Below are 57,671 nucleotides of genomic sequence, written 5' to 3'. Positions count from 1 at the left end.
TGATCTTCCACAGCAGTATGAGCTCAGCGGACCGATCACCATTCGCAAACTTCTGACACACTCATCCGGACTCCCCAGAGAAAATGCATGGTCGCACTGGACCGATCCGGATCTGGAGTTCCCCACCAAGGAGGAGATTCTGGAGAGGCTGGAAGAGCAGCAAACCCTCTACCCGTCATCCACCTATTTCCAGTATAGCAATCTTGCCATGGCGCTGCTGGGATATGTGGTTGAGGAAGTGAGTGGCCAGAGCTTTGAGGACTATGTGAACACCCTTATTCTGAATCCCCTGGATATGGAGGATACGCGCCCCGACATGCCCGAAGACCTTTGGGGCGATCAGCTGGCTGTCGGGCACTCCAGTGAAACCATGGAAGGAGTACAGGAAAGGCTGCCGATGTTTGAGCCCAACGGGGTAACCCCCGCTGCCGGATTCAGCTCCACGGTGGAAGACCTGGCCGACTTTGCGGCCTGGCAATTCCGTCTCTATGACGCAGAAGAAGAGGAGATCCTGCATCCGGCAACCATCAAAAACATGCACAACATCCACTGGATGGACAGCGATTTCGGCACCAGCTGGGGACTGGGTTTTTCAGTCTACAAAGGTCCGGACGATCAAAAATGGGTAGGCCATGGCGGACACTGCCCGGGATACAAAACCACACTGATGATGAATCCGGAAACCAAGATGGCCTACTCGGTGATGATCAACAGCAGCAATCCAAATCCATCCAAGTACGCACGGGGCATTCACAGCATCCTCTCCAAAGCGAAAAGCATTGAGCCTGCTGAGGAAGAGATGGCGGAAGAGCTGGCTGAATACGCCGGATACTACCAGGGGCAGGTGATGCGATCCACCAGTTATGTGGGAACCTGGGGCGACAAGTTGGTTAGGATGGGGCTTCCGGCCGACAATCCGGGTGGGTTCAACACCTACCGCAGAGTGGATAAAGACCATTTTGTACGCATCCGCGACAATGGCGAGGATGGCGAGAGCATGCGTTTTATCCGCAATGACGACGGCGAGATCGTCCAGATGAAGTACTATGATAACTACATCAGCAACCGGGTGGAACTTTAGGGAAACGGAAGAACAGAAGAACCGATAAATGTCCAACCGAGAAAGTGAGATGGGAAACGTCAGACGGGGTGAAGTCCCCTCTTGAGAGGGGAAGGTGTTGCCGCAGGCAATAGCAGGGGTGTGTCCGGTAGGGGCTGGAGATACGTTACTGCGGCGCGGGAAAGCAATGGTTCAATCAGGATCCGGATGCGCCGCACAACGGCATGCCATGCAGTTGTCATCCCGACCGGAACCGTCCCGAGCCTTTCGGGACGGTGAAGCGGAGGGATCCCCTGACTATGCATGCCCGTACGTTTTGCCAAGCCTGCCCCAGAACCGTGCATGGGGATGTCTCCGTTCGTTCTCCGTCTTCTGACGGATCACTCAGTCGACATGACAGGTTCCGGGTATTGAATCTGGCGGCGCATTGGATTTTGGAGTAAACAAGGAGCTTGTTCCGCGCCGCCATTAAAAATTAAGGAAACAGAAGAACAGAGGAACGTCCAACCGATGAACCGATAAAGTGGTAGGGAAAAGGTGAGATACCAAACGTCAACGTCAGACGTGAGATGTGAGGGTCGGTGAAAAAGTCCCCTCTTGAGAGGGGAAGGTGTTGCCGCAGGCAATACCAGGGGTGTGTCCGGTAGGGGCGGAGATACGTTACTGAGGCGCGGGAAAGCAATGGTTCAATTAGGATCCGGATGCGCCGCACAAGTACCCACAGCGTACTTGTCATCCCGACCGGAACCGTTCCGAGCCTTTCGGGACGGTGAAGCGGAGGGATCCCCTGACCACGCATGCCCGTACGTTTTGCCAAGGCCTGCCCAAGAACCACGCACAGGGATATGGGATAGATTCAGGCTCTTCCCGCGCCGCCAGGGAGAAGAAACCGAAAGAAAATGATGAACAGAGCAACGGAAAAGCAGAAAAAGTGAAACGGCTGAAATGAACAAATGATCTGGCTTTGATTCGGGCATTTATTAATTGACTTGTTTACAAGTCAATTTGATATTATTTTTGACTTCAATTCAAGTCAAAAATATGGATTCTTTATACGAATATCAGGAAGATGTGCTGAATCAGGTTTCCGATACGTTTTTCCGGAGCCTTTATGATAAGCTGAACTGGAATGAGAGGTTTTTGGGGATCACAGGTTTGCGGGGGACGGGTAAAACGACGATGCTGCTCCAATATCTCAAATATTCGGCACCCGACAGAGAACATTCTCTATATGTAACTGCCGACCACCCTTGGTTTTATGATCACACGTTATTCGATCTCTCCGGTCAGTTCAGAAAATACGGTGGAACGCTGTTATTGATAGATGAAATACACAGATATCCGAATTGGTCGCGTGAGCTAAAAAATATCTATGACGGATTTCCGGAACTTCAGGTCATTTTCACCGCCTCATCGGTGCTCGACATTTTAAAAGGGGAGGCAGACCTTAGCCGGCGTGCCCTAACCAAAGAACTTCCGGGTCTCTCTTTCAGAGAATTTCTGGAATTGAAATATCAGCACAAATTGCCGGTCTTCACATTGGATGAGATGCTGAAAGACCCCAAACAGGTAAGTGAACCCGTAGTTTCAGTTCTAAAGCCCATTCCGCTTTTTAATGAGTATCTGAAAAACGGTTATTTCCCATTTTCGGTGACGAAAAGTGATGAGTCTTTTCAACAATTACTCCACCAGGTGATCAACACAGTAATGGAGGTCGACCTGCAGATTGTTGAGGAGTATTCGGCGTCGAATACGATCAAGATGAAAAAATTGCTGGGAGTAATTGCTGAATCGGTTCCGTTTGAGCCTAATATTTCAAAAATTGCAGGCCGGCTTGAATTGGGGAGGGATACGGTAAAAACCTACCTGTGGAATTTGGACCGTGCAAGGCTGCTGAACCTTTTGAGTCGTTCTACGCGCGGCGCAGCGGCTCTCCGCAAGCCGGACAAAATTTATCTTGAGAATACCAATCTGAGTCATGCGCTGAAGCCAAATCCCGGGCGCGGTACATTACGCGAAACGTTTTTTGTAAACCAGCTGCGCAATGCAGGGCATGTAGTTGAACTGGCTAAAACCGGAGATTTCATTATTGACGGAGATAGGATATTCGAAATCGGCGGCCCTTCAAAAGATAACTCGCAGATCAGAAATAAGAACAATGCCTGGCTCGCCCTCGACGATCTGGAACACCCTTATCTGAACCGTATACCGCTTTGGATGTTCGGTTTCTTGTATTGAGAAAAAGAAACCGGGAGAAACTTACCAACCGCATAACCGATAAAGTGGTAGGGAAAAGGTGAGATACCAAACGTCAGACGTCAAACGTGAGACGTGAGGGGCGGTGAAAAGGTCCCCTCTTGAGAGGGGAAGGTGTTGCCGCAGGCAATACCAGGGGTGTGTCCGGTAGGGGCTGGAGATACGTTACTGCGGCGCGGGAAAGAAATGGTTCAATTTGGGATCCGGATGCGCCGCACAAGTACCCACAGCGTACTTGTCATCCCGACCGGAACCGTTCCGAGTCTTTCGGGACGGTGAAGCGGAGGGATCCCCTGACCACGCATACCCGTACGTTTTGCCAAGGCCTGCCCAAGAACCACGCACAGGGATATGTGATAGATTCAGGCTCTTCCCGCACCGCCTCAAAGAGTCAAGGAATCCGACAAACCGAGGAAGTAGATGCTGTAGATAGATTGAAATTTACGGACTGCTTTTTACTTTTCATTTCTGCCATCTCACTCCAGCACTTCATCAGTTTACCATTTGTCAGTTCGTCTGTTCATCTGTTTCAAAATGTTCCTCATACCACTCAAACACCGTTTCCCATTGGTGGTAAAAATCCTCTTCGGTGCCTGCCAGGCCGGCGCCGTGTCCGGCGTTCATGTAGTTTATCCATTTTACCGGCTTGTCCAGGCGGCGTAACGCGTAGTACATCTCCCGCTGATTGTCTGCGGGTACGTTCCAGTCGCCCTCACCGCTCAGAATCAGAAGCGGGGTGGTGATGCGGTCGGCAAAAAAGACAGCGCTGTGGGCTACATATTTATCCGGCGCCTCCCAGAAGGTTTGACCAATCCGGTCCTGCCCCACTTCAGCGGCTGAATAGTTCCGGGTGCCGATTTTGGGGCTGTCGCCCAGGAAACTGATCATGTTAACCTTGCCTGAATTGTTGATGGCCGCTGCGAAGCGATCCGTTTGGGTGATGAGCAAGTTGGCGCCGTACCCGCCATAACTGATCCCTTCCACGCCCAGTTTTGTGCCATCCACCAAACCTCTCTCCATCAGCTTGTTAATAGCGGTGGTTACGCCCTTCACCCAGCCCTCGCCGGGATAGCCCTGTTCCAGGTCCACGGAGGGACGAAGCACAAAATACCCGCGGTTGGCGAGTACGTTGGCCAGTGCGTTAAAGTTGTTGTCAAAGAAATTCTCGTAGATATAGGCGATCAGCGGATATTTCTCGCCCTCCTCGTAATTGGCCGGGTAATAGAGAACGCCGTAAAGGGTGTCCGCATCCACGTCCATATACTGAATCAGTTCGGTTTCAGGAATCGCATACTCATCCAGCCAGTCGCTGAAGGCGGTCAGCCTGCGAAGATCGCTCAGGTCATAGCTACTTGCAAACACCTCGGTGGGATGGTTACCCTCTGCGCGTTCAAAGACCAGGAGATCGGCATCTTCCGCAAAATTCCAGTCCGAATAGAGTTGGTCGTCCACAAGCAGGGTTTCCATCTCCTGAGTGTCAATGTTGTATCGCACCATGCCGCGCTGCCATTCGTCACGTGCGGAGGTGGTGAAATAGAGATGACCTTCATTTTCGGACCAGTGCATCAGGTTTCGCCGGGGTTCGCTATCCTCATCTTCCGGAAATCGATAGATCAGCTCCATATCGGTTTCTGCCGTGTCGGTCCCGGCAAGATGATATCCCTTATCGGAGCGCAGCAGCACCGATTCGCCGCTCTGGCTCCACCGGTCGAAACGGAACTCCAGGCTTGTGGTATCCTCCTCCTCAACAAACTCGTAACGATCTGCGGTGATCTCAATTCCCGCGGTATCCGCAATATGACGGATAAACACTTTGCCCTCATCCGACCACGCCCACCGGGTGCCTGCAGGATCCCACTCCGCATCGGGTGAATCCGTTGTCCGGGAGACCAGTGTATCGCGCTGAGCCGGATTGTTCAGGCTGACGGTGTACATCAGGTATTCGGTGGCGTCATCCGATCGCGTATAATCCGTACGAAGGGGAAATTCCTGTGTGATGGCGGCGAAAGAGCCATCCTCCGCGATATTGAGGGAGTCAAACATCCCTTCGTCTGTCAACTCTGTCACCTCACGCGAATCTATATCAAGAAATGTCAGGAGAGAGGTGCTGTTTTGATTCCAGACGCGGTCCCATGCCAAAAAATCGTTGTTGGAATCCTGGATCACAATGGGTCCGTCGTTGATAGCCGTGTACATCGAGTCGGCCTTCGCCCTCCAGCCATCGGCCCGCAGCGACAGGATTAACCCGGATCCGTCCGGCGTCCAGTCGAGACCGGTATTGGATGCGATCTCCAGGCCGGTACGGGGCCGCAGCTCACGAAGGCGCTGCCGCCCGGCATCATACAGATGGAGCGTTACTTGCTGCCCGTCCATCATAACAATGGCCAGTGTGCGGTTATCGGGCGACCATGCCGTGTTCTGAATCACCTCCGGACGATCGGTGACCTCGTGCTGCTCTCCGTTCTCCGTATCCAAAACATACAGGCGGGAGGTGCGCTGCTGCAGATAGGTCGGATCGGCAAACCGGAAGTGATCAACCCCAAGCCGGTCGCGCTGGGTGGAGGCAGACACGGCCGCAAATCGACCGTCGTCAGTGATGCCGGTGATGTTGATGTTCTCCACCTCGAGCATCTCATCCGGTGTGAACGGTTTCAGATCTTGTGCAATAGCAGGCGGGTAACCGGTTTGAAAAAGGAGTCCTGCAAACAGAATAGAAAAGAGAATACGGTACATGGCAAGGTTATCTGGAGTTAGTAAATAGTCACTGCGTAAGTACGCGTCTTCGGCCAAGGTTTGCAAGAGAAGTGGGAAAAAAATGAAACAGAAGAACAGAGGAACAGAGGAACAGAAGAACAGAAGATCAGAAGAACAGAGAAACCGAGCAACCGACAAAGTGGAGGGATCCCCTGACCATGCATACCCGTACGTTCTTTCAAAGCCTGCCCCAGAACCACGCATGGGGATGTCTCCACTCCGGCCTGTGGCCTACGGTCGACATGACAGGTGCGTGTGTCATTAAGGCGCGGCGCGCAGGGTTTTGGGAAAGAAGTGAGATCTTCCAGCGCCGCGGGAGTGAATTACTTCCTTTTCAACAGCAACTCATCATACAAATCCCTCCATTCGGGATTATATTTTTCAATCAATGCAATTTTCTTTTCACGGCTCCATCGCTTGATCTGTTTTTCCCTGGCAATGGCTTCGTGTACGTCTGCATATGATTCCCAGTGCACCAGTTTCGTCACTTTATAGCGACTCGTGAAACCCGGCATCTGCATGGATTTATGCTCGGCGGTTCGTTTCAGGCTTCGTCCTGTCATTCCCGTATACAGGACGGTGTGATGAGCATTGGTCATGATGTAAACGTTGTAGCTCTTTATTCTATTCATACTTGTAAGAACCCGAAATCCCAGACTCCTTACATATTTTTCCCTTAGTCTCTTATGTGCCCGATGCGGCGCGGGAAAGCAGCGGTTCAATTGAGATCCAGATGCGCCGCACAAGTACCCACAGCGTACTTGTCATCCCGACCGGAGGCCAAAGGCCGTAGCGGAGGGATCCCCTGACCACGCATACCCTTACGTTTTGCCAAGCCTGCCCCAGAACCACGCATGGGGATGTCTCCACGCATTCGCTCCGCTCATTTGGTCGACATGACATGTGCGGGTGTTATTAAAGCACGGCGCATAGGAATTTGGAGAAAACAGTTGGGTTCGGTCTGCGCCGCCATTAAAAATTAAGGAAACAGAAGAACAGAGGAACGTCCAACCGATGAACCGACAAAGTAGGGGAATTCGAACTATGGCAGTATGTTGCCTTCTGCCCACTGCCTGACACACTCCATGCGCCGCGGGAAAATAGTGGTTCAATTGAGATCCGGATGCGCCGCACAAGTACCCACAGCGTACTTGTCATCCCGACCGGAGGCCGGAGGCCGTAGCGGAGGGATCCCCTGACCATGCATACCCTTACGTTCTTTCAAAGCCTGCCCCGGAACCACGACCGGAAGGATCCCCTAACCACGCATACCCTTACGTTTTGCCAAGCCTGCCCAAGAACCACGAATGGGGATGTCTTCGCTATACTGTCCCAAAAGGCGGGGGACGAAGAACGAACGGAGGGATCTCCTCACCATGCATACCCGTAGGTTTTACAAAAATTTGCCCCAGAACCACATACGGGGATGTCTCCGCTCTGGCCTGCGGCCTACGGTCGACATGACAGTTGTCATGGTAGGGAAGGGCGGCGCATAGGTTATGGGATAGTGTCAAGCCTTTCCCGCGCCGCATGTAAAAAAGACAGGAAACCAATGAAAAGAGAAACCAACTACTCACAACGGACCACTAACAACCAACAAAAGACACTTCAGCACCCTTAACACATGAACACTTCATCACTCCGGCACCAAAATCACCTTCCCGATATTCCTTCTCTCCTCAATGTAGCGGTGCGCCTCGCCGGCGTTGTCGAAGGAGAAGGTGGTGTCGACGTGCGGGTTGATCCATCCCTCTTCCACGCCGGTCAGGATGTCGCTCACCCAGCCGGACGCCTTGTCGGCCTCGTGCCATAGATGGCCCAGGTTCACCCCGTACACGCCCCGGTTCTTGCCGATAAGCGGCAGCGGATGGTAGATCGGCATCCCGGCCAGGGTCTTGAGCATGCGGAAGGTGGACGCAACCGGATTGCTGGCGCCCGAGCTGGCCGTCGAGATGCCGTACATGCCCAGGCGTCCCGTTGATCGCAGCGCCTTCATGCTCTTCTTCCAGTGGCTGCCGCCGAGCGGATCGGTGATCAGCTCCACGCCGCGGTCGTCGGTCAGGTCCATCAGTTCCTCCAGCCAGTCGCCCGTGCGGTAGTCGATGGCGTGATCGAGTCCGCGGTCGGACAGAAAATCGTGTTTGCGCGGACTGGCGGTTCCATAGGTTGTGGCTCCGATGTGCCGCGCAATGTCGAGCTGGGCCAGGCCCATGCCGCCACCCGCGTTGTGGATCAACACCGATTCCCCGGCCCGCAGACCGCCCATCACCACGATCAGCACCCACGCGGTGATGTAGTTCACCGGCAGCGTGGCGGCCTCTTCAAACGAGAGCCGCTCCGGCTTGATGTGAACCTGGTTCTCCTTTACCAGCACCTGCTCCGCCTGCCCGCCGAACCGGGTGATGGCCAGCACCTCCTTGCCGATCCACTCCCGGCTTACCCTGGAACCTGCATCCGCGACAATGCCGGACACCTCATAGCCCATCACGCACGGCTTGTCCGGGCCGTCGGGGTACTGCCCCTTGCGTGCGAGGATATCGGCAAAATTGAGCCCGGAGGCTTTTACCTGGATCAGCAGTTGATCGTCGGATGGCGCGAGGTCCGCAACCTCCTGCACCTCCAGAACATCATAGCCGCCGTTTGAAGTGTTTACAATCTGGCGCATGGCGAGTGGGATTTGGTTATTGGTTGATCCGTATCAGCATCATGGAAAAGAGTCTACAGGCAACATAGACAAACGGCAGGATTTGTGAAACATGGGAAACGGAGGAACGGAGAAACAGACGAACGGATGAATGAATGAACGGATGAACAGACGAACCGAGCAACCGAGCAACAGAACAACCGAGAAAGGGGTAGGGGAAAGATGGGATACCAAACGTCAGACATCAAACGTGAGGGGCGGTGAAGAAGTCCCCTTTGGAGAGGGGAAGGTGTTGCCGTAGGCAATACCAGGGGTGTGTCCGGCAGGGGCGGGACCAATGCCTCGACACCCAAATTGCCGCCATTGGCGGAGAAAAGAAACCGACGAACAGAACAACCGGAATAAACAGACAAACAGAGCAACCGAGCAACAGAACAACCGAGAAAGGGATAGGGGAAAGATGAGATACCAAACGCCAGACGTCAAACGTGAGGGGCGGTGATGAAGTCCCCTCTTGAGAGGGGAAGGTGATGCCGCAGGCAATACCAGGGGTGTGTCCGGCAGGGGCGGGACCTATGTCTCAATACCCAATACCCAATACTCACTACTTACCCCCAAACTTACCCGGCCTTAAAACCTCCACATCCTCCAGGTACACAATGCCCGAATACTTGTCAAAACACTGCTCCACAACCTGATTGCCGATCTCCTCGGCAGTGGTTTTGTTGTTCACGACAACCTCGATTCTCACCGTTGCAAAATCGTCCACAACTGAGGCGCGTTCGGAGGTGTAGTGCTTGTGATGGGCGCCCCGGCCGCCTGCGGGCACCACCGTGTAACCGCGCGCACCGCTGGCATCGATGATCCTGCAGATCTTTTCAGAGAGCATCTTTTCCGCAATAATTACAACCTTTTTCGCTTTGTGGTATGTCATAATCGTCTCCTCCGGGATGTTGTCAGTGAGATAGCGTGACGTTTAGATATCAAATACAATTTGCGCAAGGGCAATGAACAGCGGGATGGCCACCGCAATGGCCACGGGTGTTCCCACGCTGGTGGATGCGCCAATATAGGAAGAAGGATTGGCCGATGGAATGCCGGCCCTCAGGGTTGGCGGACCCGAAATATCCGAGTTCGACGAAGCGATGACCGACAGGATGATCACCCCGCCCGGGCTGAATCCCACCAGCAGGTGCGCGATGTAGCCCAGTCCGAACGCAATGAGTCCGTGCAGCAGCGGTGCAAACCCTGCGTAGATGGCGTACCAGTGGGCCACGCTGCGCAGTTCCTTGATGCGGTCGTACGCCTCCATGCCCATAATCAGCATCAGGATGGAGAGAAACCCGCGAAAGAGCGGCTCATAGAACGACTCGAGGACCGAGCCGGAATTGGTAAACAGTCCCAGCGCCAGGCCGAGCAGCAGGGCCGAGAGGGCGGATCCGCGCAGGCTCTCTTTCACGATCCCCCACACATTCACGTCCACCTCTCCTCCGCCGTTCTCCTCTTTCTTCATGTGAATATTGGCCATTACGATGGCCAGGATGAGCGCGGGGATGTCCATGAACGGGTAGAGCGCGGGCGCCCACGCCTCGAAGGCGATCGCCTCCTCCTCCAGCATCACAATGGCAACGGCCAGGGTGGAGGCGCTTACCGCCCCGAACAGGCCCGCCGTGGCAAAGCCGTCCGCACTGTTCACGCCCGGCAGCAGGCCGAAGATGGCGATGCCCACGCGCACAATTGCCAGCCCGATCAGGATGGAGAAGAACGCCGGCAGGGCCATGGCAAACAGGTTCGCCTCGCGGATCTCAATCCCGCCGTTTAGCCCGATCTTCATCAGCAGCATAAACACCACAAACTGGTAGATCGGGTTGGGAATTTTAAGCTTGCTGCCCAGCGCGGCAATGAGCATGCCGCCGATCAAAAAGCCCAGCGTGGGTGATTGAAACTGTACCAGGAACCGTATGAAGAAATCTGCCAGGAAATCCATTTGTGTCTGTTCGTCATGGGGGATGACCCGGAGCAGCCCGGCCGGTGCATCACCTTAGCCGCTATGTCCGGGGTTCATTTTTGCCGCGCATAAAGTAATGTTAATATCGGATAGAAGTACCATAAGAATTATTTATGTTCATCATAAGCCGGAATAATGGGAAGGAACGGAGGAACGGAGAAACAGACGAACAGAAGAACAGATGAACCGAGAAACAGAGAAACCGATAAAGTGAGATGTAAGACGGAAAGAAGTCCCCTCTGGAGAGGGGAAGGTGTTGCCGCAGGCAATACCAGGGGTGTGTCCCGTGGGGACTGGACCCATGCCTCGACACCCAGATCGCTGCACTGACATACCCGTACGTCCTGCCAAAGCCTGCCCAGGAACCACGTTAGGGGATGTCTTGGCATAGCGATCCCTACGGGGCCGTGCATTCTCCGTCGGCTGACGGATCACTCAGTCGACATGACAGGCTCCGGTGTATTGAAGATGGCGGCGCATTGGATTTTGGAGTAAACAAGGAGCTCGTCCCGCGCCGCCACGAAAGCTCAAGGCAACCGACGAACAGAGAAACAGAGAATCAGAGAAACAGAGAAACCGATAAAGTGGGAGGGGATTCGAAGCGAAGCGTAGAACCGCGAAGCGAAACGTCAAACGTCAGACGTCAAACGTTGTCAATCCCTGAATTTTGTAGAGCGACCGACAACCGGAGGAAACCGACCAATCGCACAACCGAACAACCGCACAACCGACAAAGTGGAGTATTGAATCAGGCTGCATCTTTTTTCACTTTTCACCCATTCGACTCCGCTCAGGGCATGCTTTTGCCTTCTGCCTGTGTAAGCTTCCTGAACTACGAAGCATTCGCGAACTAGTTAGCGTAGTGGAGCCTTCTGCCTTACGACTGACATACTGTACACTGTAGTAAGCCCGTCTCAAAACACAATACTCAAGTCGAATTTTCCTCCGTGCTTCCGTGGCAAATAAACCAATCCATTACCATGGAAATAGCTGAAAGCTGACTGCTTCCCCGCTTGGTAATTGATCAGTTGCTCGGTTGAGCGGTTGATCATTCCCCCCTGTTCCCCCCGTCCTTCCGTGGCAAGTCAACCGAACCAGGAACAGCAATAATAGCCGCCGGCTCTCCCATTGGTCATTGAACATTGATCTGTTGAGCGGTTGAACATTTCACACTCTTCTCTCCGTGGCAAATCAACCGAACCAGGAACAGCAAAAATAGCCGCCGTTTCCCCCACTGGTCATTGAACATTGGTCGGTTGTGCGGTTGAATATTTTCCCCCGCCGCTGTTGTCAATGGAGGAAAGGATGTAGACCCGCCTCAGGCCATTGAGCAGATCATAGTCGGAGGATGCACGACACCGGAAGAGGATCCGAAGCAGCAGCCCGATTTTCTCATGCCGATAGCCGGTTTGAACAGCGTGTTTGGGCCAGGTAATTGAGAGCACCAGCAGGCCGTTCTTCATTTCAAGCACCTCGGCCCACAGGCCGCCAAACATGGCCAGCCACTTGACGCCGGCCTGGGCATAGGAGCTGTTAAGCCGACTAAGCTGTTCGTCATTCAGGGTAAGGTTTCCCAATTTGGTTGACTTTTGAGGTGGTATAGGAATAATTGTTTAATGGATCCTGCAAAATGGTGAAAGGCATATTCCATATTTGGTCATTGCCCCGAAATTCGGGGGGACGATTGTGCGGTTGAACATTTCCTCCCCCGCATTGATTTGGTCACAGTGCCCGAGTTTTGGTCGGTTGGCAATCCGCTTAATGAATAGGGCGGACTTCTTGATGCTTGGGTAAGCAAATAATATGGGGTCGACAACTTGTAAGAAACTTTGTGGCTAAATCACATAAAGTTTTGCTTAAGCAGATCTCTACTAATTAAATAATTGTTATCAAATATTACATCGCATTCACTTCGGCCAACCCAAATACTCTGTAGGCAAGTTGTAACTGGTTTCTTTCAAAGAACCTTTAAGCTGATAAAATTTAGGATCTTTCCTGAAATTGAATAGCCTGTAAAGACTGTATTTATCAGCGTTTGATTTAGAAAAACTGAACTCATTACGGGTAAAGTAAAAAGGGGCATCTTTACCCATTTGAGTTGTTTTAACTTCAATGAATTTTTCTTTTCCGTCTTCACTGAATGATAGAATATCAAATCCAGCAGAATCACCATCTGTTTGAGAAATGTGCTCGATTTTATTGGAATAAGATTTCATCCCGAGATTGATTAGTCTTTGTTTCTCATAGTTGATGACAAATTCTTCGCCTAGCAATCCTAATTTTTTATTTTTAAGCTCTTGTTTGTAATAATTCCGTTCCAACCTACCAGTGTAGCTGAGAAACGGTTCATCTACTTTGATTTCGAATTTCGGAACTTCTACTTCACTGTTTAGAAAAGCATCGAGTTGTGGAAGTTTCAGATCGGCATTCAAAAAATTTCCAATCACCTCATCCAATTCTGGGTGTAGACTCAAGTAATTTTCTACTTCTTCTTTTAACAACTGCTGATAATTACCCCGAGGTTTGTAACCTGGGATATAAGGCAGGCCCATTTCGATGAGAACAGCACTTATATTTTGATGTTTGAATTCAATGGATCCTTCAGATCTGTCATTTAGTAATTTTACAACATTTCTGCGATGCTGTGCTTTGACATAATCTATTCCAGACAACTCCTTTTTGAGCATGTCATAATAGTCGCTTACTATGGCAATTACTTCATTTCTTGTCCAATCCTCAGCCATTAGTGATTTCTTATGCGATTAATCAAATTAACGATGCTCTCAAAATTGTCATCTTTTTTATTGACCCATTGCTTTATAAACATAGAATATAGATTGTCAATTTTCTCATCTGTATCAAATAAAGCCTTTTTTAGGATATAAAATTTCGATTTAAAATTTTCTTCGCTTTCAACTTCATCCCAGACTTCTTCTTTATCATCACGGACACCTAAAATGCTTTCAGCATAATCTCTATTCCAGATAATCTCCTCTGGCTGTTGGGCTGGTAGGTAATAGACACATTCATTATAGTATTTCAAGTAACGAAGCATTAGATCAATTTTTCCTTCAACCTGCCCTCCTTCATCATAGCTATTAGGATGAAATGAGATTTTTATCCCAGTCTGAGATTTTATGAGCTCGCTTAGAATTTCTTCCGTTTTTTCAGCATCAGTTAAACTATCTGGGTTAACATGTCGATCAACTTTCTTTTCATCTCCATCTAATACAATAAACCGTGTAGTATTATCATTTTGACTATATACCTTTAGAAAGTCGGTTTTAATAATCGAGCTTCCTCCAGGAAAAAATTTGACTTCTATTGTTGAAACAGCTCCGTGGCCCAGACTTTGTATCACTGCTTCCAGAATTTTTTTAGATAAAACATCTTCAACAATTATTTCATATTTCTCAGGATTTGGCAATTCTAAATGATAGAAAGCTTCTTTGTACGTTCGGTCTTGATCAATCTTAAATCTACCTGAAGAAAGATTTTGATAAAATACCTTAATCGCTTCTTTTGGCAGATCTTCTATCAGAGTTGGTGAATGAGTTGAAAGAATAATTTGATGTTTCTTTCTTTTAATTTGATCCAATAAATATAATTTAAGTCGATGCTGTGCTCCAGGGTGTAATGAAACCTCCGGTTCATCCAGTAAAATTAGCGAATAGTTGGGTGCCTCATTTATTTCTGTAATTAATTTTACTATTGCCACTTCTCCACTACCTGCAAAAGCTTCGGAATATGATGCGAGATTTGTTTTAAATTTGACCGAAAATCCCCAGTCTGTAAAAAACTTATGCTCTACAATTTTACCACTAACATATTCTCTACCTAAGATGAATGAAATTGCCTTAATTTCTTCTTCTGTTAAATTTTTTAGTGTTTTGTTTTGCCAACTTTGATGGGGTCCATGAACAATTTGTGTAGTACCTAAAAAAACCTTTTGTAATTGCTTTGACTTTCTTCTTAGATATTCTTGTTTATTTCTTGATTTAAGGTGTGTCGGTTCACGAAAGTAAAAATATTTATCAAACGCACTTAGTTCTGATCTGAAATCAAGATAAATTACATTCTTCTTGATTGGTGGATTCCGTTCCCGATCTTCATCATCTGGAATCGGTCTCATTCCCGCCCATTTTAGCGGCCGGCTTGTTTCCCAATAATTTGGATTTCCACTCCTTCTAATTCTTGCTTTAACAACTTCTAGATTAGCACCATTTTGATCTTTATAAGAATAGAAAAAGCTATGACGCTTCTTTTCGTCACTATAATATTTAATAGGATCTACTGCAGTATCAAACCAAAAGTCATACGGAGTCTGTCCTTCTGGAGCACCATATAAAGCATGAAGTGTAGAACTTTTACCTGATCCATTTGGTCCAACAAATACGGTAAAAGGAAAATCAAAATTTATTCTGCTGTTGAGTTCAAGATTCCGGTAGAAAGGAAATTGAATAAGATCAATATAGTTTTTAAGCTGATGATTAGCGTTTATAGCATTTAAGGATTGTAGTAAATCAGAAAGTTCTAAATTCATTATGGTTTAAAACTCATCTATTTTATTATCTTCTACTAGATTGATCCACTTTATGAATTAGATAAGATGTTAAACTCAATAGATCTAAACAATCACGATCATTGAATATTTTCGGAAAGATATCTTTTTTAAAATCATGAGAAGCGGGATTTCTAAACCCCATCATAATTCCTTTTGACAATGACTCTTGACCATTTTCAATATTTTTCTCGGATCTTGTGGTATTTTCAGTAAGTAATAAAACGGAATTGTCGGATCCAAATACAGTTTCCATTAAATTGAAACCAGTTCTATTGTTTATTCCGCTTTTTTGTTTTACAAGTTCTTCAAGCTGCTTAAGAGCCTCAATTGCAGCTCTCAGATAATCTTCTTTCTCATAATCATCTTTAGCAACTTCATGGATTGCAGGATGTAAATGTCTCCAGTGATAGTAAGGATACTCTGGAGCGATTTCATGTAAATTTTTTACCACCTCAGCTTGTTCTGAGTCCTGTAACTCAGAGTCTTCTAACCTATCAATTATAGGAGCAACTCTTGAACGAATTTCAACAGGCAGTTTTTCAAACCAGTCTTGAATGTTCAATTCTGTCTTCTCTTGAACTTTTTCTCTACGAACCTCTTTTCGTTTTTCTCTCCAGTTTCTTTCTATCTCAAACATTATCTGTCTGAGATATTTTCTGAGCTCTTCTGTTTTTGGAAGATCCCAACTTAAAGATTGTCTATCTGTAGAGATTACATCTTCTTCCCAATCATCAACGTAATCAACTTCCAGCCAACCAGTAAAGTAAGAGTAACCATGACTTGATTCAGAGACACCAAAAAATTCAGGGGCGTTTATAAGCCTGCCATTTGCAAACAAAGTAATACCTCTTAAACCAGGCTTGAGAGGTTTTTCAGTTGATAAAATTTTACCATTAATCAATTTAGAATGATCATATTCCGCCGCAACATTATCTAGAAACTTAGGAAATTCCCACTCGAATTGAGGTTCAATATTTTTGAACTTTAATTTTTCATCAATTTGTATTGGTTCATCATTATTTAGGGACAGATAAACTTGAAATGTATTATCAAACAGATTAAAAAGCTTTGACAGACTTACTGCCAATCCTTCTTTGTCGAATGCAGATTTACGTTTCAGATCTTTCAATAAGATTTCTGTACCATGATTCTTTTCATGAGTCTCAACAATTTTAAATTCTGGTTTATAATCTGAACCTTCGGTACCTATTAACTCATTCCAACTTAATGTGAAATTAACCTGCTCTGCTGAATCTTTCGTAATAGTTTCAATTTCAATTGTTTCTGCTAAACCAAAAAAGGCTAATTTTCCCAGACCTTTTCTACCAGTTACTTTTCTTTTTCCACTTGGACTTTTTCGATCACCCTCTTGTCTTCTTTTTCTACCTATTCTCAAAAATTTATCATTTAGATCCTCAAAAGACATACCGAATCCATCATCGGTTACTTGTATTCTTTTACCCTGTTCATCATCATATAAATTAATAATAACTGTCTCAGCATCTGCATCGTATGCGTTTGCAATCAGTTCTGCTAAAGCATTAGGTAAGTTTGAATACATCTTAACCCCCAAATGCTCTATTGTATGAGGATCAAAACTCATCAAGAGCTCTTTCTTTTCAGCCATATGAATGATATTTAATCTGTGATTACTGTGGCAACTTCTTCAGCAAGTTTTGGTGGAACAGCATTTCCTATCATTTTGCCTATAGCAGAAAGGCTATTAGCATAAAAAACATATCCTTTTGGAAACGATTGAAGGGTAGCTCCTTCACGAATAGATATAGCTCTGTCTTGTTCTGGATGACCATATCTCCCGCTTGATGTATATCGAAATTTGGTTGTTATGGCCGGGGCAGGTTTATCCCAACTCATACGGCCATAAACATCCGTATGTCCACTATGGTTTTTATAACAATCCAATTGCAGATTTACATCATCGGAAAAATCAAGTCGATTGCCACCGTCCTTACTAACTTTTTTAATTCTCTTGAGATTTATATCTGTTAAACCTGCAACAGTGTGCATGAAAACTGTTTTATCAATATGACCAGCTTCTACCGGAGGAAATTCATCATAATTACCAATTGCATCTTCGACAGTTTTAAGGTTTTTCTTATCCCCTTCTGGAATTGAAATTTGTGTTTGTATACGTGTTGCTATCAGAACATACCTTCGCCTATTTTGAGGTACTCCAAAGTATTTGGCATTTATGACCTTATCATCAAATACAAAATTCTTTATGCTAAGAAAATCTTTGAATTTGGCAATAGGACTGTCTTTGCTTTTATCAAACCCAGGTACATTTTCAATGAAAATATATCCGGGATTGAAATAATCAACAAACTTTTGAAAATCTTTCAGAAGTAGACGTGAATTCTTCGATTTAGTCTTGTCAGTTTTGAGATTTGTGTAGTATTGACAAGGACTACACCCAATGAAGATTAAATTGTCATCATCCTTCTCAATTGCAATTTGCTCTTGTAACTCTTCGTAACTAAGCTTAGAAATATCTTTATGGATAAACTTTGAGCCAGGATTATTCCTTTCATAAGTATCTTTATAGACGTCATCGACATCAATACCCCCAAGCACATCAACATTTGCCTGTCGAAAACCACATGTAACGCCTCCAGCCCCGCAAAAAAAATCTACCGCTTTCATGATGCATTTCTTTAAATAGGATAGTTGAAATAATTAAGTAATATTTCGTAGAAGTATCAATCAGAAAAAACTATATAATTGATAATATTAAATTTTTAAGATTGTTAGGCTCTTTTGTTTCACATTCCCAAACGACAATTACATTCCAACCCATTTCTTCCAGTTCCTGAATGTGTTTTTTATCACGTTCCTTATTCTTGTGGAGCTTTTCTTTCCACCACTCTGTTCGAGTTTCAGGTATCTTAAAATATTTACACCCTTCATGAGCATGCCAGAAGCAACCGTGCACAAAGATAACAGAATTATACTTTGGCAACACCAGATCAGGCTTGCCGGGTAAATCTTTTCTGTGCAAGCTGTACCTGAACCCGTTTGAGTGCAGAAATTTCCTAACAATCATTTCAGGCTTGGTATCTTTGCCCGAAATCTGACTCATGTTGTAGCTGCGAGTTTTCGGTTCGTGTACGTCTGCCATATCAATAAAATCCTTTTCCTTTCACCGAATGCCTAACCCCACCTCTCGGATCATCCATATCCCCCTCATACCTCGGTATCACATGGCAGTGAAAATGAAACACGGTCTGTCCGGCCGCTTCGCCGCAGTTCATGCCGATATTGTAGCCGTCGGGGGAGTGGGTTTGTTCAATCAACTCTTTCGCTTTCAGGATGAGTGATGGCAATTCTGCTTGCTCCTCCTTGGTCAGATCAAAAAAGTTTGTGCAGTCCCGTCTTGAAATGATGAGCAGATGTCCAGGGCTAACTGGGTATTTATCGGGCACAATGAAAAATAGAGTGCTGCGGTGTAACCATTGATCGTGCAATATTTCGGTGAATACGCTTCTCATCGATTGGTTCATTAATTTTTTTTGTGAAAGACTTCGAACCGCTCATTATGATGCAGAAGTGCTACTCTGTGTGGGAAGAACATTTCCTGAACAGGAAGCAGAATTTTACAGTTTTTCAGTTTTAGAGTCTCTTCCACTCTATTGCGGTTTTTCTCGAGCCATGATGAAATTCGTATCGTGTAATCATCCCGTACGGTAATCATCATATTATCGAACATCCAGTGATGCGACCTACAAAGCGAAAGTCCGTTCCGGGGGTCATCGTTGTTGCTCTCACTCCAAGGTATGATATGGGCACCCTCTACAAGGGTTTGACCGCCAGGTGTTTCTACGCGCGAACGGCAAAACGCGCATGCATTCTCATAATTCTTTCTGACTGTAATCGAAAACCCAGTTTCACGGACCTGCTTAAACTGCACCTTACGTTTCCTTTCAACATTTTTACTGTGATCCGCAATAAACGGATCGGCTGCCATGTTTGCTGTCAAAACGGCGTATTGCCTCGCCTCAAAATTTAGTGAAGCGACTTTAAGCACATGTCCGGCTGTATCATCATCAAAATAGTGTCCGGCTAAAAGCTGGCGCAATGCATTCCGCTCCCACATCATATCCATTAGCCGGTACAGGTCAGGTTTGAGTATTGCATACTCAACTCTCGACTGCAGGCTGCCTAAAGATGGCGAGTACGTGTACTCTTTTTCGCCTTCCCGGTATTTCAGCTCCCAAAACGGCTCACTTTTCATATGAAAGAACGGAAGGGCAATCGTTGTAACCTTATCCGTTCCCATTGTTGCGTTCCAGTATAGAAAGAAAGTATCTATAAGTTCTCGGCTTAATTCAATTCTGTTGTCAGTTATCCATCCCTGATCAATGCCATCGAGTATACTTAATAGTAGAAACGGTTTGTGTGGTGCCCTCCCTCGTGTACGATCGTCCCAGGCATGTGATCGGTCCGAATTGAGATTTAAAATGGGTTCTATTTCTCTTGTAAAATCTTTCATCGTTTCGGTTAATATCGCAAATCAAAAATGAATATCGAACCGAAGTATTCTAAATGCCAGTGTATGGCTTGAACAATTATGCAATGGCATCACGGCTCAAGCACAACGGGTACCGGATTGAGTGCTGTGAGCATTGCGATGATTCAGGCGACTACCTCTGTATCGCGGAAAAACATCTCATCACAACCGATGCAGCTGTCGACAAACTCTGCGCCGATATGCAGCTCCTTGCAGAACACCTCGGCGTCATCTTCGACGGCTGGGAGACCCGGATCGACCCGGGGTGATTCACCGCCACCGAAGTCTCGGGGCAGGCAACGACGCGAAGGGCGCGGAGAGGGAATGAGCAACCGCACAACCGCGCAACCGCACAACCGATCAACAGAGAAAGTGAGACGAGTGGTGGTAGATAGTCAATGGACAATGGTCAATGGACCGCTAACAACCGACCACGAACTACTGACAAGGTGAAAGAAACCGACGAACAGAGCAACCGATCAACCGAAAAAGTGAAAAGGCAAAAGGCAAAAAAGTACTCAATACTCAATACTTCTTTCCAAAGCCAACATTAACACGTTAACACCTGCACACGTTAACACATAAACACTTTAAAACTTCCAACCCACAACTGACCACGAATAACGGACAACTAACAAAAGCCTTCGCACCGACACGTTCTTCAGTTATTCTAAAGAAGAGATCGCACCTTTTCGGGCAACTCAGAAAGCGACACAACATCGATTCCTTTTTTCATCGGGTAACCGTGATCGACCGGGGCTGCAACAAGGACGTGGCCCGGCTTAACATCTTCAGCAGCCTTGTAAAAAGAGGCGTTAAGGGCGGGTGAGAGCGAAGCCTTGCACTCTATAGAAATAATTTTTTCGTGATGAGTGATCAGTATATCGATTTCGTGCCCATGGCTGCTTCTGTAGAATGACAGACCCGCGTCAGGAAACCAGGCCCGGATCTGCGCCAGTACGGCCGCTTCCCAAAGGGATCCGAAAACGGGATGGCCGGCAAGCTGATCAAAGCTGCGCAGCTGCAGAAGGGCAGCTGTAAGGCCTGTGTCACAGATGTACACCTTTGGCGTTTTGACCACTCTTTTTTTTGCGTTACCGCTCCATGGGCGGAGCTGTGTCACCATGAACGTTCCCTCGAGCAGGTCTACATAGTGCCGGACGGTTGTATGGCTGACCCCCAATGATTCGCCTATTTTGCTCAGATTCAGGGTTTGACCGTTATTATGAGCTAGCATTTGCCAAAGCCTGCTCATGGTCACCGTCGTAAAACCCGCAAATTGCAGCAGATCCCTTTCCAAAAATGTTGAAATGAAATCGATGCGCCACTCATATGCGTCATTATCTTGCGGGGCCAGCAGCGAAAGCGGGAAACCGCCCCGGTTGAGGTACTCTTCCAATGTCACCTTTCCCTCCACTTCAGCCCAGAGAAAGGGTGTGAGCTTCTTGTATGAAATTCTGCCGGCGAGGGATTCGGAACTCTGCCGGATGAGGTCCCTTGATGCTGATCCGAGGATCAGAAATCGTCCCGCTTTTCTGTCAGAATCGACTATAGAGCGGATCACAGGAAATAAATCCTGTTTTCTTTGAATTTCATCCAGACAGACCAGTTTGTCTGATTGTGATTGTAAAAACCATTCGGCATCATCCAATTTCTGAAGGTCGGAGGGACGCTCCAGATCAAGGTAGATCACGTCATCGCGGCTCCTGGTCAGATTCTTGACAAGCGTGGACTTACCACACTGCCTGGGACCCAGTAACGCCGTAACAGGATTTCGTTTCAGGGAATCCTGAACCTGATCATCGGCTATCCTGGGTATGTATTCGGACATATTGTGCAAATTGAAAGTTCAACTTTCATATTACACAAACTTCGAATAAAATCAACCCCGTTACAGGAAAAAAATATTGTCTCACGTCTGATGATTTGCCAGTTTTACCATTCCGAAAACGTCAAACGTCAGACGGAAGCACAAATTCCAAACTTCTAACTCCCGCATAGCGATCCCTTCGGGGCAAGTACTCCAGGCACTCCAAACTGACACACTGTTGACACTGACATACTGTAACACTGCTGACAGCTGATGGCTGAACGCTGAAAGTTTCATATCCTCACTCCAGGCTCTCAAAGCCAAAAACAACTGACAACCGTGCACTCCCAGCTCAACTCATTCCAGAATTTCCCTGACAAGGTCTTTTGGGTAGACAAGATTCATCGGGGAATCGTACAATGGAGCGTGAATTTTTTCAGTAAAAACCATGGCCTCGCGGTCCCAGTCAACCGCGTCAAATGTGGGATACTTTACATCTGCATGAACACGAATATCCTGACTCACACGATTCAGGCTTCCCACTGTTTTACGGCTGGCCGTTGGCTGAATGCAGATATCCTGCATCTCCTGCATCTCCCGGTGAATCGCCTTTTCAGGTATTTCCAGGTTGTGCAACAGGATTTCAGTGCGCGCCAGAAACTCCGGCAGCACCTTGCGGTTTCCGTAACCGGGCACAAAAACCGATAGCAGTGTTTTTTGATTCAGAAAAATAACAACCAATTTCCCCTTATATGTCAGCGGTTTCACGTGGGCGTACCAATCGCCAAGTTTGTTCGATGACCCCGGATCACCCTCCGGCAATGGATCGGGACCTTTCATTCGCTTTAAAAGTTTCTTCGTACAGCGCAGATAGAGCATGCTTAGAAATTAATAGGGTGATGAGTGGCTTCCGGTTTCTCTTCCGTCCAGGTTATTCCTTCAGAATCAAGAAAATCGACGGCTATTCGTTTAATTGCATTTTTCTTATAGTTCCACCAATCATTGCGGACATCATATCGATCTATTGCATCACGAAAACGCCTGAACGCACCGCTGCCTTGAATCAGATTTTCCAATTCCTGTCTTATTTTATCATCTTCAAGAGACCATATAAAACGCTGCATGATCCGGTATTCATCAATCTCATATGGAGAAGGCAATTGAATGAAATCATCTGATTCACTGACTTCCTGCAGCTTTGGAATAATTTCCTGCTGCCAGGCGGGAAGCTCATCCAACGCACCGCCTTCGTCAAGATGTTTCAGTGCGTAGTAATCGTCTGTGGTTAAAATCGTCAGCTCACCTGTTTTCCGGTTGATAAACCCGGTAACCAATTCACTCTGCTGGTCAATCTCATCCACTACGTCAAAAATGTAAACGGGAAGAGCCATATCAACTGTTGTTTGAACTGTACAAAGTATCTATGAATAACATATTAAAAAATAATGATCCTGACACTTTTTGGCCTATAACATACTGGTATGCGGGGAGCGAATAGTGAAACGGCAGACGGTTGTGGTAGATAGTCAATGGACAATGGTCAATAGACCACTAATAACCGACCACTGACAACTGACCACTAACTACTGACAAGGGGGAAGAAACCTACGAACAGAACAACAGAGCAACAGAGCAACCGAACAACCGAACAACCGAACAACCGAACAACCGAAAAAGGGGGGCAGACGTGAAACGTCAAACGTCAGACTCAAGACTCATTCCTCACTACTCCTTTTCTCCTCAATCGATCGAAAGTAAATATAGATCAGTTGCGACAAAATCCCCGTTATGGCCGCGACGGCGGCGATCCAGCCGCTGAGGGGGGCGTCGACGGACAGAGAGATGCGGAGGATCACCGTGGAGCAGACGAAGCCCGCGTTGCGCAGCAGGCGCGCATAGGTCTGGCTGAAGATGAAGGAGGCGATGAAGATGAACACGTCGGAGAAGATCATCACCGTATAGAACTCCACAAAAAAGATGACGCCCAGGTCGAGCGTAAAAGTTTCATCGAAGGCGATGAGCCGGTACACCTCGTTTCCGAAATCGGCAATGGAGTAGAGCGTGAGGATGGAGAAGATAAACAGCAGCGTGAGGGCCATGCGCTCCTTGATGTAGACAAACCGGCGGATCTCGTCGTCGGTCAGGCTCTTGTACTGCTTCCGCTTCAGGCTCACGTGATGAAATACGCCGACCAGGAAGAAGAGCAGCAGCCCGCTGCCCAGGTCGGAGGCCAGTTTTACGATCACATCCGTCTGCTGGGCAAGTTGGTCAAAGTCCTCAAACATCGAGATATCCTTGAACACGTTCCGGATAATGATCAGCGAGATGATCTCATACTGCTTCCGCACCGAATTGGTGAAGGATAGAGGGAGACTGAGGATGAGCAGATACACCTCGTACACCAGGATGATGCTGAACGGCGTGTAGAGCGCGGAGAGGTAGTTGAATCCCAGCGGCTGGAGTAAAATCCACTGGGGAAACGCGTTGTGCAGGCCGATCAGGGCCAGGTGGGTGATGAAAAAGAAAAACGACAGGTACACCGTCCACCTCTCCGCCTTCTCCTTCACGGATTCACTGCTTAGGACGGTATAGAGTTTTGTGTGCTGCAAGACGTGAATAAAACCTGTGAAGGGCCACATTCATTCCACGAATTCAGGATGCAAGACACAGGGATTCCCGAAGTCTCGGGACTGCTAACAGCACGCAGCAGGGTTCAGGGTGTCCATCCCCTCTTTAGAGGGGACATGGTTAGATGAACGTGCAAAGCACGATTCAGATAACCAAGGGGTGTGTCCGACAGGTCCTGGCAGAAGGCAGAGGGTGCAGGGTGCAGGGCTCAGGGGGGCAGGGTACAAGTAGAAAATACTTCTGAGATCGTAAATCACATACCGACATTCAGAGATCATTCGGTTTCAGGGTGCAGGATGCAGGGCACAGTGTGTAAGGTCGCAGGCCACAAACCACTAACCAAAAACCACTAACCACTGACCACTGACCACAAACCACTAACCACCAACAACAAACCACCGGTCACTCATCACTCATCGTCCATCTCCCATCCTTTCAGCCCACTCCCGGGCTTCGACAACCGCAGAGTGCGTTTCGTCAAAATTGCTTCGATTGATGGCGAGCGCCGCGTTAAAATGCTCAAGCGCATCAGCGTTTTGCTCCTTCATGGCATACAGCTTCCCGACTTCCATATGGTACTGCCCCTTTCGATAGTGGGTCTCGGGATATTTCGCCTCATAGATCTCCCCGGCCCGGCCGAAGGTTTCAAGCGCCTCGTCGAACTGCTCCATGTCGCGCTGCACCACGCCTATCTTGGTCAGATCGAGGGCAATTTCCGGATGATCGGCACCGTAATTTTCCATGTCGATCTCCAGCACCCGCTCAAAATAGTCCAGCGCGCGAAGATAGTCGCCCGTGCCGTGCAGCAGGTCGCCCATGTTGTAATAAGTCACCCCCAGATAGGTGCTGTTGGCCGGCAAAATCTCTTTCTTGATGCGGATCGACTCCATAAAATCCCGCTCCGCACCGGCGATATCACCCGCCTCCTTTCTTGCCAGACCAGTTTGATTGAGGGCATGTGAGTAATACACGCTCTCTTCCCCGTGGATCGACAGGTTGATCTCCGCGTATCGAGTGGCGTGATAGAGCGCTTTTTCCGGCTCATCCAGCACACGGTAGTTCGAGAAGAGGTAGGAGTGCGTTGTGGCTGTGGACGTACTGTTTTCACCGTAATACTGCTTTCTGAGCTCGAGTGCCCGCAAAAGGTACTCCTCCGCTTTTTTATTCTGGCTCATCCGGAGGTAGAGATTCCCCAGCTTGGAGGTATTGGTGACTATGTCGTCGTGCATCCCGTCATAGATGGACTCATAATACTGAGTGGATGTGAGCAGGGCCTCTTCGGCAGCCTCAAAATTTCTCATGGCCGTGTAGAGATCTGCCAGGTTGCTCAGGTTGCGATAGTAACCCAGGGTCTGGTCGTAGCCGTCGGCCCTATAGAGACTATCGGCGGTTTCAAGTGTGGCCCTGGCATCTTCAAATTGTCCCATCCGTCCCTGAATATATCCTTTGGTTCCGTAACGGTTGGCTACATCCAGGGTCGTTGCATCGTCGGCCTCTTCAAGAACCACAATCGATTCATCGGCATACTCCAGCGCGCGGTTGAGGCTGTCGGATTTGGACATCAGGTCGGCCATACTGGTCAGTGCTACGGAGTACTCCGGGCTGTTGCGTCCAAACTGCTGTTCCGTCTGGTCGAGGGCATACATGTACGCAGTGAACGCATTCTCATAATCCTCCACATTGGTCAGTGTTGCGCCGATTGCCGACAGAAGCTCCAGGTTCACTTCCGGGTTCTCCGAAAAGTTTTCGGTAACCCTGTTGATGCCCATCGAAAGCGCCTGGCTGACCGTCAGGTCAATCGTGGCAAACGAAGCCGACCGCGGATCGTTGGCGGAAAAAATGTCGATCATCAGATCCCGGATCTGGCGGACTTTCTCCGCTTCCGCATTGGCCAGATTGCGCTCCTGCGTGAGCCGGTCCACATGATAAAACGTAAATCCGCTGATCGCGATCAGCAGGGCTGCGGCACCCGCCAGGGGATAGGCGTTTCGCCGGATGAAGCGTCCGGCGCGGTAGCGGAGTGTGCCTTTACGGGCCTCCACGGGCAGTTTATGCCGGTAACGGTGCAGGTCTTCACGAAAATGGGTAACCGAGGCGTAGCGGTCGTCCGCTTGTTTACGAACCGCTTTTAGAATAATGGCGTCCAAATCACGCGATATGGAGCCAGCAGACGGGTCTTCCGATTCCGAAGGACGGGAGGGCTCTGTTTCCCGCACAATCTTCTCGGCCTGCTGCAGCGATTCGCGGCCTGTAAAACGGAATAGGGTGTTGCCGGTAACCAATAGGTAGAGCAGAGCTCCGAGGCCGTACACGTCTGTGCGTACGGTCGACTCGCCGGAGGCCAGCTGCTCGGGAGCTGCAATGTCAAAGCTGGCCACAACATGTCCCTGACGCGTGATATCCGGTGCATCGGGATCGGTTTCGCCGTCAGTGGAAAGCAGCTTGGCGATGCCAAAATCCATCACCTTCACCTGCCCGCCTGCGGTAACCAGGATGTTTTCCGGTTTCAGGTCGCGGTGGATCACCAGTTTGGAATGAGCGTGCTGCACGGCCTCACACACCTGCATAAACAAGTCCAGGCGGTTATTGATTGACAGCTTATGCTCGTCACAATAGCGGTGGATCGGTGTTCCCTCCACATATTCCATGATGAAATAGGGAGACCCCTCGGGTGTAATACCCCCGTCGAGCAGCCGCGCGATATTGGGGTGCTGCAGCCGTGAGAGGGCGTTTTTTTCCCTGCGGAACCGCTCGCGCAGATAGGGGGAGAAGAAGCCGCCGCGCAAGAATTTGATCGCGGCTTTCTGCTCAAAGTCTCCGTCCACGCGTTCTGCGAGGTATACCGACCCCATGCCGCCCTCGCCCAGCAGCTTTTTGATCTCATAGGGACCCACTTTTTTGCCGATGATGTGCCTGAGTTCGTCCTGCCCCGCCAGCAGGCCGGACATCTCCTTGCCGAAGGTGTCCGATGAAGCAAGGCTGTTGTCCAGGTAGTTTTCGCGTTCGGCCTTTTCAATGAAGGAAAGATAGTCGATCGCCTCCTCCAGCATCTCCTGATTGCCGCTGCAGGTTTCTTTGAGGTAGGAAATCCGCTCCGCCGGCTCCAGAACTAGGGTGCGGTTGATCAGCTCTTCAATCTCGTTCCAGTATTTGTACATAACGACTCGTTTATCCGTTACATGATAAATAATCAGGTATATAGTGAACAGAGAGGTTGTAATCAATGCGGATTGTGTGTGAGACGTCAGACGTCAGACGAAACCCACAACTGTCATCCCTACCGAAGTGGAGGGATCCCCCAAACCTTGCACCAAGAGAAGTTCTACCAAAGCCTGCCTCAGAACCGTGTTCGGGGATGTCTCCGCGCGTTCGCTCTGCTCACTTGGTCGACATGACATGTTCAGATGGTGGTACATGGGCGGCGCACTGAATCCCAATAAGAACCAAATTAATTCCGCGCCGCTAACAGAGCTCTGGGTCATTGCATAGGAAACAGCCGCAAATCGCAAATCACTCATCGCCAGTCACCAGTCGCCCATCTCCCGCCATGCATTCCCAGCGATCGCTGCGGTTATTCCATCGATGCACGCTTCTCCCCGGATCACGGAGGTCGACCTTCATATTTACAGTAAGGAACAAGATCCGTTTTTTTAACCGCCAAGTACGCAAAGTGAGGGCTGGAAGACAGAAGAACAGAGTTCCGAGCCGAAGGTGATTCCCGCGAAGCGAAACTGATTAAGTGGAATAAAAAAGCGATACGACAACCCCCTCCAACTAACCACTGACCACTATCAACAAACAACCGACAGCTGATAGCTGAAATAAAAAAAATTAACATTTCCCCTTCTCGTTCGTCCTTTTATCAAATATTTCATATAGTATGTAAATAAATTCAACGTAAATAGTACGCTATGGGGAGTAAGATCGGGTTTCTTGCAGGCGGAGCACTTGCGGTTGTCGCGGCATTTTCGCTGGCATTTCTATTTCAAAACCTTTGGGCCGGTTTCTTTTCCGCGTTTGCCGTGGCCGTTCTCTGGCTATGGATGCTCGACCGCAAAATGATAAGCCGACTGAAAGACACCGGTAACCGGACAGCGGTTCGCGTGATATTGATTCTGCTGACCGGCCTCATGCTGAGTCTTTCGGTGATTCACTATCAGCGCTCGGAGCAGCAGAACGAGTCGCTCACCAACATCCGCACAACCATCATTCACTCCATTTCCAGGATGGAGATGGAAAAATCGCTGCAGCTGGTGCTTCGTCACTATCATTCGCTGCCCGCTGAGGAGCAGACTACGCTGGCCGATGCCTTTCGGGATCTCTACGAAGAGCGGCTGAACGACGACGGAAGCTGGTCGCCCGAAATACCCGATGAGGACGGCGATCTGAATTTCACCTATTCCATTGCCTCTCCGGATTCGGTGGTACTGGCGCTTACCACAACGTTTACCAGGGGAGAGGATCCTCAGTTTCTGAACACCAACAATCAGACGGGCCTCTACCAGGCGCGGGCTGTACTGACCGAACGGGGGGTACGCTATGAGCGGGAGAACTAAACCAATGAATTCGAAAAAATGGATCCCCTGGGCGATTGTGATCCTGCTGGTTGCGGGAATCGCCGGCGCGCACTTTTATTTTACCACGCAAACCTTGATCAGCAAGGGTGTCTGGTGGAACAACCCGGTTGTTCAAACGGTGGTCACCTCCTCTGAAATTCAGCAGTATTCGATAATTGAATCGATCCGGCAGTTTGGAGGATCCGGGATGGAGGCCGCAGAGTTCTGGCGGGCCGCGGGAATGAGTGTTCTGGGGCTGGTGATTGTCCTGATCCTTGCTCCCTGGATGCTCGTGAAAGGATATTACAAGATGGAAAGAAGCGGGAATCCGGATAAACTGATACCCATGTGGTACGCCGGCGCAGCCGTGATTGTGGTAGCCATCGGTTCCTATGGATATCTGTTCAGCGTGAATCTGGTGAACAATCAGCATAACCAGGCCATGATCGAAGCCGGCCGCTCGACAGACCAGCTTCGCAGCGTGATGATGGACCTGGCGTTTGACGCCTCCGAGTGGATGATTTTGTCATCTGAACAGGATGCCGGCGATGCTGCCACTATTTCGCTCGAGTCGCTACCGACCTACAGGGAGTGGGAGCAGTTTGAGATCTCCATTACGGAACAGCTGGGTGACTCCGTCCTCACCATCACCGGCTCTTTGCGTGACGAAAATCTGGCCGGCGCCGCCTTGGCAAAACCCGTCACCATGCGCATCACCCCGCAAAAGGACGAGCTGTTCGATTATGTGAATTGATGGTTTTGGTAGATGGTCTATGGTCAATGGACCCACAACTGTCATCCCGACCGAAGTGGAGGGATCCCCCAAACCTTGCACCAAGAGATGTTCTATCAAAGCCTGTCTCAGAACCACGTATGGAGATGTCTCCACGCGTTCTCCGTCGGCTGACGGATCACTTGGTCGACATGACAGGTACCGCGTGTGGCAGGGGAGCGGCGCTCCAGGTTCCGAGAAGATCCAAATCCATCTTGCGCCGCTACGTAAAAGCGTAAACTGCCAGACTCTCATCTCCTCTCTTCTCCCGTTTGACGTTTGACGTCTGACATCTGACGTCTCACGTTTTCCCTACTGACATACTGATTCACTGTTTTAAAAAGAACGCCCATCTATCTATCATGGTTTTGTACATTGAGTCAGAGTAAAGTCTCACATCACCCATCACCCATCACAAATCTCACATCGCAATGTCTTCCTGGACCCTCAAATCGATTCCGCCGCACGACTGGTTTATCTGTCTCGATATTGACAACTACTTCGATCACGAGCACAATCCGGAGACCATTTTTGAGGAGGGATTCACGCGGCCAATTCCGCTGGATGACCGCGATGTGATGGCTACCATCTTTTTTAACGGGGATCCGGAGAAGCCCGAATTTCATGTTGAGTCAGCCGAGGATCTTTCGAAGGATGAGATCAAGCAGGCCAATCGTGCCCTGGCGCGTATTTTCGGGACCAACATCGACCTCAGGCCGTTCTATGATCAGGCGGAAAAGGATCCCGTGCTGGGCCCCAAGCTCACCGAATTCTACGGGCTCAAGCGGATGTCGCGCGCCACGCTGATGGAGGATATGGTGAACCGCATCATCCAGATGCAGCTTTCGCACAAGCCCACAGCCCGCAAGATGGTGTGGAAGGTTCGCGAGGCGTACGGCACGCATCTGGTGCACGAGGGAAAGACGGTGCCCGCCTGGCCGCGTCCGTTCCAACTGGCCAAGGCCGACCCGGCGCAGATCCGCAAAATGGGTCCCACCCTGCGAAAAGGGGAGTACCTGGTGGGCCTGGCGCAGGACATGCTTTCGGGAGAAGTAGACCTCGAGTACCTCGACCGCGAAGCCACCCCGCAGGAGTTCTACGACCGGATTTCAACGATCCGCGGCATTGGTCCCACCTCCGCGCAGGACCTGATGCTCTTCCGCGAATCCACCGAGGCCGTCTTCCCCTCCAACAAAAGCAAGGGCGAAGAGAAGGGGCTGCGCAAGTGGATCATCATGAGCTACGGCGGCGATCCGTCAGACACGTCCGGGAAGGAGTTTCAAAAGATGATTAGCAAGTGGAACGGCTACGAAGCCGCCGCGATCGAATTCCTTTTTGTGAACTGGGTGATTAGTTATAAGAAGAAGAAAGGGAAGTGAAGGGTAGTGAAAAGGCTCCACTTCGCCAACTACTTCGCAAATGCTTCGTAGTTCAGGAAGGCTACGAGGAGCAGGCAGAAGGCAAAAGCATGCTCTGAGCAGAGTCGAATGGGTGAAAAGGTGTAATGAGTAGTGAGTATTGAGATGTATTATCCAGTCGCCAATCACCAGTCACAAGTCGCCAATCGCTGGTTTTCCGTCAACCGTTTGACGATTCCCGTTTCCCGCCGGGGATGTCCGTCCGCTTTACCGCTGCGAACGCTGTGGATTCGCGGCGCCCGCTGCGGTTTACTACCCGATGATTAAATCTGCCCGGACATCACGTATGGAGACGTATCCGGTTGTTCAACCCGCCATTAAAAAATCACAAATAGCACGTCGCCAGTCGATCCCGTCCCGAAAGCTTTCGGGATCGGGACCAGTCACAAGTCACCCATCGTCTATCTCAAATCTTTCCTTTTGCGTCACTTAGCGCTTTGCGGTTTATTCAATTCTTCAACCATGATCCCAATTATTTATAAAATGAAGCTCTACTAACCGCCAGGGACGCAAAAGAACGCTAAGTCAGTTGCGAGCTAACAGTCGCAAATCGCCAGTCGCCAGTCTCCAGTCTCCAGTCGCTCATCGTCCATCTCACATCAATAGGATCTGATCCATTTTCCCGGATATGTGCTCTCTCAGCCACTCCTCATCGGAAACGCCTTCTTCCCTGTACGACTGCTCCGCAATGGCATAGCCGCTGTACCCGGTTTGGCGAAGCGCGTTCATGATTCCGGGCCAGTTGTTGCTGCCTTCGGTCAGATTTACGCGGAATCCCTGCCAGAGGCCTTCGTCATCCCGTTTCTGCCGGCTGAACTCTTTGATGTGAACCATCGCAATCCGGTCGCCCAGGATGCGGATCCACTGCTCCGGGTACCCGTAGTTAATCAGGTTACCCGCGTCCAGGTACCATCCTACATGGGGTGAGTCAAACTCATCAACAAACCGGGCCGCCTCCAGCGGACTCATCAAAAACTGATTCCAGACGTTTTCGATGGCGATCACCACGTCAAGCTCCTCAGCAAGCGGTATCAGCTCACGGATCTGCTCCCGGGAGCGCCTGTAGGCTGTGTCGTACGATACATCCTCATTCACAATGCCAGGCACCAGCAGGATGACCGATGCGCCATAGGCGTGTGCATCGCCCATGGCCGTTCTCACACCGTCCATACCCGCCTGCCTCACAGCCGGATCGGGGTGCGTAAGCGGGTTCGTCCAATGTGTCGACACCACGACGCTCGGAATATCCAGGCCCGATGCCTCCTTCGCCTCAAGCACGTCATCGCGGTTCAGTCCGCTCTCCGGTTCAACGCCGCTGAATCCGGCTTCCTTCAGCATCCTGAACTGTTCGGCAAGGGAATATTGGTCACGCGAGGGAAACGTCTGCAGCATAAACCCCTTTTTGAGGTTCAAGTCAGTTTGGGGATTACCCTTTCTCTGTGTCTCCGTGGCTGACCTGTAAGGCGTCAATCCACCCATCGTTAAACCGGCCACGCCGGCCGAACTCAGTTTGAGGAACTCTTTTCGTTTCATGGGGGGAGTTTTTTAGTTCTGTGTTGGTGAGTATTTGGTTGACGGATTTTTGAAAAATGGGCATCGAAAACTCCCCTCCTTTATAAGGAGGGGCCGGGGGTGGTTCAAGAATTTTGAGCAAAAAGATTAGTTCATGCTATTTGAATGGATCTTTTTACAACCACCTCTTACTCCCCTCCTTTTTAAGGAGGGGCCGGGGGTGGTTCAAGAAATTGAGCAATAAGATTTGTTCATGCTATTTGAATGGGTCTTTTTACAACCACCTCTTACTCCCCTCCTTTTTAAGGAGGGGCCGGGGGTGGTTCAAGAAATTTGAGTAAAAAGATTAGTTCATGCTATTTAAGTGGATCTTTTTACAACCACCTCTTACTCCCATCCTTTTTAAGGAGGGGCCGGGTGTGGTTCAAGAAATTTGAGCAAAAAGATTAGTTCATGTTATTTGAATGGATCTTTTTACAACCACCTCTTACTCCCCTCCTTTTTAAGGAGGGGCCGGGGGTGGTTCAAGAAATTTGAGCAAAAAGATTAGTTCATGCTATTTGAATGAATCCTGTTACAACCACCCCTTAATCCCCTCCTTGAGAAGGAGGGGAGGTGTTTTCAGAACACTATCCAAAAAAACATTAGAACTACTATTACCCCTATTCCTACAAATTCCCCTTTCTCAGCTCGCTCACCGCATAATCCGCCGCTCGTGCGGTCAGGGCCATGTAGGTGAGTGATGGATTCTGGTTGGCGGAGGAGGTCATGCAGGCACCGTCGGTCACGAACACGTTGGGTACGCTGTGCACCTGGTTCCAGCCGTTCAAAACACTGGTTCTGGGATCTCGTCCCATCCGTGCAGTACCCATCTCGTGGATGGCCAGCCCCACGCCGCCGGGATCGTCATAGGTTCGTATATCCGTAAACCCGGCCGTCTCCAGGATCTCTGCTGCATCGTTTTTCATATCCTCGCGCATTTTGAATTCATTCTCTTTGAAATCAGCGTCAAAAACGATCTGCGGAATACCATAGGGGTCCGTTTTCTCCGGATCAAGCCACATGCGGTTCTCATGGTAGGGCAGGATTTCGCCAAAACCGGTAAGTCCCATGGTCCAGTCGCCGGGCGTCTGCACAAACTCCTTCAGCTCTTTCCCGATGGCCAGTTCCCGGATGCCGCGCCACCAGCCCTGTCGGCTTGCCGCCCCCTGAAAATGGAACCCGCGGAGGTAATCGCGTTTGTCACTTCCAATATTGCGATACCTTGGCATATGTACCGATGCGGGACGCCGGCCGTAATAATACTTGTCTTTGAAACCCTCAAACCGGCCCGTTGCTCCCGCGCGAAAGTGATGATCCATCAGGTTGTGGCCCAGCTCGCCGGAGTCGTTGCCCAGTCCGTTCGGGAACCGGCTGGAGGTGGAGTTGAGCATGATCTGGGTGGTGCCTACGCAGGAAGCGTTCAGAAAAATGATATCGGCGTAAAACTCGATGTCCTCCTTCGTTTCCGCATCAATTACGCGCACACCCGACGCCTTCCCCGATTCTTCATCGTAGATAACGGAGTGGACAATGGAATGGGGCCGAAGCGTCATGTTGCCGGTTTGCTCCGCAGAGATGAGTGTGGTGGCATTGCTGCTGAAGTAGGCGCCATAGGGGCATCCGCGAATGCACTTGTTTCGGTACTGGCAGGTGCCCCGGCCGTTATGGGGCTGCGTGAGGTTGGCAAAGCGCCCCATGGTTAGCACCCGCTCCGGAAAAGCCTCCAGCACCTTTTCACGCACGTGCTTCTCCACGCAGTTCATCTCATAGGGGGGGAGGAAAATGCCATCGGGGCATTGGGCAAGGCCTTCCGCCTGACCGCTGATCCCCGCATAGGCTTCCGTATAATCATACCACTTTTCCAGGTCGCTGTAGCGTATGGGCCAGTCAACGGCAACGCCCTCTTTCGCATTTCCTTCAAAATCGTGCGGACCCAGCCGCAGGCTCTGCCGACCCCACATAATGGATTTTCCGCCCACGTGGTAGCCGCGTATCCAGTCGAATCGCTTCTCCTCGATATAGGGCTGTTCTGCGTCTTTGACAAGCCAGTGCTTGGTCGACTCGCGCAGGATATAGCCGGTACGCTGGTGAATTTTGTACTCTTCCGCCTCCTCCGGCGTCACGCGGTCGTTTCGGGGTAGGTCCCACGGTTCCATTGTGGCCGTAGGGTAGTCTGCCACGTGCCTTACGTTGCGTCCGCGGTCGAGCACCAGGGTGTTAAGACCCTTTTCGGTGAGCTCCTTGGCGGCCCATCCGCCGCTGATCCCCGTTCCCACAACAATGGCGTCGTAACTGTTCTGTTTCCTGGCTTTAATAAGTGGTTTCATGCGTGAAAGGTCTCAATGGATTTTTAATGGAGAGTATTGAGGGACTGGATTATATACGTATTTCTACGTAGACCACGTCTTTCCAACGTCCTCAAAAGGCACGCAGCCGTCGTAGCGGCCGGGGATTCGTTCATACCGAAGGGCCTGTTTGGCACCGGGCTCACTGGTATAGTAGCCCATGACGGTCAGCTCTTTCATAATCAGAAAAAACGGAGGCGGTGAGATGCCGCTTTCGATGGCCGTCCGGTTTTGCTCGCTGGCAAACAGGTGCTGTGTTTCGGCATCCAGGTCGGCAAAGCGGTCTCCGTGTGTTTCTCCGGCAAGGTCGTCCAAAGCATCCAGGCCGCTCAGAAAAAGGGATCGTGCATCCTCCGTATAGCCTGTGTACACCATCTCTTCAATAAATCCGGGTACGCTTGCTTCAATGGCGCCGGGGCTGTCGGTTTCAGGAATAATCGTTTCAGCCAGACTGCTCACCAATCTTGCATGGTCACGGTTAAAGTATTCAGGGCTCCAGTCGAGCGCAGGACGAGCCTTGCAGCCGCTGAGCACACCCAATGCGTTGGGGGCAAAAATGAGCCCGCCCATGATGAGAGCAGATCGCTTGATGGCCTCTTTTCGGTCAATGGTCATGGATAAGGTGCTTGATTGAAGGATACGTGTGGTGACCAGAACCGGCAGAAGAAAGGCGCCAGGAACCGGACCACTCTCTGAGCATACTAAAAATCAGAGTGGTTTGCAGGGAAATTAAGGCAAAAGGCAGAAGTGAAAAGTGAAATGGGGGGACTGGTCCTGAACATATTGAGCAACCCACAACGAACAACTGACAACTAACAATTAGCCTACCTTCTTGCTTTTCACTTCTGCCTTCTCACTTCTGCTTGACAGACTGCTGGCACTGTTCCCCTACTTCTTACTAATAAAAATCAAAGCGGTGCCGGTATCTTCGGCCAGGGTCTGCGCAATGGAGCCAAACGCTTTTTCACCTGCACCGGGTTTGCCGAGCCCCATAATCACCAGGTCATTCTGGTTCGCCAGTCTCACCAGCTCGGTCGTGGGATTGCCGGATGTAATAACCTCTACATTTGTCTTAGCAGGGATAATTCCACCGGCAAAGCGGGCCAGGTTCACGCGGTTCTTGTTGATTTTCTCTTCCGGCGTTCCGTTTGGCAAGATCTGAACAAATGTGATTTCGGGTTGCGAGGCCCTCCAGAGGCTGGCCGCCACACGTGCACGGAGCGGATCGTGGCTGCTGAGTCCCGCAACCGGAATCAGCACGGTGCGTGCCTCGGTGATCTTCCAGCCTGTATGCGGCTGACGAAATACGACGAGGTCCGATTTCACGTTTTTCACAAGTTTTTCCAGGTTCTCGTGGGTCTGTTTGTCATTCAGGTTGCTGAGGCCCAACAGAAGGCTGCTGCAGTGGTTCTGCTTGGCTACCCGTTCAATCTCTTTCCAGGGCTGATCGGCGATCGTAATTAGCGTGTCGGGCCGCAGGCCGGCCTCAAAGGATGCACTGAGCGCAAACTGAGTTACGTCACGGCTGGCCGAAAGACGCTTTCCAACCTCTTCTTTTCGCTCACCCGGAATAATGATCGAAAGCAACATCACACGGCCTACAACCGGCGGTGCAAGCGCATTGGCCACAAATACCATCGACTCCGCATTGGCCGGATTCGATATGGGCAGCAGCACGAGCGGATTGAGCCCTCGCAATCGAACCAGATCCGGGTCGAGAGCCTGTTCTGAGGCCTCAATGGCTTCCGCTTTTTTTACAAAAAAGGAGATGAACAGTGCGGCACCAATTAAAAGCCAGAAGAGAGAAATCACCCCGGCCGACGGTACCGCAATAGCCTGAAAGATCGCCAGGCCCAGACATGCAATCATGCCGGTTATGGGAAGCCCGGGGTACAGCGGTGCTCTGAAGGTATCACTCTCTTTGTAGCCGCGCTTCCTCATCAAAATCATGATGAGGTGGGCAAGGGCAAAGGTAATGAGAAAGATCAGACTGGACGCGGCGCCCGCTGCTGCAACATCCGGCAGAATGAGCACAAGTATCGCAACGATGCCGCAGGTGGCCGTAATGGCGGGCACGGGAGTACCGTAGCTTGCATGAATTGCGGACAGCCGGTAGGTCAGGGTGCGGTCTTTCGCCATTCGAAGCGCAATCCGCGACGCGGCAAACAGGTTGGCCTGCAGGGCAGAGAGCATTGAAAAGATACCGGCCAGCAGCACCAGCCAGAATCCAAAAGCACCCAGGTAATTCTGAGCGGCCACTACAAGCACGGTTTCCGGGTTTTCGGAACTCAACGCTGTGATAGAGGTTCCCTCGGGCACACCGGCCGTTGTCATCACAAAGAGAAGCGGAAGATAGATGGCAAGACCCACTACCAGTGTGCCGACCATTGCTTTCGGAATATTCTTTTCAGGATCACGGATTTCACCTGCTGCGGAACCAATCAGGTCAAATCCCTGGAGTGCGATAAAGGTATACCCCATTGCAGCAATCACCCCTGAAAAACCATCGGAGAAAAAAGGGTCCAGGCTTTCTGTAATGCGAGGGAGTGGCGTTTGCACCACAACGGCCAGGCCGCCCGCTATAAGAATGGCAAATACCAGCAGTTTGCCGATATTGATAAAGGCACTGCCTTCACCGGCACGTCTGACCAGCTGTATGGCAAAGTAGCCGATGGCCATCAATGCCAGGAGAACAGGCGTAAAGCTGTGGTTGATCAGTCCGCCGGCTCCCGCTGACGACGGGATCTGCTGCAGGGCAAATACCGCGAATGCACCAAAACCCAGCGCGTAGAGAACTGCAGCCACCAGGGATGCAAACCAAACGATCCAGCCAACACCGAAGGCCACCTGAAGTGACAGAGCCTTTTTTGCATAGGTGTAGGTGCCACCCGATTGAGGGTTCGCCGATGCCATCTCCGCAAAGCTGAGCGCGGTGATCAGTGCAATGAGTCCGTTCAGCGCGAAAGCGACAATCGCAGAGGGACCGGTTACAGAAAAGGCAACGCCGGCCAGTGCCAGAATACCGCCGCCTACCATGGCGCCCACACCGATCCCGATGGCGCCAAAAAAACCGATGGTGCGGGCAGCGATTGAAGTGTTTTGATCACTGGTGTCGTTCACGTTCTGACGGTAAGTCTGCGGTAAAGATGCATTCCGGGCTCATAGAAGTTAATCCGGGTTCAGCCTCAATCTTAGGGAATATTTCTGATAAAACAATAAGCTGCACTTGTAGCCTGTAGCCTGTAGCCTGTAGCCTGTAGCCTGTAGCCTGTAGCCTGTAGCCTGTAGCCTGTAGCCTGTAGCCTGAAACCGAATGATCTCTGATTGTCGGTATGCGAATTACGATCTCAGAAGTATTTTCCCCCAGTCGCCAGTCGCCAGTCGCCAGTCGCCAGTCGCATGCACCCTGTTATGCATTCTCAATCACGCTGGGCAAATTGGCCAGGATGTCTTTGGTCATGGCGTCCAGGCTGAAGCGATGCGACCATCCCCAGTCGGAGCGGGCTGCCGAGTCGTCAATGCTGTCGGGCCAGGAGGCCGCAATCTGCTGCCTGTAGTCGGGCTCATACCGGATTTCAAAATGGGGAAGTACTTTTTTGATGGATTCCGCAATATCGGCTGGCGTAAAGCTGATGGCCGCTACATTGTAGCTGGTTCGTACGTGTATGTGCTCTTCCGGAGCCTCCATCAGATCGATGGTGGCTTTTACGGCGTCTGACATATACATCATCGGCAGTGCGCTGTCGCGCTCCAGAAAACAGGAGAAAGGCTCGCCCGCCAGCGCTTTGTGGTAGATATCCACTGCGTAATCGGTGGTTCCGCCTCCCGGAAGAGACTTATATCCGATAAGGCCCGGATAGCGGAGACTGCGCACGTCCACGCCGAATTTGTTGTAAAAGTAGGAGCACCACTGTTCACCTGCCACTTTGGTGATACCGTAAACGGTTGCCGGATTGGTGGGGCTGTTTTGCGGAGTGCCCTCTTTCCGGGCGTCCGGACCGAATACAGCGATGGAGCTGGGCCAGAATACGCGTTCCACGTTCTTGTCGCGGGCCAGCTTCAGCACATTTAGCAGGCCATCCATGTTCAGTTTCCAGGCGAGGTCCAGATTTTTCTCTGCATTGGCAGAAAGAAGCGCGGCCAGGTGATAGATTACATTGACCTGGTGACGGTCGATCACGCTTTCCAGCGCTGCTTTATCCATCACATCCAGATTCTCAAACGGACCCTCCCCAAGCTGCGGGTTCGGTTCACGAATGTCGGAGGCCACCACATTTTCTGCACCATGCTTTCGCCGGAGTTCTGCCGTCAGTTCACTCCCCAGCTGCCCGCAGGCGCCGGTGATCAGTATTTTTGCCATATGTTGTTAAACCTATTCAATTGTGGAAAATGTTTGCACGATATGTCCCCTCCTTCTCAAGGAGGGGATTAAGGGGTGGTTCAGTCAGGTTTTAATTCATAATCGATCTTCATTGAAAGAGCCCGATCTTTAAAAACATCCTCAAGATGGGTGACCACGCTCTCATAGTCCTCATCAATGTCAGTATTGGATAGGCGAACTAAATGAATTTCAAATTCTTTCAATGCCTTCTCCTTTAAAATATCTGCTTTCATTTTATCGGGAAAACTATGCACGTCACCATCGATTTCAATTGCCAATTTGAGTTTGGGACAATAAAAATCTAGAATAAAATTCTCGATTCCATGCTGTCGTCGAACTTTAAAACCAAACATCTTTTTGCACTTCAAATCTTCCCATAACCTGATTTCCCATCGGGTCATATTATTTCGAAGGTACTTGCTTTGATTTTTTGTTTTTTTTGGATTCAACATCAAACTTTGAATCAGTTGTTTATGGGTGTCGATTCCTGACAGCTACCACCCCTGTCCCCTCCTTACCCAGGCGGGGAACTCCATAGCATAGCTTCTAGCTTAAGACTCCCAGCTCCTTGCCCACCTCCGTAAACGCTTCAATGGCTTTATCAAGATGTTCTTTCTCGTGCACCGCAGAAACCTGAACACGGATACGCGCCTCACCCTTCGGAACAACCGGATAGTAAAACCCGATCACATAAATTCCGCGGTCGAGCAGTTTGGCTGCAAAGTCCTGGGAAATTTTCGCATCGTAAAGCATCACCGGCACAATCGGGTGCTCTCCGGGTTTGATGTCAAAGCCCGCATCGTTCATTGCCTTGCGGAAATAAAGGGTATTCTCTTCAAGCTTGTCGCGGAGTTCGGTAGTTTCGCTCAGCAGGTTCAGCACTTCAATGGATGCCCCGGTGATCGATGGGGCGAGGGTGTTTGAAAAGAGGTAGGGCCGTGAACGCTGGCGCAGCATATCCACAATCTCCTTATGGGCAGCGGTGAATCCGCCGGAGGCGCCTCCAAGAGCCTTGCCCAGGGTTCCGGTTATGATGTCAACGCGACCCATTACATCATGATATTCATGCACGCCGCGCCCCGTTTTCCCCACGAAACCGGTTGAATGACACTCATCGCTCATCACCAGTGCGTCATACTTGTCGGCCAGGTCACAAATCTTGTCGAGCTGTGCAATGGTGCCGTCCATGGAGAAAACACCGTCGGTGGCGATGACGCGGGTTCGCGCATCCGATGCCTGCTTGAGCTGTTCCTCCAGATCGTTCATATCATTGTGTTTGTACACGTATCGCTGCGCTTTGCAGAGCCTAACACCGTCGATGATGGAGGCGTGGTTGAGCCGGTCGGAGATAATGGCATCTTCAGCCCCCAGCAGCGGCTCGAATACCCCTCCGTTTGCATCAAAAGCGGCTGCATAGAGGATGGCGTCTTCAGTGCCCAGAAATTCGGCTATTTTTGCTTCCAGCTCTTTGTGAATCGTTTGCGTTCCGCAGATAAACCGCACGGACGACATTCCGTAGCCGTACTGATCAATGGTTTTTTTGGAAGCCTCAATCACCTTCGGATGGGAAGAGAGCCCCAGGTAGTTGTTGGCACAGAAGTTGATCACTTCATGTCCCTTAGTGGTTTTAATCACGGCTCCCTGCGGAGTGGTGATAATGCGCTCCTCCTTGTAAAGACCGTCTTCTTTGATCTGGTCCAGTTCAGCGCGCAGGTCCTCTTTCAGCTTCGAATACATGGTAGCGGTTTTTTGATGCGAATTGTCATTTTTTCAGTGCGGAAAATACGAAAATTTCGACATGGAATTGTAAAGGAACAAGAGAAACAAGAGAAACAAGAGAAACAGAACAACCGATCAACAGAGAAACCGAAAAAGTAGGGATTTGGGATTGGCAGAGAATCCCGGATTAGTAAACACTTTCTCGGTTGGACATTTATCGGTTCATCTGTTCGTCGGTTTACCGCCCTTTCTCGGTTGGACATTTCTCGGTTCATCTGTTCGTCGGTTTATCTGTTTAAAAAGATCTGTAAGGCATTCTGGTATTTCGGTTCATACAAATAGATATAATAAATGAATTACGAAGAGAGGCTTGGATGAAGAATAGCAAGTTTGATCTGGAGGATCGATTGATCGATTTCGGAGTGCATATGATTAAACTGTCAGAGTCAATTGACAAGCGGAGAGAAGCAAGCCGTCATCTGTCGAGCCAATTGGTTCGATCAGGCACATCACCTGGTATTCACTACGGCGAAGCTCAGGCTGCTGAGTCAAGAAAGGATTTCATCCACAAAATGAAGCTCATACTCAAAGAACTCAGGGAAACGAGGGGTAATTTAAAAATGTCTGCAAAAGCCAATCTATGTCTTAATCCAGAAAGTACAAGTGAAGGAATTGAAGAATGCAGTGAGTTAATCGCAATTTTTGTCAAAAGCATTCAAACTGCAGAGCGGAATGGACGAAAGACAGAAACAGAAAAACAGAACAACCGATCAACCGAGAAACCGAAAAAGTAGGGATTTGGGATTGGCAGAGAATCCCGGATTAGTAAACACTTTCTCGGTTGGACATTCGTCGGTTCTACTGTTCTTCGGTTTACCCCCCTTTCTCGGTTGGACATTTATCGGTTCATCTGTTCGTCGGTTTACTCAACTCTCTCCGTTCATCCGTTTCTCTGTTTAATAAAAAAGCCCCGTTCCCTTTTCAGGAAACGAGGCTTCTAAATTGTACTGAATGTTCAGCAATCGGGCAATCTTACATCATGCCGCCCATGCCTCCCATTCCGCCCGGCATTCCGCCACCCGGCATTCCGGCTGCAGGGTCATCGTCACCATCCTTGGATGGCTTGTCGACCACAACGGCTTCAGTTGTCAGCATCAGGCCGGCAACGGAGGCAGCGTTTTCAAGAGCGGTTCGGGTTACTTTGGTCGGATCGATAACACCTGCTTTAATCAGGTCTTCATACACTTCAGTTCGTGCATTGTATCCGTAAGCGCCTTTTCCTTCGAGCACTTTCTGAACCACGATGGATCCTTCAACACCTGCGTTATTTGCAATCGCTCTCAGCGGAGCTTCAAGCGCACGCTTCACGATGTTGAATCCAACCTGTTGGTCACCGTTTTCAGCCTCGAGCGAGTCGAAAGCCTTCAGTGTACGGAGAAGCGCAACACCACCGCCGGGCACAATACCCTCTTCAACGGCAGCACGTGTAGCGTGAAGGGCATCTTCAACGCGTGCTTTCTTCTCTTTCATCTCCACTTCAGAAGCAGCACCAATATAGAGTACGGCAACACCGCCGCTCAGTTTGGCCAGTCGCTCCTGGAGTTTCTCACGATCATAGTCAGAGGTGGTATTCTCGATTTGAGATTTGATCTGGTTGATACGTGCTTTAATGTCATCATTCTTGCCATGACCGCCAACAACGGTTGTGTTGTCTTTGTCAATGTTTACACGGTCGGCTTGTCCGAGAAAGTCAAGCGTTGCATTTTCCAGCTTGTAGCCTCGCTCTTCGCTGATTACGGTACCGCCGGTAAGAATGGCGATGTCCTCAAGCATGGCTTTTCTTCTGTCGCCAAAGCCGGGAGCCTTCACCGCAGCAATTTTGAGCGATCCTCTCAGCTTGTTCACCACGAGTGTGGCAAGAGCTTCGCCTTCAACGTCTTCTGCGATGATCAGCAGAGGTCTGTTGGTTTGGATTACTTTCTCGAGCACAGGAAGCAGATCCTTCATGTTTGAAATCTTCTTGTCGAAGATCAGGATATACGGCTCTTCCATTTCAGCGGTCATGTTCTCGCTGTTGGTCACAAAGTAAGGAGAGAGATAGCCGCGATCGAACTGCATTCCTTCCACAGTTTCCAGGTAGGTTTCTGTACCTTTGGCTTCTTCAACGGTAATTACACCGTCTTTTCCGACTTTTTCCATGGCTTCCGCAATTCGGCTTCCAATCTCTTCGTCACCGTTTGCAGAAATGGTTCCAACCTGACGGATACTGTCAAGGCTGTCGCCTACCGGTTCGCTTTGAGCTTTCAGCTCTTTCACAACTTCGGTTACGGCTTTATCGATACCGCGCTTCAATTCCATCGGATTGGCACCGGCTGTTACGTTTTTAAGTCCGGTCTGGATGATGGATTGTGCAAGAACAGTAGCGGTTGTGGTACCGTCACCGGCGTTGTCGCTGGTTTTGGAAGCCACTTCGCGCACCATCTGTGCACCCATATTTTCCACTTTATCGGATAGTTCGATCTCTTTCGCTACGGTTACACCATCTTTGGTAACGGTAGGGGCGCCGAACGATTTTTCAATAACTACATTTCGTCCGCGAGGACCCAATGTTACTTTAACGGCGTTAGCAAGCTTATCCACACCACGTTTCAGTGCGTCACGTGCATCCGCATCATAATGAACTAATTTGGCTGACATAATTATAGGTTGATTTTAGTTAGTATTTAAAATGGTCGTATTCAAAACTTTCAGAAGTGCAGTAAAAATTATGATACGATTCCGAGGATGTCGGATTCTCTCATAATCAAATACTCCTCGCCATCGAGAGTAACTTCAGTTCCGGAGTATTTACCGTAAAGGATTTCATCACCTTTTTTAACGGACATATCAATTTTAGTCCCGTTTTCCACTTTGCCGGGGCCTGCTTCAACAACAGTACCGCGCTGTGGTTTCTCTTTTGCTGTATCAGGAATAATGATACCTGAACTTGTTTTTTCTTCAGCTTCAACCGGCCGTACCAGGACACGATCGCTTAAAGGTTTAATGCTAGCCATAGAATGACTCCTTATCTGTTAGGTTTTTGTTTGCTGTTTAAAAATTCATGTACGCCCGCAGTCGGACGACGTTTTCTGTTAGTACCAATAGCAACTTCCGTACCAAATTTCAATCATTGCCAAAACATTCCTTAAGAATGGCCGTATTGTTTGGAATGGTTTGCAAAGCAGGGCTTTTACCCGTCAAATGTGCCAAGTTGTTCAAGCCGTGCTGTCAGTTTTTCATACATCACCGGCGACAGGGCTTCTGCCCGGAGTGAAAAGTCGAACTCTTTGGCGGGAAGGTCAGTATTCAGCCGCTTCAGTGCGTTGCTCAGTTTTTTTCGCCTCTGATTAAAAGCCATGCGCACTACCGTTTTAAGGTGCTTGTCACTGCACGCCAGTTTCCCCTTGTCGAAGATAAATCGTATCACGCTGCTGTCCACTTTCGGGGGCGGCGAAAAGACGGAAGGAGGCACGTCAAATAGAATTTCTGGAGTACTCATAAGCTGCGACTGTACACTCAGGATACCGTACTCCTTTGAATGAGGTTCGGCCACGATACGCTGAGCCACCTCTTTCTGCATCATAAGCAGTGCAGACGTGAGGTTTTCGCGGTGATCGAAAATGGCAAAAAGGATCTGACTCGTAATATAGTAAGGCAAATTTCCGATCACGTGAACAGGTTTTTCGGTATTCAGAAACCTGCTCCAGTCGCACTTCAATATATCCTCCTCGATGAGCTCCAGCCGCGGATAGAGCTCACGAAGGTGTTCCGCCATCCTCTGATCAATTTCAATGGCAATCACATCACTGTAAGCATTCAGCAGTTCTCCGGTAAGGGCGCCGTCGCCGGGGCCAATTTCAACAATGCGGTCGGTGCGGTCTGCAGAAATGGCATGCACGATTTTTTGAATCATGTTACCGTCTCTGAGAAAATGCTGCCCCAGGCTCTTTTTTGTTTTGGGCCTCGATGTCATTTGAATGGCAATTTATGGATAGAGTTCTGTCAGGATTTGATTAGATTTAAGCATCAAAAATGCTGTTTGCTGTTGTAAGCCCCTGAAAACATACACAGAATTTTATTGAATCCCGCGGGGCTGTTTTGGCAGCGGATTGTTCGTCTCCAATAAATTACCACTGATCCACATTGATTTGATATGGAACTGAATCCATTTGATACAGAACAGATTGGCATCAAAACGCTTGAGAAGAGCCTGATGAAAACACGTTCTGCCCGTTCTATAAAAATTGGTTTGCCTAAGGAAACCTCGAATGATGAGCGCAGAATCTCGCTCACGCCCGGTGGTGTCTCCATTCTGGCAGCAAATGGCCATGAGGTGATTGTGGAAAAAAATGCGGGAATAGACGCCCACTTCTCCGATAGTGAGTATGCTGAAGCCGGTGCGGAAATCGCGTACAGTGCTGAAGAACTGTTCAGCAAATCGGAAATGATTGTAAAAGTGGCTCCCCCCACAAAAACCGAACTGGGATGGATGCAGCCCGGACAGATCCTGCTGTCAGCCCTTCATCTGGGGCATACTTCGCACGATTTTTTAAAAACGCTGATCGATAAAGGCGTATGCGCAATCGGGTATGAATATATCAAAAGTGAAGACAGTGAGTTTCCGATTGTACGGATGATGCATGAGATTACCGGTTCCATGGCTGTGCAGATTGCGGCCCACTACCTGGAAAACAGCAGCGATGGGCAGGGAATTATGCTGGGAGGGATTTCGGGGATACCACCGGCAACGGTTGCAATTCTTGGAGCGGGAATCACGGGCGAATATGCAGCCCGTACTGCACTTGGATACGGTTCCCAGGTATTTGTAATGGACAATAACCTCACGCTGCTGCGGCGGCTTGAAAATGCTCTCGACAGGCGGATCATCACAGCCACTGCCAACCATCAGTATCTCTCAACTGCTCTTGAATTTGCCGATGTGGTGATCGGTGCAGCGATGACCGAGGGCGAACGGGCTCCCTGCTGGGTAACCGAACCGATGGTGGAAGCGATGAAGCCGGGAAGCGTTATCGTGGATACGGTGATCGACCAGGGTGGATGCGTTTCAACCAGCGTGCCCACCACCCACTCCAACCCCGTGTTCAGAAAACACGATGTGGTTCACTACTGTGTGCCGAATATCCCAAGCAACGTAGCCCGTACCGCAACCTATGCACTCAATAACGTAATTGTGCCCTATCTGGTTGAACTGGGGGATACCGCCGGAATCGAAGATTGCCTGTGGAAAAATACCGCCCTGCGAAATGGAGCCTATATCTATAAAAAGCATCTGACCAAAAAAGGCCTGGCCGAACAGTTCGAAATGCCGTTCAGAAATATTGAAATGCTGATTGCCAGTCAGATCTGATGGTGATCTCTGAAGTATCTTCTTTTTTGAGTATTGAGTATTGAGTATTGAGTATTGAGTATTGAGTATTGAGTGAAAAGGCAAAAGGCAAAAGGCAAAAGCATGCCCTGAGCTAAGCCGATGGGTGAAAAGGGAGAAGTCAGATGGCAGAAGTATGTTAAATTAGAGGTTTGCGATAATCGATCTCTTTTGTAGTATTTTTTCTGAACCTTGAACCTTGAACCTTGAACCTTGAACCTTGAACCTTGAACCTTGAACCCTGAACCCTGAACCCTGAACCTTGAACCCTGAACCCTGAACCCAATCAAAAATCATCAATCATCAATCAAAAATCCCAAATCCTCCTTGTCCACCTCCGAGCTTAGCGAAAGAAATTACAAGCGCATCTGCTTCATCAACTGGATGATGTCGGTGCCGCTGCTGCTTATTTTTTCCTGGCCATACTACTTTTTTTGCCATGAGCTCGGTATCAACAGAGTTGCAATGTTCGCAGGATCCATCACCTTTGCGCTTCCTTTCATGTTTACCATCCTGCACGGGCACGTAACCATGGCGCTGGGCGCCGTTCACCGCCATCACTACTACAGCTGGCTCCAGGGCTTTCCATTTACCTACGGCCTGTTGTTTCACCCCATTATCATCAGCACGCGCTTCCGGCTGATCCTGTTTTCTTCAAGCCTTGTGATTCTGGTGGTTGGGTATCTGCTGGCATAGGCGCTGCAGAAGTGAAAAGGCAAAGGGGAAAAGGCAGAAGGCAAAAGGCAAAAGCCTGAAGCCCTTGGTCTGCACAGCTTTCCTGATCTTCGAAGCTTAAGCGTAGTAGATAGCGCAGTAGATAGCGTAGTTGACCGCTGCGATCACTGCGGTTCATCCGTAAAAGTAGTCATTCATTGCCGTCATTTGAGAAACTGGCTGTTGTTCCAGAAAAATTGGCACAGACTGCAACTGCGACAGCCAATCCTTTCCCATCTACCAACGACAAACAACTAACTACGGACCACTAACAACCAGCAAACTTCCAATCACCAGTCACCAATCGCCAGTCGCTAGTCGCCAATCAATACGCTTCTCCCTTCAAAATGTCATCCACCACGGAGGGATCAAGCAGGGTCGACGTATCACCCACATTCTCCAGATCATCCGCTGCAACTTTTCTCAGGATGCGGCGCATAATTTTTCCTGACCGAGTTTTCGGCAGCCCCGGGGTAATCTGGATTTTATCGGGTTTTGCAATGGGTCCGATAATTTTGGTAACAAGGTCGTGCAGCTCTTTCTTGAACGCTTTAGGGTCTTCCGGAGTTTTTTCGCAAATCATGAACGCATAGATGCCCTGACCCTTAATATCGTGCGGATATCCCACAATGGCCGTTTCCACAACATTCGGATGCTCATCCAGTGCATTTTCAATCTCTGCGGTTCCCAGCCTGTGTCCCGACACATTCAGCACGTCATCCACGCGTCCGGTAATGCGGTAGTACCCGTCAGGGTCACGGCGGCAGCCGTCCCCGGTGAAGTAATATCCTTTATAGGCACTCATGTAGGTTTTCAGATAGCGTTCGTGATCACCCCAAACCGTACGTGCGATACCCGGCCACGGATGCTTAATACAAAGATTGCCGCTTACGCCATTGCCTTCAATCTCTTTTCCGTTTTCGTCCATTAGAGTCGGGAAAATGCCCGGCAGCGGGAGGGTTGCGAATCCCGGCTTGGTCGGTGTTACGCCCGCGAGCGGAGATATCATGATACCTCCCGTTTCGGTCTGCCACCATGTATCCACAATGGGACACGTTCCCCCGCCTACGTGATCATCGTACCAGTGCCACGCCTCTTCATTAATCGGTTCACCCACGCTTCCAAGCACTTTGAGTGAGCTCAGGTCGTATTTTTGAACATATTTTAAATCGTAGCTCATCAGGGCGCGTATAGCGGTCGGGGCAGTGTAAAAATGAGTCACTTTGTACTTCTCAACCACTTCCCAAAGACGGCCCGGATCGGGGTAGGTCGGTGTTCCTTCAAAAATGATGCCCGTAGCCCCGTTAAAAAGGGGTCCGTAGATAATGTAGGAGTGGCCTGTAATCCAGCCCGCATCCGCCGTACACCAGTACACATCCTCCTCCTGAACCTGGAATACGTTGCGGAATGTGTAGCTGGTATAGACCATATAGCCTCCGCATGTATGCAGTACGCCCTTCGGTTTGCCTGTGGAGCCGGATGTGTAAAGAATGAACAACGGATCCTCAGCATCCATCTCCACTGCCTTATGATTTCGGGAGGCATTCCTGATTAAATTGTGCCACCACTCATCGCGGCCCTCCTTCCAGTCGATGTCACGATTGGTTCGCTGACATACAATTACATTTTTGACGGTAGGGCAGCTTTCCAGGGCTTCATCGGAAATGTCTTTCAGGGGCACGTGCTTGTCGCCTCTGCGCAGTCCGTCGTTGGTAATCAGCATTTTGGCATCACAGTCCTGGATGCGTTCAGCCAGCGATTGGGCTGAAAACCCTGCAAATACTATCGAATGAACGGCACCGATTCGGGCACAGGCCAGCGCGGATATAATCAGCTCAGGCGTCATGGCCATATAGATACAGACACGGTCACCTTTTTCAATTCCTTTCTCCTGAAGCACATTCGCAAACCGGCATACATCCTCATGAAGCTGACGATAGGTGATGGTGCGGCGAAAACTATCGGGGTGATTTGGCTCGAAAATAAAGGCAGTCTTATTGCCGATCGTATTCAGATGACGATCGAGTGCATTTTCCGTAATGTTCAGCTTACCGCCTTCAAACCACTTGATATCTCCCTTTTCAAACCCTCCGGAATGCACCTTTTCCCAGCTCTTTCGCCAATAAAACGTGCCGGCCTCATGCTCCCAGAATTTCAGCCTGTCCTGCTCGCTCTGTTTATAAATTTCGCGGTACTCTTCGAATGATTTGATATTCAGCCACATGGTTGAGCCTGTTTAATGATGTTGTTAGGATATTTTGGCTCCTATGTTGAGGTTTTTTATGGCAACTTTCAAGCGCGGAGCATAAAAAACCGGTCGGAATAAGATGAACACTCTATCACCTGCACCGGAACCGTGATGAAAAAAAATCCATTTTATCTAAAAATCGGATTGCTTTTAACAAACAGGAAACATCACCTTTAATCGTCCATCGTCCATCGTCCATCGTCCATCGTCCATCGTCCATCGTCCATCGTCCATCGTCCATCGTCCATCGTCCATCGTCCATCGTCCATCGTCCATCGTCCATCGTCCATCGTCCATCGTCCATCCATAACTCCGTTCTTTAATGCCCGATGCACAATTGATAGTTGAAAACTGGTTTGATTCAAAGGGCTGGTCGCCGTTCGAATGGCAGCAGAATGTCTGGAAAGCTTCACTGGATGGAAAATTCGGTCTGCTCAACGCTCCCACAGGCAGCGGCAAGACGTTTGCCCTCTTCATGCCAGAACTGATGAAATGGATCCGGGAAAACCCGGATGATTACCAGTCAAAGGAAAACAACGGCTTGAGGCTTCTCTGGATAACCCCGCTGCGTGCACTGGCACGCGACCTTGAATCGGCCATGCAGCAGGTTGTACATGATTTGGGCATACCGTGGCGTGTGGAGCGCCGGACGGGTGATGTGTCGCAGTCGGTGAAGCAGCGCCAGAAAAAGCAGATGCCGGAGGTTCTGATCAGTACCCCCGAAAGCCTTCATGTACTGCTTGCACAGAAAGGATATCCGGCCCGATTTAAAAATTTACAGACCGTGGTGGTGGACGAATGGCACGAGCTGATCGGCTCCAAGCGCGGTACGCAGACCGAACTTGGTTTAAGCCGGCTGCGGGGCATGAAGCCGGATCTGCAGGTGTGGGGGATATCGGCCACCATCGGTAACCTGGAAGAGGCATTTGATGTACTTCTGGGGATGAGGAAACCGGAAAAAAGTGTGATCATTCGATCTGATATCCACAAAAAAATCACGATGAAAACCGTGATACCGGATAGCATGGAGAATTTTCCGTGGTCGGGCCATCTAGGCATCAAACTGCTTCCGCAAATTCTGCCGATCCTTGAACAGGAAGGGTCCACGCTCATCTTTACAAATACCCGTGCACAGTCAGAGATCTGGTTCCGTGAAATTCTGGAAGCCAGGCCGGATCTGGCCGGTACCATCGCTATCCATCACGGATCACTCGACCGTAATATCCGCAGCTGGGTGGAGGAATCACTGCATAGCGGCCTGCTTCAAACGGTTGTTTGCACCTCCAGCCTCGACCTGGGTGTCGACTTCGCACCGGTCGACAAGGTGATCCAGATAGGAAGCCCGAAAGGGGTGGCCCGTTTCCTGCAGCGCGCAGGAAGAAGCGGGCACCGGCCCGATGCAGAGAGCACCATCTGGTTTGTGCCTACACACGCACTGGAGCTTATAGAGGCATCAGCCCTTAAAAATGCACTTGAAGCCACAAATGTGGAAAGCCGTATACCCGTTCTCAAGCCCTACGATGTACTGATTCAGTACCTGGTAACGCTGGCCGTTTCGGAGGGATTTAAGCCGGAACAGGTGCGTGAGGAGGTGTCAGGTACATTTGCCTACCAGACTCTCCGGGATGATGAATGGAACTGGATTCTGAAATTTATTCAAAGCGGCGGAAAAGCACTGACCCGTTATGATGAGTTCAGGAAGGTGGAGGCAGATGCAGACGGACTCTGGAGAGTGTTCGACCGAAAAATAGCGCGACGTCATCGCATGACGATCGGAACCATTGCCAGCGATAGTATGCTCCGGGTTAAATACCTGAAAGGCGGTACGCTGGGACGAATCGAAGAATGGTTTCTTTCACAGTTGAATACGGGTGATACGTTCTGGTTTGCGGGACGAAACCTGGAACTGGTGCGAATCAGGGATATGACCGCATATGTGCGAAAAACCAAAGGGTCGAGCAGCAAAGTGCCCAGTTACATGGGCGGACGCATGTCGCAGTCGGTGAAGCAGCGCCAGAAAAAGCAGATGCCGGAGGTTCTGATCAGTACCCCCGAAAGCCTTCATGTACTGCTTGCACAGAAAGGATATCCGGCCCGATTTAAAAATTTACAGACCGTGGTGGTGGACGAATGGCACGAGCTGATCGGCTCCAAGCGCGGTACGCAGACCGAACTTGGTTTAAGCCGGCTGCGGGGCATGAAGCCGGATCTGCAGGTGTGGGGGATATCGGCCACCATCGGTAACCTGGAAGAGGCATTTGATGTACTTCTGGGGATGAGGAAACCGGAAAAAAGTGTGATCATTCGATCTGATATCCACAAAAAAATCACGATGAAAACCGTGATACCGGATAGCATGGAGAATTTTCCGTGGTCGGGCCATCTAGGCATCAAACTGCTTCCGCAAATTCTGCCGATCCTTGAACAGGAAGGGTCCACGCTCATCTTTACAAATACCCGTGCACAGTCAGAGATCTGGTTCCGTGAAATTCTGGAAGCCAGGCCGGATCTGGCCGGTACCATCGCTATCCATCACGGATCACTCGACCGTAATATCCGCAGCTGGGTGGAGGAATCACTGCATAGCGGCCTGCTTCAAACGGTTGTTTGCACCTCCAGCCTCGACCTGGGTGTCGACTTCGCACCGGTCGACAAGGTGATCCAGATAGGAAGCCCGAAAGGGGTGGCCCGTTTCCTGCAGCGCGCAGGAAGAAGCGGGCACCGGCCCGATGCAGAGAGCACCATCTGGTTTGTGCCTACACACGCACTGGAGCTTATAGAGGCATCAGCCCTTAAAAATGCACTTGAAGCCACAAATGTGGAAAGCCGTATACCCGTTCTCAAGCCCTACGATGTACTGATTCAGTACCTGGTAACGCTGGCCGTTTCGGAGGGATTTAAGCCGGAACAGGTGCGTGAGGAGGTGTCAGGTACATTTGCCTACCAGACTCTCCGGGATGATGAATGGAACTGGATTCTGAAATTTATTCAAAGCGGCGGAAAAGCACTGACCCGTTATGATGAGTTCAGGAAGGTGGAGGCAGATGCAGACGGACTCTGGAGAGTGTTCGACCGAAAAATAGCGCGACGTCATCGCATGACGATCGGAACCATTGCCAGCGATAGTATGCTCCGGGTTAAATACCTGAAAGGCGGTACGCTGGGACGAATCGAAGAATGGTTTCTTTCACAGTTGAATACGGGTGATACGTTCTGGTTTGCGGGACGAAACCTGGAACTGGTGCGAATCAGGGATATGACCGCATATGTGCGAAAAACCAAAGGGTCGAGCAGCAAAGTGCCCAGTTACATGGGCGGACGCATGTCGCTGTCGTCAAACATGTCGGAGCTTCTGCGGAATAAACTGCAGGAGGCGATATCCGGAGTGGGGGAGGCGCAGGGGCCCGAACTGCAGGCGATTGAGCCGATTTTGTCTATACAGAAGGAGAGATCTGTACTGCCCGGAGACCACCAGTTTCTGATTGAGAAATCATGGTCGAAGGAGGGATGCCACTGTTTCTTTTTCCCGTTCGAGGGACGCTATGTTCACGAGGGGATGTCTGCGCTGGTGGCTCACCGCCTCTCGAAAATCAAGCCCATCACCTTTTCCATTGCAATGAATGACTATGGATTTGAACTGTTGTCCGATCAGGATATCCCTCTGGAAGAGGCGCTCGAAAAAGATCTTTTTTCAGAGAAGAATCTTGTCAGTGATATCATGAGTACCCTGAACGATGCGGAGCTGGCAAAGCGCCGGTTCAGGGATATCAGTCAGATTGCAGGACTGGTATTTCCGGGCTTTCCGGGAAATCAGAAAGCAGGCAAACACCTTCAGATGTCGTCAGGGTTATTTTTTGATGTTTTTCTGGAGCATGAACCCGATAATTTGCTGATTGAACAGGCTTTTGATGAAGTTCTGCAGGTGCAGCTGGACGAGGCGCGAATCCGCAGTGCGCTGCAGCGAATCCGGCACCAGGAGGTGGTGTTCAGGGAAGTGGATCGTTTTTCGCCCTTCGCGTTTCCGATTTTTGTAGACAGGCTCCGGGAGCGAATGTCGTCGGAAAAACTGATCGATCGCGTGATGAAAATGCAGAAACAGCTTGAAGCGGAGTAGAAATAGTCAAAGTATGAGTGCGCGTTTCCAATGGATGCTGAAAGGAATATTGCATCCCTTCGAATACTTCGGTTCCTTGTAAGAAATTTTGGGCTCAATTCCGGATTACGATCATGTGAAATGCGTTATTTCAGGAGTCTATTTTCCAATCATGTCAAAAACAGAAACAATCAGTATTGCCGGACAAACCTGGATACTTCATCCTGAAAAATGCGTCTTCTGGAACGAAGAGCGTACGTTGATACTAACGGACATACACCTCGGGAAGTCGGGCCATTTCAGGAAGTCGGGAATAGCTGCTCCCGGAATACTCAACAGTAAAAACCTGAATCGTATGGCCGGGTTACTGCGCGAATATAAACCGGAACGGATATTGATTCTTGGAGACCTGTTTCACAGCACGGCCAATCGCGACTGGCTGGAGTTTGAGGAGTGGCTTGCAACCGTGCCCGATACCCGCTGGCTGCTTGTAACGGGAAATCATGACAGCCTGCACAGCTCGTTTTATGAATCGGCAGGTATTGAAACCACGCCGGAGTGGTGGAGCGGTCCGTTTTATTTTATTCATGACGAGGTGAATGCCGCCGAACATACAGGGAATGGACAGATCACGGTTTCAGGGCACATTCATCCGGGGATCTCATTAAAAGGAAAGGGCAGGCAGGCCGTTCGGCTGCCGTGTTTTCTGTTTTCTGAGGGCAAAAAAATAGTCCTTCCCGCATTCGGTGAGTTCACGGGGTTGAAGCGAATTCATCCGGATGAAACGGATCGTGTCTTCGCTGTGGTTGAAGAACAGGTGATACAAATAAAAACGTAGCATAAGACTATGACTCATTACAAACGGCTTACTCTCTTTCTTTTGATAAATCTGTTATTCATGGGATGGGCGACGGCTCAGGAGTCATCTGCTCCGGATCTGGTGGAGATCAATCGGGAGCGCGTGGGGCTCAATACGGGAGGCATGGCCGTGCTGGGCGGGTGGGCTGTCAGTAATTTGCTGATCGGTACGGTTGGCATGACCCGGACCGGCGGATCCGTACGCTATTTTCACCAGATGAATGCCGCATGGAATACGGTGAACCTTGCAATTGCCGGATTTGGATACTACGGATTAAAAAATCAGAGTCTGGATCTGACATTGGCAGAGACCATCAGTGAATATCACACCTTTGAGAAGATATTGCTCTTTAATGCAGGCCTGGATGTGGGATACATGGCGCTGGGAGCCTTCCTGTGGGAGCGCGGCCTTCGCAAAGAGAGCGAACGGTTAACCGGTTACGGTCAGTCGTTGATACTACAGGGTGGATTCCTGTTTTCATTTGATGTAGTTCTCTACCTGCTGAACCGGACACAAAGCGAAAAACTGATCGGGATTTTAGATAATATTCACTTCAGCGGAACGGCAATGACAGTGCAAATTCCGTTTTAGGAAGGGGATTTACTCAGAGGATTTGCGTTTATAGCAAAAATGCAGCTGGCTCACGATACGTGATTTTTTGGTGCGCACATTAACCTCACTCATGTCAAATTTCTTGCCATACTCTTTACTTGATTTGCCTGGATTTTCGATCAGGTATCGGATAAAAACCCTGCTTTCACTGTCAAGCTCATAAAGGCACTCCTCCAAAAGAAGCATCCGCTCTTTGTCCATCAATGCTTTGATCTGTTCAGCAGGTTCCGACTGTTCATAGGCAGCGTTTGAGTCGGTATCAAAGCGATGCTGATGTTTTGAATAGCGAAGGAACTCATTTCTGGTAGCCGTAAGCAGATAGCTGAAAATATATTTCTTCTCTTTGATTTTACCTTTTTGAATCCGCTCAAAAACGTCCGTAAATGCCTGTTGAGCGCATTCGTGAGCTACATTCTCTTCTGCCTTCATTACAACGCGCAGATATTCCACCAGCCTGGGCATCACTTCACTGAGAAGCTGATTGGCCGTCATTTCATCGCCGTTCCTGAGGGCTGTAACCAATTCGGAATAATCAATACGCACGTATTGGGGGGCTGGTTGTGGATTAGTCTGTTGTTATAATATTCAAAACGGTTCTGCCTTGAAAGCCTGATGGGAATACCAACCGAAGTCAGGCTCCCTGAGCATACAAATCCTGCTCACAAATAACATGCGATTTTCCATCAAATATTAAAAATTTAATCTTATCGTAGCTTCTTAAGAATATTTCACTTATGATTTTTTTTGTAACGTTCTGACTGGAAAATTCTCTTGTCATTAACCTCTATAATGTTCAAAAAATCACTAACTAAACTGTGGGTAATACAATGAAACGCTTCAAAACAATACTTTATAAACTTTCAGCAGTTTCCTTCGCAATTCTTTTTGCCGCAGGCTGCGCAACCGTTACAGACGCAAATGCGGATCTTCACGAAGATGAAAGCAAAGGTATCTCCATTGAACGCATCGATGGAACACTGGATAACACCACCGATGACAAGATGGATCCGATCGTTGAAAAGCCAGATATGGGCCTCTAATCGATCCGAAACAGTCTCTTTAATAACTCACTCTCAGTAACTCAACAATCAAACGTAACGACCAATGAAAGCTCTCAAATCTATACTCTCTGTAACCCTGCTCATTCTTTTTGCCGGCTGCGCAACCGTAACCGATGCCAACTCAGATCTCAATGAGGAAGAAACCAAGGGAATTACCATTGAACGCGTCGACGGAACGTGGGACAACACCACCGACGACAAGATGGATCCTATCGTTGAAAAGCCAGATATGGGCCTCTAATCGATCCAAAACTGTCTATTTAATAACTCACTCTCAGTAACTCAACAATCAAACGTAACGACAAATGAAAGCTCTCAAATCTATACTCTCTGTAACCCTGCTCATTCTTTTTGCCGGCTGCGCAACCGTAACCGATGCCAACTCAGATCTCAATGAGGAAGAAACCAAGGGAATTACCATTGAACGCGTCGACGGAACGTGGGACAACACCACCGACGACAAGATGGATCCTATCGTTGAAAAGCCAGATATGGGCCTCTGATTTTGTGGTTGGATATTGATCTGCAAAGGCCTTAATCTGTCAGATCGGACGGTAATCTTATACAGATCGGTATCCTATGCACACGTTACTATTTCTATCTGCCCTGCTGGCTGCTCAGATCCAGGTAGATCCCACTGAGTATGCAGAACGATACAACCGGGAGGGGAATTCTCCCCACTCGGTCTGGGCGCAGGTCACACTTTACTACTCAAGTCCGGACGAAATAAGGCCGCAGCTTCTGCAGGCTATACAGTCGGATATTGTGCGTTCCGGAATTCGTGAGAGCGAATCGGCTGAGGGAGCTATTCTGGCTATTAATCGCACTCTTCGTGATGAATCGCTTCTGCTGTTTAACCTGCTGCTGGAGCCGGATGGAGAGGTTCGAAGTACACTCTACAATTCATTTTACTCAGAGGGTCCGCAATTACCGGGTGAATTGGCAGCAGTCAATGAAGCCGCCAGGGATGGCCGGTTGCTTACAGAAGGTGACATCGATGTTACCCAGTTTCACTTCCATCAATTTTTGATTTTCTACTACCTGAGAAACAATAGACTGGCCGATGAACTACTATTCGATTCTTTTGTAGAGCATTGGGAGCAACGGTTTGACCTGGTGGAGTTCGGGCCGTTTATTGACGACCTGTTCAGAGCCACACTCTCCAAAGCAGCGTTTGAAGTGGACCGCTATAGCGTGATGTACAGCATTTTTGAGGATAACTTGGAGCTTCCCCACATACCACCGTCGACACTAAAGAGAAATCTCTTTTGGGGTATCGACTTTGCATTTTACAGCCAGGGGCGTCTGGACAAAAGCCTGGCAGTTCAGAGAGATTATACACTGCCGTTGAGCGCCTATGTTGGAGACAGCAACGGAAGGCTTTCTATTTTGGTAAGTCAGGGCGCGTATTTAATAGAATTGGGAAATTTTCAGAGAGCCAGAGAGGTTTTCAGGCAACTTGTAGACAATATAGACTCGATCTCCGACAGGGGAAAGGTAATTGTTTATAACAACCTAAGCCTTGTTTACTTCAATACCGGTGAGACGGATGCCTATGTTGAGACACAGCTCAGAGCCCTTGATCTTGCGCGTGCTACCGGAAATACAGATTATCAGGACGAAATTTATCGGAATCTGCATGTTTTTTACAGAAAGTTTCGA

Annotated in this window: 49 protein-coding genes (2 of these 49 cut by a window edge); 16 read left to right on the top strand and 33 right to left on the bottom strand. The window is 49.4% G+C overall.

Features of this window, described 5'->3' with window-relative positions; genetic code table 11:
• Both DDZ15_RS15475 and DDZ15_RS15465 read left to right on the top strand, forming a co-directional pair.
• On the top strand, positions 1–1,081 hold the 3' portion of the coding sequence (locus DDZ15_RS15475) for a serine hydrolase domain-containing protein (RefSeq protein WP_109648019.1). It extends 377 nt beyond the left edge of the window; only the last 1,081 of its 1,458 coding nucleotides appear in the window; its start codon lies beyond the left edge, outside the window; it ends in the stop codon at positions 1,079–1,081.
• A 1,020-nt stretch (positions 1,082–2,101) separates the two neighbouring features.
• Positions 2,102–3,298 (top strand): ATP-binding protein, encoded by a 1,197-nt coding sequence (locus DDZ15_RS15465; protein WP_109648017.1) that lies wholly within the window; start codon positions 2,102–2,104, stop codon positions 3,296–3,298.
• Positions 3,299–3,823: 525 nt separating this feature from the next.
• On the opposite strand, the gene DDZ15_RS15460 is transcribed toward DDZ15_RS15465, so the two are convergent.
• From DDZ15_RS15460 to DDZ15_RS15395, 14 genes are all read right to left on the bottom strand, one after another.
• Positions 3,824–6,049, bottom strand: a complete 2,226-nt coding sequence (locus DDZ15_RS15460; protein ID WP_158278741.1) for a prolyl oligopeptidase family serine peptidase — start codon at positions 6,047–6,049, stop codon at positions 3,824–3,826.
• Positions 6,050–6,393: 344 nt separating this feature from the next.
• Complete coding sequence (locus DDZ15_RS15455) at positions 6,394–6,702, bottom strand: GIY-YIG nuclease family protein (RefSeq protein WP_109648015.1); 309 nt, start codon at positions 6,700–6,702, stop codon at positions 6,394–6,396.
• A gap of 52 nt (positions 6,703–6,754) precedes the next feature.
• A complete protein-coding gene (locus tag DDZ15_RS16635; RefSeq protein ID WP_146198615.1) occupies positions 6,755–6,973 on the bottom strand; it encodes a hypothetical protein in 219 nt (72 codons plus the stop codon).
• Positions 6,974–7,706: 733 nt separating this feature from the next.
• The gene (locus tag DDZ15_RS15450; protein ID WP_109648014.1) at positions 7,707–8,735 is read right to left on the bottom strand and encodes a zinc-binding dehydrogenase; all 1,029 of its coding nucleotides are present in this window, start codon (positions 8,733–8,735) and stop codon (positions 7,707–7,709) included.
• A 583-nt stretch (positions 8,736–9,318) separates the two neighbouring features.
• Entirely contained in the window at positions 9,319–9,648 is a 330-nt protein-coding gene (locus DDZ15_RS15445; protein WP_109648013.1) for a P-II family nitrogen regulator, read from the bottom strand.
• Positions 9,649–9,690: 42 nt separating this feature from the next.
• Positions 9,691–10,701 (bottom strand): sodium-dependent bicarbonate transport family permease, encoded by a 1,011-nt coding sequence (locus DDZ15_RS15440; protein WP_109648012.1) that lies wholly within the window; start codon positions 10,699–10,701, stop codon positions 9,691–9,693.
• A gap of 1,259 nt (positions 10,702–11,960) precedes the next feature.
• On the bottom strand, positions 11,961–12,299 hold the full coding sequence (locus tag DDZ15_RS15430) for a hypothetical protein (protein ID WP_109648010.1): 339 nt from the start codon (positions 12,297–12,299) through the stop codon (positions 11,961–11,963).
• A gap of 330 nt (positions 12,300–12,629) precedes the next feature.
• A complete protein-coding gene (locus DDZ15_RS15425) occupies positions 12,630–13,466 on the bottom strand; it encodes a protein NO VEIN domain-containing protein (protein WP_109648009.1) in 837 nt (278 codons plus the stop codon).
• Positions 13,466–15,265 (bottom strand): AAA family ATPase, encoded by a 1,800-nt coding sequence (locus DDZ15_RS15420; protein ID WP_109648008.1) that lies wholly within the window; start codon positions 15,263–15,265, stop codon positions 13,466–13,468. The genes DDZ15_RS15425 and DDZ15_RS15420 overlap by 1 nt, the downstream gene beginning before the upstream one ends.
• A gap of 25 nt (positions 15,266–15,290) precedes the next feature.
• The gene (locus DDZ15_RS15415) at positions 15,291–16,913 is read right to left on the bottom strand and encodes a TIGR02391 family protein (protein WP_109648007.1); all 1,623 of its coding nucleotides are present in this window, start codon (positions 16,911–16,913) and stop codon (positions 15,291–15,293) included.
• An 11-nt stretch (positions 16,914–16,924) separates the two neighbouring features.
• Positions 16,925–17,950 (bottom strand): DNA cytosine methyltransferase, encoded by a 1,026-nt coding sequence (locus tag DDZ15_RS15410; RefSeq protein WP_109648006.1) that lies wholly within the window; start codon positions 17,948–17,950, stop codon positions 16,925–16,927.
• A gap of 70 nt (positions 17,951–18,020) precedes the next feature.
• Entirely contained in the window at positions 18,021–18,425 is a 405-nt protein-coding gene (locus DDZ15_RS15405) for a very short patch repair endonuclease (protein ID WP_109648005.1), read from the bottom strand.
• Between the two features lies 1 nt (position 18,426).
• Complete coding sequence (locus DDZ15_RS15400; RefSeq protein WP_109648037.1) at positions 18,427–18,795, bottom strand: HIT family protein; 369 nt, start codon at positions 18,793–18,795, stop codon at positions 18,427–18,429.
• Between the two features lie 11 nt (positions 18,796–18,806).
• Positions 18,807–19,796, bottom strand: a complete 990-nt coding sequence (locus DDZ15_RS15395; protein ID WP_109648004.1) for an HNH endonuclease — start codon at positions 19,794–19,796, stop codon at positions 18,807–18,809.
• Between the two features lie 83 nt (positions 19,797–19,879).
• On the opposite strand from DDZ15_RS15395, the gene DDZ15_RS15390 reads away from it, so the two are divergent.
• On the top strand, positions 19,880–20,083 hold the full coding sequence (locus DDZ15_RS15390) for a ribonuclease E inhibitor RraB (protein WP_158278740.1): 204 nt from the start codon (positions 19,880–19,882) through the stop codon (positions 20,081–20,083).
• 401 nt (positions 20,084–20,484) lie between these two features.
• Here the strand turns inward: DDZ15_RS15390 and DDZ15_RS15385 are convergent, their stop codons facing one another.
• The 5 genes from DDZ15_RS15385 to DDZ15_RS15365 form a co-directional block, all read right to left on the bottom strand.
• Positions 20,485–21,645: an ATP-binding protein gene (locus tag DDZ15_RS15385; RefSeq protein WP_109648002.1), complete on the bottom strand. Its 1,161-nt coding sequence runs from the start codon at positions 21,643–21,645 to the stop codon at positions 20,485–20,487.
• 336 nt (positions 21,646–21,981) lie between these two features.
• The gene (locus DDZ15_RS15380; RefSeq protein WP_109648001.1) at positions 21,982–22,503 is read right to left on the bottom strand and encodes a DUF6933 domain-containing protein; all 522 of its coding nucleotides are present in this window, start codon (positions 22,501–22,503) and stop codon (positions 21,982–21,984) included.
• Positions 22,504–22,505: 2 nt separating this feature from the next.
• The gene (locus DDZ15_RS15375; RefSeq protein ID WP_109648000.1) at positions 22,506–23,015 is read right to left on the bottom strand and encodes a UPF0158 family protein; all 510 of its coding nucleotides are present in this window, start codon (positions 23,013–23,015) and stop codon (positions 22,506–22,508) included.
• 324 nt (positions 23,016–23,339) lie between these two features.
• Positions 23,340–24,191, bottom strand: a complete 852-nt coding sequence (locus tag DDZ15_RS15370) for a hypothetical protein (protein ID WP_146198613.1) — start codon at positions 24,189–24,191, stop codon at positions 23,340–23,342.
• A 474-nt stretch (positions 24,192–24,665) separates the two neighbouring features.
• Positions 24,666–27,410, bottom strand: a complete 2,745-nt coding sequence (locus DDZ15_RS15365) for a serine/threonine-protein kinase (RefSeq protein ID WP_109647998.1) — start codon at positions 27,408–27,410, stop codon at positions 24,666–24,668.
• A gap of 753 nt (positions 27,411–28,163) precedes the next feature.
• Between DDZ15_RS15365 and DDZ15_RS15360 the strand changes: the two genes are divergently transcribed.
• From DDZ15_RS15360 to DDZ15_RS15350, 3 genes are all read left to right on the top strand, one after another.
• The gene (locus DDZ15_RS15360) at positions 28,164–28,808 is read left to right on the top strand and encodes a hypothetical protein (RefSeq protein WP_109647997.1); all 645 of its coding nucleotides are present in this window, start codon (positions 28,164–28,166) and stop codon (positions 28,806–28,808) included.
• 4 nt (positions 28,809–28,812) lie between these two features.
• The gene (locus DDZ15_RS15355; protein ID WP_109647996.1) at positions 28,813–29,562 is read left to right on the top strand and encodes a hypothetical protein; all 750 of its coding nucleotides are present in this window, start codon (positions 28,813–28,815) and stop codon (positions 29,560–29,562) included.
• 449 nt (positions 29,563–30,011) lie between these two features.
• On the top strand, positions 30,012–30,959 hold the full coding sequence (locus DDZ15_RS15350; RefSeq protein WP_109647995.1) for a DNA-3-methyladenine glycosylase family protein: 948 nt from the start codon (positions 30,012–30,014) through the stop codon (positions 30,957–30,959).
• A gap of 633 nt (positions 30,960–31,592) precedes the next feature.
• Here the strand turns inward: DDZ15_RS15350 and DDZ15_RS15345 are convergent.
• The 7 genes from DDZ15_RS15345 to kbl form a co-directional block, all read right to left on the bottom strand.
• Entirely contained in the window at positions 31,593–32,531 is a 939-nt protein-coding gene (locus DDZ15_RS15345) for a sugar phosphate isomerase/epimerase family protein (RefSeq protein WP_109647994.1), read from the bottom strand.
• 647 nt (positions 32,532–33,178) lie between these two features.
• Positions 33,179–34,879 (bottom strand): GMC oxidoreductase, encoded by a 1,701-nt coding sequence (locus DDZ15_RS15340; RefSeq protein WP_109647993.1) that lies wholly within the window; start codon positions 34,877–34,879, stop codon positions 33,179–33,181.
• Positions 34,880–34,942: 63 nt separating this feature from the next.
• The gene (locus tag DDZ15_RS15335) at positions 34,943–35,512 is read right to left on the bottom strand and encodes a gluconate 2-dehydrogenase subunit 3 family protein (protein WP_109647992.1); all 570 of its coding nucleotides are present in this window, start codon (positions 35,510–35,512) and stop codon (positions 34,943–34,945) included.
• Positions 35,513–35,785: 273 nt separating this feature from the next.
• Positions 35,786–38,017, bottom strand: coding sequence for an amino acid permease (locus DDZ15_RS15330; protein WP_109647991.1), 2,232 nt, complete (start codon positions 38,015–38,017; stop codon positions 35,786–35,788).
• Between the two features lie 289 nt (positions 38,018–38,306).
• Positions 38,307–39,257: an NAD-dependent epimerase/dehydratase family protein gene (locus DDZ15_RS15325; RefSeq protein WP_109647990.1), complete on the bottom strand. Its 951-nt coding sequence runs from the start codon at positions 39,255–39,257 to the stop codon at positions 38,307–38,309.
• An 80-nt stretch (positions 39,258–39,337) separates the two neighbouring features.
• Complete coding sequence (locus DDZ15_RS15320; protein ID WP_109647989.1) at positions 39,338–39,730, bottom strand: endonuclease domain-containing protein; 393 nt, start codon at positions 39,728–39,730, stop codon at positions 39,338–39,340.
• A gap of 94 nt (positions 39,731–39,824) precedes the next feature.
• Positions 39,825–41,015 carry a glycine C-acetyltransferase gene (gene kbl / locus DDZ15_RS15315; protein ID WP_109647988.1) on the bottom strand — a complete coding sequence of 397 codons (1,191 nt, stop codon included), beginning with the start codon at positions 41,013–41,015 and terminating at the stop codon, positions 39,825–39,827.
• A 356-nt stretch (positions 41,016–41,371) separates the two neighbouring features.
• On the opposite strand from kbl, the gene DDZ15_RS15310 reads away from it, so the two are divergent.
• On the top strand, positions 41,372–41,791 hold the full coding sequence (locus DDZ15_RS15310; RefSeq protein ID WP_109647987.1) for a four helix bundle protein: 420 nt from the start codon (positions 41,372–41,374) through the stop codon (positions 41,789–41,791).
• 238 nt (positions 41,792–42,029) lie between these two features.
• Here the strand turns inward: DDZ15_RS15310 and groL are convergent, their stop codons facing one another.
• The 3 genes from groL to rsmA all read right to left on the bottom strand — a co-directional run bounded on the left by groL (position 42,030) and on the right by rsmA (position 45,009).
• Positions 42,030–43,694, bottom strand: coding sequence for a chaperonin GroEL (groL, locus tag DDZ15_RS15305; RefSeq protein ID WP_109647986.1), 1,665 nt, complete (start codon positions 43,692–43,694; stop codon positions 42,030–42,032).
• A 68-nt stretch (positions 43,695–43,762) separates the two neighbouring features.
• Positions 43,763–44,050 carry a co-chaperone GroES gene (groES, locus tag DDZ15_RS15300; protein WP_109647985.1) on the bottom strand — a complete coding sequence of 96 codons (288 nt, stop codon included), beginning with the start codon at positions 44,048–44,050 and terminating at the stop codon, positions 43,763–43,765.
• Between the two features lie 176 nt (positions 44,051–44,226).
• Positions 44,227–45,009, bottom strand: coding sequence for a 16S rRNA (adenine(1518)-N(6)/adenine(1519)-N(6))-dimethyltransferase RsmA (rsmA, locus tag DDZ15_RS15295; RefSeq protein WP_109647984.1), 783 nt, complete (start codon positions 45,007–45,009; stop codon positions 44,227–44,229).
• A gap of 180 nt (positions 45,010–45,189) precedes the next feature.
• On the opposite strand from rsmA, the gene DDZ15_RS15290 reads away from it, so the two are divergent.
• Positions 45,190–46,404 carry an alanine dehydrogenase gene (locus DDZ15_RS15290; RefSeq protein ID WP_109647983.1) on the top strand — a complete coding sequence of 405 codons (1,215 nt, stop codon included), beginning with the start codon at positions 45,190–45,192 and terminating at the stop codon, positions 46,402–46,404.
• A 345-nt stretch (positions 46,405–46,749) separates the two neighbouring features.
• On the top strand, positions 46,750–47,118 hold the full coding sequence (locus tag DDZ15_RS15280) for a hypothetical protein (RefSeq protein WP_242979063.1): 369 nt from the start codon (positions 46,750–46,752) through the stop codon (positions 47,116–47,118).
• A 343-nt stretch (positions 47,119–47,461) separates the two neighbouring features.
• Here DDZ15_RS15280 and acs read toward each other — a convergent pair whose 3' ends face one another.
• The 3 genes from acs to DDZ15_RS15270 all read right to left on the bottom strand — a co-directional run bounded on the left by acs (position 47,462) and on the right by DDZ15_RS15270 (position 49,692).
• Entirely contained in the window at positions 47,462–49,360 is a 1,899-nt protein-coding gene (acs, locus tag DDZ15_RS15275; RefSeq protein ID WP_199222985.1) for an acetate--CoA ligase, read from the bottom strand.
• Between the two features lie 115 nt (positions 49,361–49,475).
• Positions 49,476–49,604 (bottom strand): hypothetical protein, encoded by a 129-nt coding sequence (locus DDZ15_RS17105; RefSeq protein ID WP_423242076.1) that lies wholly within the window; start codon positions 49,602–49,604, stop codon positions 49,476–49,478.
• Entirely contained in the window at positions 49,558–49,692 is a 135-nt protein-coding gene (locus DDZ15_RS15270) for a YXWGXW repeat-containing protein (protein WP_109647980.1), read from the bottom strand. The genes DDZ15_RS17105 and DDZ15_RS15270 overlap by 47 nt, the downstream gene beginning before the upstream one ends.
• Before the next feature lie 14 nt (positions 49,693–49,706).
• Between DDZ15_RS15270 and DDZ15_RS15265 the strand changes: the two genes are divergently transcribed.
• From DDZ15_RS15265 to DDZ15_RS15255, 3 genes are all read left to right on the top strand, one after another.
• Positions 49,707–53,498, top strand: a complete 3,792-nt coding sequence (locus DDZ15_RS15265) for a ligase-associated DNA damage response DEXH box helicase (RefSeq protein ID WP_109647979.1) — start codon at positions 49,707–49,709, stop codon at positions 53,496–53,498.
• 151 nt (positions 53,499–53,649) lie between these two features.
• On the top strand, positions 53,650–54,315 hold the full coding sequence (gene pdeM / locus DDZ15_RS15260; protein WP_109647978.1) for a ligase-associated DNA damage response endonuclease PdeM: 666 nt from the start codon (positions 53,650–53,652) through the stop codon (positions 54,313–54,315).
• A gap of 9 nt (positions 54,316–54,324) precedes the next feature.
• Positions 54,325–54,927: a DUF6992 family protein gene (locus DDZ15_RS15255; protein ID WP_109647977.1), complete on the top strand. Its 603-nt coding sequence runs from the start codon at positions 54,325–54,327 to the stop codon at positions 54,925–54,927.
• Positions 54,928–54,936: 9 nt separating this feature from the next.
• Here DDZ15_RS15255 and DDZ15_RS15250 read toward each other — a convergent pair whose 3' ends face one another.
• Positions 54,937–55,491 carry an RNA polymerase sigma factor gene (locus tag DDZ15_RS15250; RefSeq protein ID WP_242979062.1) on the bottom strand — a complete coding sequence of 185 codons (555 nt, stop codon included), beginning with the start codon at positions 55,489–55,491 and terminating at the stop codon, positions 54,937–54,939.
• A gap of 284 nt (positions 55,492–55,775) precedes the next feature.
• Between DDZ15_RS15250 and DDZ15_RS15245 the strand changes: the two genes are divergently transcribed.
• From DDZ15_RS15245 to DDZ15_RS15230, 4 genes are all read left to right on the top strand, one after another.
• Positions 55,776–55,988, top strand: coding sequence for a hypothetical protein (locus DDZ15_RS15245; RefSeq protein WP_109647976.1), 213 nt, complete (start codon positions 55,776–55,778; stop codon positions 55,986–55,988).
• 64 nt (positions 55,989–56,052) lie between these two features.
• Positions 56,053–56,250 (top strand): hypothetical protein, encoded by a 198-nt coding sequence (locus DDZ15_RS15240; RefSeq protein WP_109647975.1) that lies wholly within the window; start codon positions 56,053–56,055, stop codon positions 56,248–56,250.
• A 64-nt stretch (positions 56,251–56,314) separates the two neighbouring features.
• Positions 56,315–56,512 (top strand): hypothetical protein, encoded by a 198-nt coding sequence (locus tag DDZ15_RS15235; protein ID WP_109647975.1) that lies wholly within the window; start codon positions 56,315–56,317, stop codon positions 56,510–56,512.
• 76 nt (positions 56,513–56,588) lie between these two features.
• Positions 56,589–57,671 carry the 5' portion of a CHAT domain-containing protein gene (locus DDZ15_RS15230; protein ID WP_109647974.1) on the top strand. Its footprint extends 2,082 nt past the window's final position, so the window shows 1,083 of its 3,165 coding nt (coding positions 1–1,083); the start codon lies at positions 56,589–56,591; its stop codon lies beyond the right edge, outside the window.

The organism is Rhodohalobacter mucosus, from assembly GCF_003150675.1.
GTDB lineage: Bacteria > Bacteroidota > Rhodothermia > Balneolales > Balneolaceae > Rhodohalobacter > Rhodohalobacter mucosus.
Note: the sequence above shows the minus strand (reverse complement) of the source record. Positions and strands in the feature narration are given on the sequence as shown.

What these genes read in the sequence shown, in the direction of transcription:
- DDZ15_RS15465 (WP_109648017.1), top strand. Translation starts at nt 2,102, where the DNA reads ATGGATTCTTTATACGAATATCAGGAAGATGTGCTGAATCAGGTTTCC.
- DDZ15_RS15460 (WP_158278741.1), bottom strand. Translation starts at nt 6,049, where the DNA reads ATGTACCGTATTCTCTTTTCTATTCTGTTTGCAGGACTCCTTTTTCAA.
- DDZ15_RS15455 (WP_109648015.1), bottom strand. Translation starts at nt 6,702, where the DNA reads ATGAATAGAATAAAGAGCTACAACGTTTACATCATGACCAATGCTCAT.
- DDZ15_RS16635 (WP_146198615.1), bottom strand. Translation starts at nt 6,973, where the DNA reads ATGTCATGTCGACCAAATGAGCGGAGCGAATGCGTGGAGACATCCCCA.
- DDZ15_RS15450 (WP_109648014.1), bottom strand. Translation starts at nt 8,735, where the DNA reads ATGCGCCAGATTGTAAACACTTCAAACGGCGGCTATGATGTTCTGGAG.
- DDZ15_RS15445 (WP_109648013.1), bottom strand. Translation starts at nt 9,648, where the DNA reads ATGACATACCACAAAGCGAAAAAGGTTGTAATTATTGCGGAAAAGATG.
- DDZ15_RS15440 (WP_109648012.1), bottom strand. Translation starts at nt 10,701, where the DNA reads ATGGATTTCCTGGCAGATTTCTTCATACGGTTCCTGGTACAGTTTCAA.
- DDZ15_RS15425 (WP_109648009.1), bottom strand. Translation starts at nt 13,466, where the DNA reads ATGGCTGAGGATTGGACAAGAAATGAAGTAATTGCCATAGTAAGCGAC.
- DDZ15_RS15420 (WP_109648008.1), bottom strand. Translation starts at nt 15,265, where the DNA reads ATGAATTTAGAACTTTCTGATTTACTACAATCCTTAAATGCTATAAAC.
- DDZ15_RS15415 (WP_109648007.1), bottom strand. Translation starts at nt 16,913, where the DNA reads ATGGCTGAAAAGAAAGAGCTCTTGATGAGTTTTGATCCTCATACAATA.
- DDZ15_RS15410 (WP_109648006.1), bottom strand. Translation starts at nt 17,950, where the DNA reads ATGAAAGCGGTAGATTTTTTTTGCGGGGCTGGAGGCGTTACATGTGGT.
- DDZ15_RS15405 (WP_109648005.1), bottom strand. Translation starts at nt 18,425, where the DNA reads ATGGCAGACGTACACGAACCGAAAACTCGCAGCTACAACATGAGTCAG.
- DDZ15_RS15400 (WP_109648037.1), bottom strand. Translation starts at nt 18,795, where the DNA reads ATGAGAAGCGTATTCACCGAAATATTGCACGATCAATGGTTACACCGC.
- DDZ15_RS15395 (WP_109648004.1), bottom strand. Translation starts at nt 19,796, where the DNA reads ATGAAAGATTTTACAAGAGAAATAGAACCCATTTTAAATCTCAATTCG.
- DDZ15_RS15390 (WP_158278740.1), top strand. Translation starts at nt 19,880, where the DNA reads ATGGCATCACGGCTCAAGCACAACGGGTACCGGATTGAGTGCTGTGAG.
- DDZ15_RS15385 (WP_109648002.1), bottom strand. Translation starts at nt 21,645, where the DNA reads ATGTCCGAATACATACCCAGGATAGCCGATGATCAGGTTCAGGATTCC.
- DDZ15_RS15380 (WP_109648001.1), bottom strand. Translation starts at nt 22,503, where the DNA reads ATGCTCTATCTGCGCTGTACGAAGAAACTTTTAAAGCGAATGAAAGGT.
- DDZ15_RS15375 (WP_109648000.1), bottom strand. Translation starts at nt 23,015, where the DNA reads ATGGCTCTTCCCGTTTACATTTTTGACGTAGTGGATGAGATTGACCAG.
- DDZ15_RS15365 (WP_109647998.1), bottom strand. Translation starts at nt 27,410, where the DNA reads ATGTACAAATACTGGAACGAGATTGAAGAGCTGATCAACCGCACCCTA.
- DDZ15_RS15360 (WP_109647997.1), top strand. Translation starts at nt 28,164, where the DNA reads ATGGGGAGTAAGATCGGGTTTCTTGCAGGCGGAGCACTTGCGGTTGTC.
- DDZ15_RS15355 (WP_109647996.1), top strand. Translation starts at nt 28,813, where the DNA reads ATGAATTCGAAAAAATGGATCCCCTGGGCGATTGTGATCCTGCTGGTT.
- DDZ15_RS15350 (WP_109647995.1), top strand. Translation starts at nt 30,012, where the DNA reads ATGTCTTCCTGGACCCTCAAATCGATTCCGCCGCACGACTGGTTTATC.
- DDZ15_RS15345 (WP_109647994.1), bottom strand. Translation starts at nt 32,531, where the DNA reads ATGAAACGAAAAGAGTTCCTCAAACTGAGTTCGGCCGGCGTGGCCGGT.
- DDZ15_RS15340 (WP_109647993.1), bottom strand. Translation starts at nt 34,879, where the DNA reads ATGAAACCACTTATTAAAGCCAGGAAACAGAACAGTTACGACGCCATT.
- DDZ15_RS15335 (WP_109647992.1), bottom strand. Translation starts at nt 35,512, where the DNA reads ATGACCATTGACCGAAAAGAGGCCATCAAGCGATCTGCTCTCATCATG.
- DDZ15_RS15325 (WP_109647990.1), bottom strand. Translation starts at nt 39,257, where the DNA reads ATGGCAAAAATACTGATCACCGGCGCCTGCGGGCAGCTGGGGAGTGAA.
- DDZ15_RS15320 (WP_109647989.1), bottom strand. Translation starts at nt 39,730, where the DNA reads ATGTTGAATCCAAAAAAAACAAAAAATCAAAGCAAGTACCTTCGAAAT.
- kbl (WP_109647988.1), bottom strand. Translation starts at nt 41,015, where the DNA reads ATGTATTCGAAGCTGAAAGAGGACCTGCGCGCTGAACTGGACCAGATC.
- DDZ15_RS15310 (WP_109647987.1), top strand. Translation starts at nt 41,372, where the DNA reads ATGAAGAATAGCAAGTTTGATCTGGAGGATCGATTGATCGATTTCGGA.
- groL (WP_109647986.1), bottom strand. Translation starts at nt 43,694, where the DNA reads ATGTCAGCCAAATTAGTTCATTATGATGCGGATGCACGTGACGCACTG.
- groES (WP_109647985.1), bottom strand. Translation starts at nt 44,050, where the DNA reads ATGGCTAGCATTAAACCTTTAAGCGATCGTGTCCTGGTACGGCCGGTT.
- rsmA (WP_109647984.1), bottom strand. Translation starts at nt 45,009, where the DNA reads ATGACATCGAGGCCCAAAACAAAAAAGAGCCTGGGGCAGCATTTTCTC.
- DDZ15_RS15290 (WP_109647983.1), top strand. Translation starts at nt 45,190, where the DNA reads ATGGAACTGAATCCATTTGATACAGAACAGATTGGCATCAAAACGCTT.
- acs (WP_199222985.1), bottom strand. Translation starts at nt 49,360, where the DNA reads ATGTGGCTGAATATCAAATCATTCGAAGAGTACCGCGAAATTTATAAA.
- DDZ15_RS17105 (WP_423242076.1), bottom strand. Translation starts at nt 49,604, where the DNA reads ATGGACGATGGACGATGGACGATGGACGATGGACGATGGACGATTAAA.
- DDZ15_RS15270 (WP_109647980.1), bottom strand. Translation starts at nt 49,692, where the DNA reads ATGGATGGACGATGGACGATGGACGATGGACGATGGACGATGGACGAT.
- DDZ15_RS15265 (WP_109647979.1), top strand. Translation starts at nt 49,707, where the DNA reads ATGCCCGATGCACAATTGATAGTTGAAAACTGGTTTGATTCAAAGGGC.
- pdeM (WP_109647978.1), top strand. Translation starts at nt 53,650, where the DNA reads ATGTCAAAAACAGAAACAATCAGTATTGCCGGACAAACCTGGATACTT.
- DDZ15_RS15255 (WP_109647977.1), top strand. Translation starts at nt 54,325, where the DNA reads ATGACTCATTACAAACGGCTTACTCTCTTTCTTTTGATAAATCTGTTA.
- DDZ15_RS15245 (WP_109647976.1), top strand. Translation starts at nt 55,776, where the DNA reads ATGAAACGCTTCAAAACAATACTTTATAAACTTTCAGCAGTTTCCTTC.
- DDZ15_RS15240 (WP_109647975.1), top strand. Translation starts at nt 56,053, where the DNA reads ATGAAAGCTCTCAAATCTATACTCTCTGTAACCCTGCTCATTCTTTTT.
- DDZ15_RS15235 (WP_109647975.1), top strand. Translation starts at nt 56,315, where the DNA reads ATGAAAGCTCTCAAATCTATACTCTCTGTAACCCTGCTCATTCTTTTT.